Genomic DNA, 57,671 nt, shown 5'->3' on the forward strand with positions numbered 1-57,671 from the left:
ATTTCCCATACTATCTTTATGTTCTAAGCTTCCTGATAGCGGAATAGAGATAATCTCCATATTGTCGTGAGGATGCGTTCCAAAGCCCATACCAGCTGCAACATTGTCGTCATTTAAAACGCGTAGTACACCAAAGTGTATTCTATCATTGTTTCTGTAGTTTGCAAAACTAAAAGTATGATGAGATTTTAACCAACCGTGGTTAGCGTATCCTCTTGTATCTGCTTTGTATAAAATTTTATTTTCCATAGTTGTTTCATTTTGATAGTACAAAGATACAACTGAGTAAAGGTGTTATTGCTTAACGTAGGTTAAGAAACACTATAGGTTATTTACCTGTCAGCAAACGTTTTTTCATTTTGCTGAAAAATTCCGGAGTAATGCCTAAATACGAGGCAATTTGTTTTTGAGGTAGATTGTACTTAATCTCAGGGAAACGATTGCAAAAGCGTTCATATCGTTCTTCCGCTGTCAATCTCATATTGTCCATTAATCGTTGTTGGTTAGCAACAAGCGAGCGTTCAATTAAGATTCTAAAATATCGTTCAATTTTAGGTACGCGATCAAATAGCGCTAATTGATGATCTCTGCTAATTGTCATAACAATAGCATCTTCGACCACTTCAATGTATGACTCCCCTGGTTTTTGAGAAAGGAAACTATACATATCAGCAATCCACCAATTGGTCGTTGCAAAACTCATAGTGTGTTCTGTTGTTTGATCATCTAAACAATAGTTTCTCAAGATACCAGAAAGGACAAAACAAGAGTTTACACAAACATCTCCCGCTAAAAGTAATTTAGTCTTTGCTGGATATCGTATTGTGGTAAAAGATTCTAAAACAATTTGTTGTTCTTCTTTAGTAAGAGAAACGTGCTTAGCGATACTTGAGAGTAATAAGTCCAAAATGTGATATTTTATTGTTGATTTAAAAGTACTTAATTTCAGTAGTGGAAACAAAAAAAGGTTCTATAATTATAGAACCTTTAATATATTTAATGAGTATTAGGCTTATTTTAAAGCTTCTTTTACTCTTCTTAATGCTTCGATTAATTGGTCTTCACTTGTAGCATAAGACATACGAATACAGTTAGGATTACCAAAAGCATCACCTGTTACAGTAGCAACATGAGCTTCTTCAAGTAGATACATTGATAAATCATCAGAATTGTTTACTTGAACACCTTGGTATGTTTTTCCGAATAAGGCAGATACATCTGGGAAAACGTAAAAAGCACCTTCAGGAACATTAATCTTCATACCAGGAATCTCTTTGATTAATCCAACAACTAAGTCTCTACGTCTTTGGAAAGCTTGAACCATATCTTTTAAAACACTTGGATCAGCTTCAACCGCTGTAATAGTTGCTCTTTGAGCGATACTATTAGCACCAGAAGTTACTTGTCCTTGCATTTTAGTACACGCTTTAGCAATGAACTCAGGAGCACCGATGTATCCAATACGGTAACCAGTCATAGCAAAAGCTTTTGCGATACCATTTACAGTAATAGTACGGTTTTGTAAACTACCAATTGTACCAATACTACAATGAGAACCCGTGAAGTTGATATGTTCGTAAATCTCATCTGATAAGATGAAGATATTAGGATATTTTTCTAATACAGCTGCAATTGCTTCAAATTCTGATTGACTGTACACAGAACCACTTGGGTTACAAGGTGAACAGAACCATATCATTTTAGTTTTAGGAGTAATTGCGCTTTCAAGTTGCTCAGGAGTAATTTTGAAATCAGTGTCAATAGACGTTGGAACTTCCACAGGAATACCACCAGCTATTTTTACAATTTCAGCATAACTAACCCAATAAGGAGCAGGAATTACTACTTCATCACCAGGATTAATCATTACTTGTGCAACATTATAAAGAGATTGTTTTGCACCTGTAGAAACTACAATTTGGTTTGGAGCATAATTAAGATTGTTATCTCTTTTAAACTTTTTGCTTATAGCCTCTTTTAACTCCATGTATCCATCTACAGGAGGGTATTTACTGAAGTTATCTTTGATTGCTTGTATAGCAGCTTCTTTGATAAACTCAGGAGCATTAAAGTCAGGTTCTCCTAAACTTAAACTAATCACATCGATTCCTTGAGATTTTAGTTCTCTTGCTTTAGCCGCCATTGCTAAAGTTTGTGATGTTGTTAAACTGTTAATTCTATCAGATAAAAATTGAGAATTCATATTAAAATAATGGTTTACTAATCGGTTATCTCAAAGGTAATTATTAATTGTGGTTTAATCGTTATGAGTTTTCTGTTTTTACCAATAAAAAGGCTACTTTTGTCAAAATTTTAGACATGGAAGAAATCTTAAAATATTTTCCTGATTTGACACCTTTACAGATTAGTCAGTTCGAAAAATTAGAAGAGGTTTATATTGAGTGGAATGCAAAGATTAATGTTATTTCACGTAAGGACATACAAGAGTTATATACAAAACACGTATTGCATTCATTAGGAATAGCTAAGGTAATGGAGTTTTTACCAGGAGCAAAGATTATGGATGTTGGTACAGGTGGTGGTTTTCCTGGAATTCCATTGGCTATTTTGTATCCGGAAACACAGTTTTACTTAATTGACATTATTGCTAAGAAGATTAGAGTAGTTAATGAAGTAGTTCAAGCGTTAGAATTGAAAAATGTTGTAGCAGAACAAAAACGTGCTGAAACAGTAGATGAGAAGTTTGATTTTATTGTAAGCCGTGCCGTTACAAATATGTCTGATTTTGTGAAATGGATAAGACATAAAACAGCGAAAGAAAATAAACACGAGTTTGAGAATGGAATCCTTTATTTAAAAGGAGGCGATTTGACAGAGGAGTTGAAAGATTTTCCAAAGGCAGTTGAATTTGATTTAACGAACATTTTTGACAACGAGTTTTTTGAAACAAAAAAGGTAGTTTATTTACCTTTAAAATATAAAGGTTAATCTCTGTGATTGCCTTCAAGGCCACCTATTTTAGGTGGCCTTTTTTTATTGGTATGTTTTCTGATTTGAGTGAAGAGTATGGCAGAGTAGTTTGTTTTTCATTATTTAAAAATCTACCATATTTATGGTATTTCAGTTTTTAAGGATTCAAAATACATTTGTAACAGGAAAGTAGAGGAAAGATAATCTTTATATGTTAAGTGAATTAGTTGTTTTGGTTCGGGGCCTTTAAACAATTGTAAGGTTATCTGCCTTCTGCTTTTAAAGAATGTGAATCTAAAAATAAATAGTATGAACTCAAATTACTTACAACGGAATGGTGTTTTTCGTATAGTTACTGTTACCGACTCTTTTATTTCTTTGGAAGCATCATCTTTGATGTGTATGTGCTGCTGTATGTAGCCAATCTTTTTATGGGCATTCTTTTCTTCGCCCAATCATTTTTTTAATACCATTAATCTTTAATAATACACAATAGCATTTCATTGTTGTTGTGAGGATATTTATATGCAAAAAATCTACACTATTTTATTTGTATTTGCGAGTATAATTACGTTGCAAGCACAAGAAAGACTTGTATCCGGTAATGTTAGTGATACAGGAGGAACGCTACCTGGAGTAAGCGTAATAATTCAAGGAACCAATCAAGGTACAATGACTGATCTTGATGGAGGATATTCGATCAAAGTAAATGAAGGACAAGTTTTAGAGTTTTCATTTATTGGTTATCAAACTCAGAAAGTAACTTATAAAGGACAAGATGTAATCAATGTCACATTACAATATGAGTCAAGTGAGTTGTCTGAGGTTGTCATTCAAGTTCCTTATGGTACAGCAAACAAAAAGACTTATACAGGTTCGGTTGGTTTAATTCAAGCGAAGACAATTGAAAAGTCACAAGTGAGCAATGTATCAAAAGCATTAGAAGGTTCTGTTGCAGGGTTACAATCTTTTTCAGCAAGTGGCCAGCCAGGGTCAGAAGCAACAATTCGCATTAGAGGTGTTGGTTCTATCAATGCCAAAAGTGATCCGTTATATGTAGTGGATGGTGTTCCTTATGAAGGAGGATTATCTGCAATTGCAGCATCAGATATTGAGTCTATCTCTGTATTGAAAGACGCAACAGCAGCAACATTATATGGGTCTCGTGCAGCTAATGGGGTGATTATGATTACAACAAAGCAAGGGAAAAGAGAAACAGAACCACAGATTGAAATTACTGCAAAACACGGTATAAGTAATCGTGCCAGAAGTGATTATAAGCAGTTAAGTACAAATCAGTATATGGAGTTGCAATGGGAGGCAATTCGAAACGGACAAATGGACAATTCAAAGATGTCTGCTTCAGAGGCTGCCGCTTATGCTTCAACGAATTTAGTAAACTCTATTGGTATTAATCCTTACGGATTAGATAATCCACGTCCAGTAGGTTTAGACGGAAAACTATTGCCAGGATTGAAACCATTGTGGAATGACGATTGGAGTGATGCATTGTCACAAAATGCAAGATATACAGATGTGAACCTAAGAGTAAGTGGAGGAAGTGCAAAATCACGATACTATGTTTCCGGGGGCTATTTGAATGATCAAGGATATGTTTTAGAATCAGGTTTTAAGCGTTTTAACCTTCGATCTAATATCATTATGGATGCGAAAGATTGGTTAGAAATAGGAATGAATGTTTCAGCTTCTCACTCGATTCAAGATTATCCTAAACAAGATGATAGCGCGATTACGAATGTAATTGGATTTGCACGTGGTTTACCTTCTTTTTATCCTATCTATGAACGCAATTTGACAACAGGAGAGTATCTGATAGATCCTTCAACAGGAGAGCGTATTTTTGATTATGGGAATTATAGAAAAACCTCTTATAACAAGTATAATTTAGTAGCAACGTTGCCACAAGATAAAAGTGAGATTAAAAAAGACGTGGCTACTTTCCGTACTTATGGTCAGATTAAGTTTTTAGAGAATTTAAAGTTTAAGTCTTCTTTGAACATTGATTACAATAGTACATATAATCACAATGTATCAAACCCAGATTTTGGTCCATCATCGGCCAATGGAGGAAGTGTGTCTCGCAGAAATACGCGTACTGTTAGTATGACCTTTAATAACGTTTTGAACTATAACTTAGATATTGATGATAAGAATTCATTGTCATTAATGGCAGGACAAGAATACTATCAATATGATTCAAATTATTTTGGAGGTGTTCGCCAGCAAATTATTAAGGCAGGGTTTGAAGAGCCTGATGCAGCATCGAGGTTAGTAGATTTTTACGGTAAAGCAGATGCATACAAGATGATGAGTTTCTTTGGTAATGCACAGTATTCATACGATAAGAAATATTATTTATCAGCGTCATATCGTAGAGATGGTTCTTCTCGTTTCTCACCAAAAAATAGATGGGGAGATTTTTGGTCAGTAGGTGCATCTTGGAGAATTATTGATGAAGATTTTATGAGCAACTACCGAGACACTTGGTTGTCAAATGCATTGTTTAAAGCAAGTTATGGAGCACAAGGGAACGATAATATAGGTTATTATGCTTATCAGTCGTTGTTTTCTATCTATAATAATTTAGGAGAATCGGGATTAGTTGCTTCACGTTTAGAAACTCCAGAATTGTCTTGGGAAACTAATATGAATTTAAACATTGGATTAGATCTTAGTTTCTTTAATAATCGTTTAAATACTTCGATTGAATATTTTGAGCGCAGATCAAAAGATTTATTGTTTGATAAAGCATTAGCACCCTCATTAGGTTTTTCATCAATACAAGAAAATGTAGGAGCTGTTAATAATTATGGATGGGAATTTACAGTAGATGGTTCGCCAATACAAACAGATGACTGGAGATTGCATTTAGGTTTGAATTTAACAACTTATAAAAATAAGATTACTTCACTTCCAACAAAAGAGATGTGGAGTGGTTCTAAGAAGTGGGTAGAAGGAGGATCAATTTACGATTTCTATATGGTAGAATGGGCAGGAGTTAATTCGGCAAATGGAAATCCACAATGGTATATTCAGAATACAGATGGTACAAAAAGGATTACAGAAGACTATTCAGAATTAGACGTAAAGGATAAGGTTTATAAAGGTAATTCACTACCAGATGTAACAGGTGGTTTTCAAGCAGAGTTGGCTTATAAGAACTGGGAATTATCAGCTAATTTCACTTATACTATTGGAGGGAAGATTTATAATAGAGATAAATTAAGTCTATACAGTGAAAGTGGAGATGGAGGTACTTGGAGTCGTGATATGTTAGACCGTTGGACCCCTGAAAATCCGAATACTGATGTTGTGAGATTAACGACAGATCCTAAAAGTTCTTGGACAAGAGAATCAGATCGTTTCTTGGTAGATAGATCATTTTTAAAGTTGAAAAATATAACGCTGACTTATAACTTACCACAAGAGTGGTTAAGAAAAATAAAACTAAACTCAGCGAGCTTGTTCTTTCAAGCAGAAAACTTGTTTACGTTGACAAAAGAACAAGGTTTAGATCCAGAACAAACTTTTGCAGGAACAACATATTTTCGTTACCCTTCTATGAGAACAATTTCATTAGGGTTGAATGTTAAACTATAATTTACTAAAAGATGAAGAATAGAATTTTTAAATATATAATTGGTGCTTTTGTAATTTCAACGTCTTTGGTGTCTTGTAGTTTAGATACTTCACCAACGGATGCAGTTGAAGAGTCAAAAGTGTTTACAACTACCGCTGATAATGAGAAGGTGTTGATAGGAGCTTGGGGACAATTAATGGAGTCTTTTTACTCTTTTGCTAATCCAGGTTATGGCGCTTTTTTAAGAGCAGGAGATGCTATGGGGAGTGATGTCGTATTGAATGGGAGATATGGTTTTCGCGATCATTATGCTTTTAAGGCTTTATATGGTAGAGGAGGAACGAATACACATAGTTGGGAGTTGACTTATAATACGATTAATAATGTCAACCACGTTATAACAAAAGTAGATGCTTCTGAAGGGAGTGTAAGTGATAAGAAAAGAATAAAAGGGCAAGCGTTAGCATTAAGAGGATTTATGTATTTGCATTTAGCTTCAAATTATTCTTTTGCAATAGACGTAAATCCAAATGCATTAACAGCTCCGATTTATTTAGAACCTACAACTATAAATAGTAGTCCGAAAGCATTAGCAAGTGTTAGAGAGTTGTATAATCAAGCTGTACAAGATTTAGAAGAAGCATTGTCTTTAATTCCAGACACACAGACGTACCGACGTGGTAATGCTAAAGGTAAAATAGACCAGGAAGTTGTATTAGGGCTATTGTCAAGAGCAACTTTGTATGCAAGGGATTGGGAGAAAGCTAAAAAATATTCAGATGCTTTGTTAGCGATAAATGATTATTTGATGACAGAGGAGGAGTATAAAAGTGGTTTTAATGACGCTTCAAATAAAGAGTGGATTTGGGGACATCAACAAACGCCAAATCAAAGTGATGCTTCTTATCAGTTTAATTTTTTAGACGTTACTTCAAAAGAGAGTTTTTATTTTAGCTTTAATGCAGATCCTTATTTTAGAGAAATGTTTGATGAAGGAGATTATAGAAAGAAGATGATATATTGGGCTCCAGATCCAGCAAATGACAAACCAAAAGAAGGAGATGAGGCTTATATGCGTTATGCAAAGTTTAAGTTCAAGGCAGGACAAATTGCTGATATTGTTTTAATGCGTACTTCGGAGATTTATTTGATTAATGCAGAGGCAAAAGCACAATTAGGAGATGGAGATGCGTTAAATAGATTGAATGCCCTAAAAGTAGCTCGTGGTGGAAGTCAGATGAATGGATTACAAGGCAAGGCTTTGTTGGAGGCTATTTGGGTAGAGCGTAGGAAAGAACTTTTTGGAGAAGGATTTAGTCTTGTTGATATAATACGCAATCAACAAAGTGTAGTTAGGAAAAGTTATCCACAGACAAAGCTGGTTCCTTTTTCATATGAGGTATTAGATTCAAATGGGAAAGTGAATGTAGTAACAGTAAATCTATTGCCATTAGGTCATCGTATTTTAAACTTTCCAGATCAGAGTGATTTTGCGCCTAATAGTAAATATTATTTGTTTAGAGTGCCATTAGTTGAAGAAAGAGAAAATGGAAATATCTAATATTTTATAGATTAGAGATTGAATTAATTAGCTTTAAATTAGAAGAAGGTTGTTATGTAGAAGAAATGCTACAGACAACCTTTTTCGCTTATATTTGATAGAAATAACGTTGTTAATTTAGATGTCTTATCTTTGTTGACGAAAATAATTACGAGGAAAGATGTTGTATATTGGGGTTTTAGACGGTCAAGATATTATGAGATATGCATTAAAGCATATCATAAGTGAGCTTACAAATTCAGCATTTGAGATTAGCGAATTAGGGAATTTGGCAGAATTACGTCAGTTTTTAGTTTCACATTCAAATGGAGTAGTAATCTTAGATCCTTATTGTTCTACTGTTGATAGTCAAATAGAGCAAGTTGTAAGTATGCGAAATCAATTTGTAACTTCTTCGTGGTTGTTGTGTTTTAAAGAATTGAATGAATCTTGGTTAAGGCAATTTTTAGGAAATAGAAAACCACAATTTAATATTCTTTTTAAAGATGATAGATTAACTGTTATTCAAGAAGGATTATTGAAAACACTTTGTGCAGAGAAATACGTGTCTCCACGAATAACTAATAAAATTTTGGAGCACGAGGAGAGTATTAAAAAAGTTGAGCAAATATTAACTAACTCTGAAAGAGAAATTTTGAAAGAGATTGCATCAGGAAAGATGACAAAAGAGATTGCTTCTGATAGAAGTATAAGTGTACATACTGTAATTACTCATAGAAAAAATATCTTTAAGAAATTAGGAGTAAATAATGTGCACGATGCAACACGCTATGCTATTAGAGCGGGGATAATAACTGTAAATGAATATTACATTTAATTTTTGGTATACATAAAAAAAACTGCTGATTAGCAGTTTTTTTTTATAGAGGTCCTTGATTTTTAAATATATCTTGATTTATCTCATCAATATAGTTTAGCACTTCATCTCTACCTGTTTTGTCTTCAGATGAGGTAACGAAGTAAGGAGGCATTTCTGCCCAATTATTCGCTAACATTTGTTTTTGATATTTGGCAACAAGTTGAGGCACTTTCTGTCTACCTACTTTATCCGCTTTAGTAAAGATAATACTGAAAGGAATTTCAGATTCTCCAAGATACTGCATGAATTCTAAGTCGATTTTTTGAGCATCATGTCTAATATCAATTAAAACAAAAGCACTTACAAGTTGTTGTCTTGTTTCAAAATAGTCAGTAATGAATTTTTGAAAAGTAGACTTTGTTTTTTTAGAAACTTTAGCATATCCATATCCAGGTAAGTCAACTAAGAACCAATTAGAGTTAATCTTAAAGTGGTTTATCAATTGTGTTTTTCCTGGACGAGAAGATGTTTTTGCTAAATATTTTTGATTTGTAAGCATGTTGATAAGTGAAGATTTACCAACGTTCGATCTACCGATAAAAGCATATTCCGGTATTGGTTCGTTAGGACACTTCTTAGATTCAGAATTACTTACAACAAATTCAGCAGTGTTTATTTTCATTATTATTTGATATTTCTTTCATTAAACCAAGCGAACAAAAGTTCGTTGAATTGATCTGGATGTTCCATCATTGCAGCATGACCACATTTTTCTATCCAGAATAAACTTGCATCTGGAAGAAGTTCGTTAAATTCAATAGCAACTTCAGGTGGAGTTACTTTATCATTTTTACCCCAAATTAGACAAGTTGGAATTTGAATATTAGGTAAGTCTTTAGACATATTGTGTCTAATAGCACTTTTAGCAATTGTAATTGTTTTGATAACTTTCATTCGATCATTAACAGTCGAAAAAACTTCATCAACTAATTCTTTTGTTGCTATAGTAGGGTCGTAAAAAACATCTTCTGCTTTTTTCTTGATGTATTCGTAATTTCCTCTTTTAGGGTAGCTATCTCCCATAGCGCTTTCATATAATCCAGAGCTTCCTGTTAAAACCATAGCTTTAAGATATTCAGGATACATTTTCGAAAAATATAACGCAATATGCCCGCCAAGAGAATTTCCAAGCAGGATAACTTTTTCATAGCCTTTTGTATCAATAAAATCTTTTACAAATTTTGCAAAAGCTTTTACGTTTGTTTTCAAAATGCTATTTGTATAAAGAGGAAGTTCTGGTAGAACTACCTTATAACCTTGTTTAGGGAAAAAATTTGTAACACCGTCAAAGTTGCTTAGACCTCCCATTAATCCGTGTAGAATGATAATCGGTGTTCCTTCACCAATTTCAACATAACGGAATTTACCATCTTCTTTTAAAGTTCGCTCCATGTAGTTTCTAAATGCGATTTTTAAATTCCCACAAATATACGCTTTTATAAGTGACAATATTTGTAAATAAAGTAATAATTTATAGCGAGATATGCATTTTACTTGATTTAACTATTTTAAACATAAAATTTGTGAAGAACTTTTGGTAGTAAAAAAGTGTTGAAATACTCTTAAAAAGATATGTAAAACGATTTGTAAGTTGGTAATTAAGGGCTAATTGTCAATAGATTATCATTGCAATCTCAATAAATACAATGCATACGAAAAACTTATCAACAAAGTGGGTAAAAGTGGTAAATTGTGGTAAAAAAATGAGTACATTTGCTAAGATTACAATTATAAGTATGCTTTGACGTCAATAATAGGGACATATGAATGCAAAATAGACACTAAGGGAAGAGTGTTGGTTCCTGCTTCTTTAAAGAAGCAGTTGCCTGCTATTGCCGATGGTTTTGTGTTAAAAAGATCTGTTTTTGAGACCTGTTTAGAGCTTTGGCCTATGCAAGAATGGAATGTTATGATGGGTAAACTAAAAAAGTTAAATCCATTTGATAAGAAAAACGATAAATTTATTCGTCGTTTTATGGCAGGGGTTAAAAATGTAGAAATTGATGATGCTGGACGTTTATTAATAGCAAAAGATTTAATAGAATTTGCTGGTATAAACAAAGAATTGGTCTTCTCGTCGAAGATAGGAATAATTGAAATTTGGGATAAAAAGTTATACGAAGTTAGTTTGATAGATGAAGAAGATGATGATTTTGGAGAATTAGCACAGGATGTAATGAGTAATATTAATTTTGATGAGTAAAGAAGAAGAATACGGATATCACAGACCAGTTTTATTGGCTGAAAGTATAGATGGTTTAATAGTTGATCCGAATGGGATTTATGTAGATGTGACTTTTGGAGGTGGAGGTCATTCGAGAGAAATTATGAAGCGTTTGGGGCCTGATGGAAAACTTTTTGCTTTTGATCAAGATGAAGATGCGTTAGAAAACGCAATTGATGATCCGAGATTTACATTGATTAATCAAAACTTTAGACATCTTAAAAGATATTTAAGATTTTATGGAGTTAAAGAGGTTGATGGAGTATTGGGAGATTTAGGAGTTTCGTCTCATCAGTTTGATGTTGCAGAGAGAGGTTTCTCTACCAGATTTGATGCAGAATTAGATATGCGTATGAATCAGTCAGGAGAATTATCTGCTTATCATGTTGTTAATGATTACGATGAAGCAAGCTTGAGACAAATGTTCTTCATGTATGGTGAATTAAAAAATGCAGGATCGATTGCAAATACAATTGTAAATGCAAGACAAGATAATCCAATAAAAAATACGGATGAACTAAAAATTGTTTTAGCAAGGTTTTTACCAGCTCATAGAAGTGCTAAGATATTAGCACAAATATATCAAGCGATTCGAATTGAGGTCAACCAAGAAATGGATGTTTTAAAGGAAATGTTAGAACAAAGTTTAGAGATCTTAAAGCCAGGAGGTCGTTTGAGTATTATTTCATACCATTCTTTAGAGGATCGTTTAGTTAAGCGTTTTATGAAGAACGGAATGTTTGAAGGGGAGCCTGAAAAGGATTTTTATGGAAGATTTGAAGTTCCTATGAAACAATTAGGGAAATTAATAATTCCAACAGATGAAGAGATCGCGATTAATAATAGAGCGCGTTCTGCTAAACTTAGAATTGCTGAAAAGAAATAAGAAATGAAAATAACAAGTCCAAAAGATATAATCAAAGCTAAGATCCTTGTAAATGAAGGTTCTGCTAAGACTTGGGCTTTTATTATCTATGTTATTGTTCTGAGTTTATTGTTAATTGGAAATACGCAATCTTATGAGTCAAAAGTTTTTAAGATAGCTAAGCTTACACACGATGTGAAAATGTTGCGTGCAGAATTTGTTGATACACGATCAGAATTGATGGAATTGAAGATGGAGTCAACAATTACAAAGAATTTGGAAGAGGATGGGATTTTTCCATCAGAAACGCCTCCAATGAAAATTAAAGTTTCAATTGAAAAAGTAAAAAAAAGTTTTTGGAGTAAGCTATGGCAGTAAAAGGTAAAAATATTTACATCAATATTTATCTTGTTTCTGCATTTGTATTACTGATGGCAGGAGGAATTGTCTATCGCTTAGTTCAAATTCAAGGAATTGAAGGAAAAGAATTAAGAGCGAAAGCACAAGATAAAACAAGAATTAAAGAAGTGGATATTCCGGCAAATAGAGGGAATGTTTATTCTTCTGATGGAAGTTTGCTTGCAACTTCTGTACCGGTCTTTGAAATTCGTTTTGATGCTGTAGCACCAGCGGAAAAGGATTTTTATGATAATGTAAAGCCATTATCAGATTCTTTATCTGTAATGTTTAAGAAGCCTTCGAGCTATTATGAAAATATGCTTAGAAAGGCGCGTAAGAATAGAAGCCGATATGTTTTTATAGCAAAAGGGTTGAGTTATACGCAATATGTAAGAGTAAAGGATTTTCCTTTGTTAAGAAGAGGACCTTATAAAGGAGGTTTTATCTCATTACAAAAAACAGTGAGACAACATCCGATAGGGAAGATTGCGCAACGTACGATTGGGTATGAGCGTAAGTTTGAAGACAATACTTTTAGTAGAGTTGGGATCGAAGGAGCATTTACATCTTATTTGAGTGGAGTTGATGGTAGACGTAAGATGCAGAGTTTGGGTAAAGATCAATGGAAGCCTATTAATGATGAAAATGAGATTGAACCAATTGATGGACAAGATATAGTATCGACTATAGATGTATATATACAAGATATTGCGCACCACGCTTTGTTAAAGCAATTGGAATATTACAGTGCAGACCACGGTTGTGTTGTAGTAATGGAAGTGAAGACAGGAGCAATTAGGGCTATTTCTAATTTAGGACGTTCTGAAAGTGGAGATTATTATGAGACAGTGAATTATGCTGTTGGAGAAAAGCACGAACCTGGTTCTACTTTTAAGTTAGCATCATTGTTAGCTTTATTAGAAAAAGGAAAGTCAGATACAGCGCGTATTTATGATACTTATGATGGTGTTGTGAAATTTTATAATGCCCGTGTAAGAGATTCTAAATGGGGTGGATATGGAAAGATATCTTTAGCAAGAGGTATTGAAGTGTCTTCAAATACAGTGATTACACAAGCTGTAAATGAAGGATTTAAAAATAAGCCAAGCGAGTTTACTGATTATATCAGTTCTATTTGGATGGATAGAGCTTTGGATATATCAATAAAAGGAGGAGGAGTACCTTATGTTCCTAAACCAGGAGTTAAGGGATGGAGTGGATTAGCTTTACCGTGGATGGCATTTGGTTATGGATTATCTATTACTCCATTGCATACATTGACATTGTATAATGCTGTTGCAAATAATGGAGAGATGGTTAGACCACAATTTGTCTCTGAAGTAAAAGAGTTCAATAAGACGGTAGTCCAATTTGACAAGGAGGTGTTAAACCCACAAATAGCTTCTCCAGAGGTAATAAAACAAGTGCAGAATGTTTTAGCTAACGTTGTTGTAAAAGGTACAGGACGAAAATTAAGTTCTCCCAACTTTTCAATGGCGGGAAAAACTGGTACAGCACAGGTTAATTATGGAAAAGGAAAAGGGAAGGATATGTATTATTCATCTTCTTTTGCAGGATATTTTCCAGTAGATGATCCTAAGTATTCGTGTATTGTAGTAATTCATAAACCGGATAGAACTAAGAGTTATTATGGAGCAGACGTTTCTGGGCCAGTATTTAAAAGAATTGCTCAAAAGATCTATACGGATGTGCCTACTACAAAGCAATTGAAAAACATCGATGCAGTACCAAATGTGATCGATGCAACATATGAGGATTATTATACTCAAATTAACGACCCTAATGGTGTAATGCCAAATGTACAAGGAATGTATGTTATGGACGCTGTTCCTTTATTAGAGAATTTAGGATTAGAAGTGGTTGTAAAAGGAATTGGAAAAGTGAAAAAGCAATCAATAATTGCTGGAGAAAAAATAAATAAAAAACAAAAAGTAGTATTAGAACTATCGTGAAAAAATTAAAAGATTTACTATATAAAGCAGAATTAAAACTTGTATCAGGATCAATGGATCTTGAGATAGAAGCAGTTGAATTTGATTCACGTAAGGTGAGCAGTAACTGTTTGTTTGTTGCTATTTCTGGTTCTGTAGTTGATGGACACGAGTTTATTGAACAAGCAATTTCACAAGGGGCTAAGGCTATTGTTTGTGAAATAATGCCAGAGGAGAAACAAGAAGATATTACTTATATAGTTGTAGAAGATAGCAATAAGGCTTTAGCAGTAATTGCGAGTAATTTATACGATAATCCTTCTGCAAAAATAAAATTAGTTGGTGTTACGGGAACTAATGGAAAAACAACAATCGCTACGTTATTATATGACTTATTTAGAAATTTAGGTTATGAAGCAGGGTTGTTATCAACTGTTGTTATCAAGGTAGGTAGTGTTGCACATAAAGCTACACATACTACACCAGACTCATTGACTATTAATAAGTATTTGAATGAGATGGTTAAGGCAGGGTGTGATTATTGTTTCATGGAAGTTAGTTCACATGGAATAGTTCAAATGCGAACATTCGGTCTTGATTTTGATGGAGGGATTTTTACAAACCTGACACATGATCATTTAGATTATCATAAAACATTTGCAGAATATAGAAATGCGAAACAAGCTTTTTTTGACCAATTGTCGAAAAAGGCTTTTGCGATTACAAACGTTGATGATAAGAACGGGTTAGTAATGACTCAGAATTCAAAAGCAAAGTTGAAAACATATGCTTTAAAAACAGTTGCTGATTATAAGGGACTGATTTTAGAAAGTCAGTTTTCAGGAATGTTGATGAAAGTGAATCAGCGAGAAATATGGGTTCAATTGATAGGAGCATTTAATGCATATAACCTATTAGCTGTTTACGCAGCAGCTGTTGAATTAGGGATCTCTGAAGATGATGCTTTGCTTGAAGTAAGTAAATTATACAGTGTAGCAGGTAGATTTCAGTTTATTGTTTCTTCTAAGAAAGTAACAGCAATTGTAGATTATGCTCATACGCCAGATGCGTTGAAAAATGTAATTGAAACAATTAATTCTATCCGAAGTTTCAATGAAAAGTTAATTACAGTTGTTGGCTGTGGTGGAAATAGAGATAAAACAAAGCGTCCTGAAATGGCGCAAATAGCATCTGAAATGAGTAACAAAGTGATATTCACTTCAGATAACCCTCGTTTTGAAGATCCTTATATGATTTTAGAGGATATGGAAAAAGGGGTAGAGCCACAAAATACGATGAAGACGATTGTTGTTGAAGATAGAAAGCAAGCCATAAAGCTTGCTTGTCAACAAGCTGAACCTGGAGATATAATTTTAATTGCAGGTAAGGGACATGAGTCTTATCAAGAGATTAAAGGTGTGAGAAGTCATTTTGATGACTTAGAGACGGTAACTGATTTTTTAGAACAATAGATTAGAAGAAGTATTAGGTTATGTTATATTATTTATTTCAGTATTTAGAAGAGTTTTTTAAGATTCCTGGAACAGGGGTGTTTCAGTATATCACATTCCGTTCAGGAATGGCATTGATTATATCTTTATTAATCTCTATTATATACGGAAAGAAGATTATCAAGTTTTTACATAATATGCAAGTTGGTGAAACTGTGCGTGAGTTAGGACTTGAAGGACAAAAAGAAAAAGCTGGTACACCAACAATGGGAGGTGTTATCATTATTATAGCGACACTTATTCCTGTATTATTATTTGCTAAGTTAGATAATATCTATGTGCTATTGTTGATATTAACAACAGTATGGATGGGAGTAATTGGGTTCTTAGATGATTACATTAAGGTTTTCAAAAAGGATAAAGAAGGATTAAAAGGAAGGTTTAAAGTTATAGGTCAAGTAGGATTAGGTCTAATCGTGGGTGCTGTACTTTATTTTAGTCCAAGTGTTACTGTACGTGAAATGCCAGCCAATAGAACATTAGTGGAAACAGTCGTTAGTAAGTATGATGTTAAATCTACAGCTACAACAATCCCGTTCTTAAAGGATAATGAATTTGACTATAGTGTATTGCTTTCGTGGTTAGGAGATGGATATGAAAAATATGCTTGGTTAATTTTTATACCAATTGTAATTTTTATTGTTACAGCTGTTTCAAATGGAGCAAACTTAACGGATGGTATCGATGGTTTGGCCGCTGGTACTTCCGCAATCTCAACATTAGTATTGGGAATTTTTGCATTTATATCTGGTAACGTTGTATTGTCAACTTATCTAAATGTAATGTACATTCCTAACTCAGGAGAGATGACTGTGTTTATCTCCGCCTTTGTTGGTGCCCTCATAGGTTTCTTGTGGTATAATACTTATCCAGCACAAGTATTTATGGGAGACACAGGAAGTTTAACTATTGGTGGAATTATTGCTGTAATGGCTATTGCTGTTAGAAAAGAATTATTGATTCCTGTACTATGTGGTGTTTTCTTAGCAGAGAACTTATCAGTTGTTTTACAGGTTTCATATTTTAAATATACAAAGAAGAAATATGGTGAGGGACGTAGGATTTTCTTAATGTCACCATTACATCACCATTTTCAAAAGAAAGGGTATCACGAAAGTAAAATAGTTACTCGTTTTTGGATTATAGCAATCCTTTTAGGGGTATTCTGTGTAGTATCTTTAAAACTTAGATAGTATGAAAGTAGTTGTTTTAGGAGCTGGAGAAAGCGGCGTTGGTACAGCTATATTAGCCTTGAGTAAAGGGTATGAAGTGTTTGTTTCAGATTTCGGAAAAATAGCTGATAAATATAAACAGTTATTAGAGGAAAATAAGATTCAATGGGAAGAAGGAAAGCATAGTGAAGATATTATTTTAAATAGTAATATAGTAGTTAAGAGTCCTGGGATACCTGATAAAGTAGCTATTATTCAAAAAATAAAGCAAGCAGATATTGAGATTGTTTCTGAGATTGAGTTTGCTTATGCTTTTAATCCAGAATTATCGGTTGCAATTACTGGTAGTAACGGAAAAACAACAACAACAATGTTGACTTACCATTTGTTAAGTAATGGAGGAGTAAATGTTGGTCTTGCTGGAAATATAGGAGACAGTTATGCTAAACAAGTAGCTGTTGACCCAAATAAATGCTATGTGTTAGAATTGAGTAGCTTCCAATTAGATGGAATTAAGCAATTCAGACCACATATAGCAGTGATCACGAATATTAGTCCTGACCACTTAGATAGATATGATTATAAGTATGAGAATTATATCGATGCTAAGTTTAGGATTACAATGAATCAAACCACCGATGATTATTTGATTTATGATTATGACGATATAGAGATTCAGCGCTGGTTATCAAATCATAAAACTGCTGCTAAAAAAGTGCCATTTTCTATTACAAAGAAATTAGAATATGGAGCTTATTTAGAGGGGCAAAATATTATTGTAGCTATGGATAAGGAAACTATTGTATTGCCTATTAATGAGCTTGGTATTGAAGGGAAGCACAACGTAAAGAATGCTATGGCTGCTACGACTGTTGCACAGTTGAAACGCATAAGAAAGCAAAGTATTCGCGAAAGTTTGTCTGATTTTCAAGGGGTAGAACATAGATTGGAAAAAGTCCAAAAGATTGATAATGTTCAATACATCAATGACTCAAAGGCGACAAATATTAATGCAACTTTTTTTGCTCTTGAAAGTATGAAAACTCCAACTGTTTGGATAGTTGGAGGTGTAGACAAGGGGAATGATTACGATGAGCTTATGCCATTAGTAAGAGAGAAAGTAAAAAGCATTGTTTGTTTAGGTGTAGATAATGAAAAAATTAGAACTGCTTATGCAAATGTAGTTGATGCATTTGTAGAAGTACAAAGTATGAATGATGCTGTGAAAATGGCACAAAGTTTTTCAGAAAGTGGTGATACAGTGTTATTGTCACCAGCTTGTGCAAGTTTTGATTTATTCGCTAACTACGAAGATAGAGGAAGACAATTTAAAGAGGAAGTTAATAATTTATAGAAAAGTAAAATGAAAAAGTTTCTCCCAACATTATATGGAGATAGATACATTTGGACAATATTATTACTATTGGCCTTATTCTCGTTTGTACCTGTATATAGTGCAAGTACTAACTTGGTGTATACCATTGGTACAGGGAAGTCTACTTTTTCATATTTATTAAAACACTTTACTTTTTTAAGTATTGGTTTCGGAGTAATGTGGTTTATACATACTCGTGATTATAGATATTTTAGAGCAGTATCGATTTTTGGTATACCAATTATTATAATTCTTTTACTCGTTACATTATTAAAAGGGCAAACAATTAATGGAGCCAATGCCAGTAGATGGTTAAACCTTGGTTTTGTACAGTTTCAGCCTTCAGCTTTGGCAGCTATTATATTGATTATGTATGTTGCCCAATATTTAGTAAGTATAAAGGATAAAGTTGTTGAGTTTTGGCCATCTGTGTTAGAGTTGTGGGTTCCTGTAATGATAGTTGTAGGACTTATTTTACCAGCCAACTTTTCTACTGCTGGATTGATATTTGGTATGGCAGCCTTGCTTGTGTTTGTAGGACCTTATCCTAAGAAGTATTTGGTAGTTATTTTGATGACTGGATTATTAATGCTTGGGTTATTCGTTTTAGCAGCTAAAGCATTTCCAGGTGCAATGCCTAATAGGGTAGATACATGGATTAGCCGTATCGATAGATTTGCAGGACCAGATGATGGAACAAAAGATTTATATCAAGTTGATAATGCAAAAATAGCTATTGCATCAGGAGGTTTATTTGGAGTTGGTCCAGGAAAGAGTATCCAGAAGAATTTCTTGCCACAATCTTCTTCCGATTTTATTTATGCAATTATTGTTGAAGAATTAGGGTTGGTAGCAGGACTTACGATATTAGGATTGTATTTATGGTTGTTTTATAGATTTTTAATAGCATCACATAAAGCACCTACAATGTTTGGAAAATTATTAGTTATTGGTCTTGGATTTTATATCATCTTTCAAGCCTTAATTAATATGGGAGTGGCAGTATCATTTTTACCCACAACAGGTCAAACATTGCCTTTGATAAGTAGTGGAGGAACTTCTTCAATTATGTTGTGTTTTGCTTTTGGAATTATCTTAAGTGTAACTAAGAAAGAGCAAGAAGTAAAGGCACAGGAGGAAGAGAGGAAAGAAAGAGATGCAGCTATTCAAAAGGAGTTAGAACGATTAGATCTTGAGCGACAAGAATTAGAAAAAAGAGAATTAATATAATTAGATATTACAATGAAAAAAGCACCGAGAGTCATATTGAGTGGTGGTGGAACAGGAGGACATATTTATCCTGCTTTAGCTATCGCAAATGAGATTAAGGCGAGATATGCAGATGCGGAAATATTATTTGTTGGTGCAAAGGGTAAAATGGAAATGCAGAAGATTCCTCAAGCTGGATATAAGATTGAAGGTCTTTGGATTTCTGGAATACAACGTAAGCTAACTTTAGACAATCTTGCTTTTCCTTTCAAATTACTTAGTAGTATTTGGAAGTCTAAAAAGATTATAAAGGAGTTTAAACCAGATGTTGTTATTGGAACAGGTGGTTTCGCAAGTGGAGCAGTCGTAAAAGTTGCTGCTGATAAAGGAATACCTACTGTAGTACAAGAGCAAAACTCTTTTCCAGGAATAACTAATAAGTTATTAGGGAAAAAAGCAAAAGCAATCTGTGTCGCTTATGATAAGTTAGAACGTTTTTTTCCAAGTGATAAAATCTTTAAAACAGGAAATCCTGTTCGAATGGATTTAATTGATGTTAATGCAAAACGTGAAGAAGGTATTTCTTTTTTAGGTTTAGACAACAATAAGAAGACACTATTAGTTCTTGGTGGAAGTTTAGGTGCAAGAAGAATAAATCAACTGATAGAAAAGAATCTTGATTCTTTTAAACAGAGTAATATTCAAGTTATTTGGCAGTGTGGTAAATTATACTTTGAAGAGTATAAAAAATATGAAGGAGATAATATTCAGGTAAAGGCGTTTATTGATAGAATGGATTTAGCATATGCTTCAGCAGATTTTGTTATTTCAAGAGCAGGAGCATCATCAATATCAGAACTTGCTTTAATAGGAAAGCCAGTTATATTTATTCCTTCTCCTAATGTAGCAGAAGACCATCAGACAAAGAATGCAAATAGCATTGTGGAGAAAGATGGAGCGATAATGATAAAAGAAAGTGAGCTTGATGATAAGTTTACTAAAGTTTTTAGTAACTTAATTATTGATGAAGAATACCAAGGAGTATTGGGTAAGAATTTTAAAAAATTAGCCTTGCCAAATGCAACTAAAGATATAGTAGACCGAATAGAGTCTTTAATGAAATAAGATTATGGAAATAAGTAAGATAAAGAGCGTTTTTTTTATAGGTATAGGAGGTATTGGAATGAGTGCCTTAGCTCGTTATTTTAAATTCTTAGGAAAGAATGTTGCAGGATATGATCGTACACCAACTCAGTTAACAGATGAGTTAGAAGAAGCGGGAATCGACATTCATTTTGAAGACAATGTTGAATTATTAGAAGAAGAGTATAAAGACAAGGAGAGTACGTTAGTTGTTATAACACCAGCGATTCCTTCAAGTCATAAGCAGTGGGCTTATTTTAAAGATAATGGTTTCGATATCCGCAAGCGTGCAGAGGTATTAGGGTTGATAACAAAAGACACTTATTGCTTTGCTGTAGCAGGTACACACGGAAAAACTACGACAACAAGTATTTTGGGACACTTGTTGTTTCAAGCAAATATTGATGTAACAGCATTTGTGGGAGGAGTAGTAGAGAATTATCAAACGAATCTAATTGGTAGCGGTACAACAGTTACTGTTGTTGAAGCAGATGAGTTTGATAGATCTTTCTTAAAGCTATATCCGAACACTGCATGTATTACATCGACTGAGGCAGACCATTTAGATATTTTTGGTACAGCAGATGAGATGCTAACTGCATTTCAAGATTTTGCTGACAAAGTTGAAGATAAGACAAAAGTTTTTACTGCTGATGGCGTAAGTTTAGAAGGAGTAAGAGTTGGTTTTGCAGAAGATGCTAAATTTAGAGTAGCAAATATTAAAATTGTTGATGGATGGTATGTATTTGATATTATTACACCAACAGAAGAAATAAAAGATGTACGTTTTGGATTACCAGGACATCATAATTTATCAAATGCATTAGTTGCTTTTGCTATGGCATATACTTATAGAGTTGATAAAGATTTATTGGTAAAAGGACTTGAAAGTTTTCAAGGGGTTAGACGTAGATTCTCGTATAAATTGCGTTCAGAGAAATTGATTTATATAGATGATTACGCACATCATCCAACAGAGATTTTAGCCGTTAGTCAAGCAGTGCACGAATTATACGGAGACAAAAAGATAGTGGCAGTATTTCAACCACATTTATTCTCAAGAACAAGAGATTTTATGGGGGAGTTTGCTAAAGCGTTATCAACATTTGACAATATTGTTTTATTAGATATTTATCCTGCAAGAGAGGAGCCTATTGAAGGAATTACATCTGCTGCATTATTAGAAGATATTACTTCAAGTAATAAGGAATTAGTGGCTAAAGAATCATTAATTAATTATTTGAAAGGAATAGATGCAGACGTAATTTTAACTATAGGAGCCGGAGATATTGGTGAGATGGTTAGTGAAATAAAGAGAGAATTAGAAAATTAAGATTAGTTTATAGTGAAAAAGTGGGTAAAAAATATTAAATGGTCAGATATTCGCATATTGTTATTGTGTTTAGTCTTATTATTTATATATTCATTCACGAATAAACGCAATGATTCTCGTGTGATTACGGACATTGAGGTTTTATTTAAGGGAGGAGAAGAACATTTTGTTACAGCTACAGAAGTTCGCGATTTGGTTAAAAATAATTTTCCAAAAATTTCCGAGATAAATAGAACTGTTTTAGATTTGAATAATCTGGAAAAAGGGGTGCTAAATAATGACTTGATCAAGGATGCTGATGTATATTTAACAGTTGATGGAAGGTTATTTGTTGATGTTTGGCAAAAGAAAGCGATAGGTAGAATCATTGAAGATTCTAAAAACTATTACTTAGATGAATATGGACAGAGAATGCCTTTGTCAATTCATTATTCGGATCGAGTTCCTATGGTGCAAGGAAAAGTAAACCAGAGTAATGAAAAAGACCTTAAAGAGATGTTGGAATTGATAAACGAAGACGAATTTTTAAGAAAGGACATTACGGGGATTATTGTAGAATCAGATAGGTCACTTAAGTTGATGAGTCGAACAAATAATTTCGATATTCAGTTTGGGGGATTTGATGAGAAAGAAAAAAAATTGAAGAATTATAAAGCTTTTGTGCAGTATATGGTAAATGAAGATATTGAACAAAATAAGTACAAAGTAGTAAACCTGAAGTTTACCCAGCAAGTGATATGCACTAAATAGTAAAAAGGAGTATGGAAAAAGAAAATATAGCTGTAGGTTTAGACATTGGAACAACTAAGATTGTTGCAATGATTGGTAAAAAGAATGAATATGGCAAACTTGAGATTTTAGGTTTAGGGAAAGCTAAAAGTCTTGGTGTAAAACGTGGGGTTGTAAATAACATTTTACAAACTATTCAGTCTATTTTACACGCAGTTGCTGATGCGGAAGCAGCAGCAGGATATAAAATTAAGAATGTTGTTGTTGGTATCGCAGGACAACATATTAGAAGTATACAACACAGTGACTACATCAGTAGAGAAAATCCTGATGAAGTTATTGGTGACAAAGATATTGAACAGTTAATTAACCAAGTTCAAAAATTAAGTATGTTACCTGGAGAGGAAATAATACATGTTTTACCACAAGAATTTAAAATTGATGGTGAGCCAGGTATTAAAGAGCCGATAGGAATGTATGGAAGTCGTTTAGAAGCAACATTTCATGTTGTTGTAGGACAAGCGGCATTGATTAAAAATGCAGGTAGATGTATTAAAGATGCAGGTTTAGAATTAAGTGGTATCACTTTAGAACCATTAGCATCTGCAGAAGCTGTATTAAGTCAAGAAGAAAAAGAAGCTGGTGTTGCATTAATTGATATAGGTGGTGGTACAACTGACCTTGCAATTTTTAAAGATGGTATCATTCGTCATACAGCTGTAGTTCCATTTGGAGGAAATGTTATTACAGAAGATATAAAAGAAGGATGTGCTATTATTGAACGTCAAGCTGAGATTTTAAAAGTAAGATTTGGATCTGCTTGGCCAGGTGAAAATAAAGACAATGAAATTGTTTCTATTCCTGGATTAAGAGGTAAAGAACCGAAAGAAATCTCTTTAAAGAATTTATCGAAAATTATTCACGCACGTGTAGAGGAAATAATTCAATTGGTATTTTCTGAGATTAAAAGTTATGGATATGAAAATCCACAGAAGAAATTAATTGCTGGTATTGTTTTAACAGGTGGAGGATCTGAATTAAAACACATCAAGCAATTAGTTGAATATATAACAGGAATAGATACTCGTATTGGATATCCAAACGAACATTTAGCAGGAGATTCAAATCCCGAGATATCAAGTCCGTTGTATGCTACTGCTGTTGGTTTAGTGATGGAGAGTAACCGCAATCAGATTAAGGGAGCAATTTCTTTAGTTGAAGAACAAGAAGAGGTTAAAAAAGAAGAAGTGAAACAAGAGGTTGTAGAGCCGATTGTTGTGAAGCCAGTGGCAAGCAATAGAGAACAAACAGAAACAGTTCAGTATAATGAACCAGAAAGAGTTTCTGTAGAATCAAAAGAGCCAAGAGAAATAAAAGATGAGTCTTTAAATAGTCCGATTGCGGAGAAATTTGAAAGCAGTTTCTTTGGTAATTTTTTTAGAAAGATTAAAGAGTTTATTGAAAAGCAAGAATAAAAGCGCTACGTATATGGAGAATACAGATTTTGGAGGAATAAAGTTTGATTTACCAAAAAACCAATCAAACGTTATTAAAGTAATTGGTGTTGGAGGTGGTGGAAGTAACGCCATTAACCACATGTTTAAGCAAGGTATTAAGGGTGTAGATTTTATAGTTTGTAATACTGACTCACAAGCTTTAGAAAATAGTACAGTACCTAATAAAATTCAATTAGGTGTTAACTTGACTGAAGGACTTGGGGCTGGAGCTAATCCAGAAGTAGGACAGCAATCTGCTCTTGAAAGTATAGAAGAAATTGAAAAGATGCTTGATGTAAATACTAAAATGGTATTTATTACAGCAGGTATGGGTGGAGGTACCGGAACAGGTGCAGCTCCAGTAATTGCTCAATTGTCTAAAGAGAGAGATATTCTTACGGTAGGAATTGTAACGATTCCTTTCCAATTTGAAGGAAAAGTAAGACAAGAACAAGCCTTAAAAGGTGTTGAGCGTTTACGTAAGCAAGTAGATTCATTAGTTGTTATCAATAATAATAAATTACGTGAAGTATATGGAAACTTAGGTTTCAAGGCTGGTTTCTCCAAAGCTGATGAAGTCTTATCTACTGCTGCGCGTGGTATTGCTGAAGTTATTACACATCACTATACACAGAATATTGACTTAAAAGATGCTAAGACAGTATTGTCTGATAGTGGTACTGCAATAATGGGATCAGCAACTGCTTCAGGTGAAACAAGAGCTAAAGACGCTATTGTAGATGCTTTAGATTCTCCTTTATTAAATGATAATAAAATTACAGGAGCTAAAAACGTATTATTATTAATCGTTTCTGGTTCAAATGAGATTACTATTGATGAAATTGGAGAAATTAATGATCACATCCAAACTGAAGCTGGTCATAATGCTAATATCATTATGGGAGTTGGTGAAGATGATACATTAGGAGAAGCTATTTCTGTAACAATTATTGCTACAGGTTTCAATATAGAGCAACAAAAGAATATTGTTACTACATCTGAGCCAAAGATGATTATTCATACTTTAGATGATGAGCAAAAAGCAGTAAGAAATTTATCTTCAGCTGCGCCATTAAGTTCTTTTAGTTTTTCTACACCAAATGAACCTTTATCAGCTTTAAGTAGTACTGATATCGCTAATACTTTTGGTCAAACAGAAGAAGCAGAAGAGCCTAAAGAAGAAAAAATCACTATCTATAATTTAGAAGATGATTTTGATGAAGACGATAATGACGATGATTATTTAGACGGTGGTGATGATCCTGAAGATGGAGATCCAGTTTTACCAACAGGAGAAAATGATTTTACTATCATTGACAGAACAAATGAAGCTTCAAATTTAGACGTGTTTTTTGAAAATGTAACACCGAAAGAAGAGGTTAAAAAGAATGTTAACTTATCAGTAGAGCAAGTTTCTAATAAAGCTAAGGACATTCGTGATATTAAAGTTGTGGATCCTGAGTTTGTTATAGTAGCTCCAAAAGCAGAACCTTTAACAGTTATTAATACAACTCAAAAGAGAGTGGTTGAACCAATAGGTTTATCTGTAGAAGAAAAAAACGCACAACCTTTTGCGTCACATTTATCTGCAAATGAAGTAACAGTAGGAAATACTCTTGCTCCAAAAGAAGAAGTTATTCGTTTTACTTTAGAAGATTATACTGAAAAAGAAAGTGAATTATCTGCTGCTAAACCTGTAAATAAACATCAAGAAGATATTGCAGAAGAATTCAAGTTTTCTGTAAAGTCAGAAGTAAAAGCTGAGCCAATTGTAAACGAAACAGAAATTGTTTTAGATGAAGAATTGGATGAAGTAAACCCAATGGAAATGAGTATTGAAGAGTTTACTTTAAGAAGTCGTGCTGCTGAAAGAAGAAAAAAGATGAAAGACTTTAATTATAAGTTTAATAACACAAATAATCAGTTAACTGAATTAGAGCGTGAACCAGCTTATAAAAGAAGTGGAGTAGATTTGAAAGATACAGATGATGTAACTGGAAAATCAAGAGTTAGCTTCGGTGTTGATAGTAATAACGATGCTAAATTAAGATCGAATAATTCTTTTTTACATGACAATGTAGATTAATATTAGGACAGACCTTATATATAGAGCCCGAAAAAGTTATACTTTTTTCGGGCTTTTTTATATATTTGCACTTAAATAAAATATTTGATATGAGTTTACAATCTAAGATTATGGATGCAATGAAAAGTGCAATGAAAGCTAAAGATACAGTAGCTTTAGAGGCACTTAGAGCAATTAAGTCTGAGTTATTATTAGCCCAAACTCAATCAGGGGCACAAACTGAGCTAACTGAAGAAGAAGAAATTAAAATTTTACAGAAATTAGTTAAGCAACGAAAGGATAGTGCAAACATATTTTCAGAACAAGGACGTATGGATTTGGTAGAACCAGAGTTAGCACAAGTAGCTGTTATCGAGCAATTCTTACCAGAGCAAATGTCAGAAGAAGATGTGAAGAAAGTTATTAGTGAGATTATTTCTACAGGAGGTTTTAGTGGAATGGCTTCAATGGGACAAGTTATGGGACTTGCATCAAAAGAGTTAGCAGGTAAAGCTGATGGAAAAACAATTTCAACTATAGTAAAGTCTTTATTGACAAACTAAATTATATAGTGTCCGTGTAGTTCAACTGGATAGAATATCAGATTTCGGCTCTGAGGGTTGGGGGTTCGAAACCTCCCACGGACGCAAAATTATATAGATTGAGAAGCGAAGTATTTACTTCGCTTTTTTTATTTGACCAAATATCACAAAGTATGATAAAAATCATATTTTAATGACTAAATGTGAAGTAGTTTTGGGCTATTCTAAAAAGGTGCTGATATGGAACAGAGAGTTCCAGTTTCGAGTATTATGGCTTCTGATATTGTTAAGTTGAATATTACAGATTCGCTTACTTATGCAGAAGGATTGTTTAAAAAACATAAAATCCGCCACTTACCTGTTGTTTCTGGAAACAAACTTGTAGGGATTTTAAGTTATACTGATTTGTTGAAAATTAGTTTAGCAGAAACAGTTGGTGAGAATGATGAAATAATTGATATGACTGTTTATAATATGTTTACTATTGAACAAGTAATGGTGAAGGATGTTATTACAATACAAGCTGATGAAAACGTCAGAGAAGCGGCAGAAATATTAGTTGAAAAAGATTTTAGATCCTTACCTGTTATGGAAGGAGATATGTTAGTAGGGATTTTAACTACAACAGATTTAATTAAGTATTTGCTGAAGCAATACATTTAAGAAAAATAAAATTGCTATATAAAATAAATAGATTTTGTAGTTTGTGAGTTTGGCTACAAAATTGCATATTGTTGTTTGAGAAAAGCACTAATGTATTTGCATTAGTGCTTTTTTGTTTTTAATACCCCTACAAATAAATCTTCATAAAACTATATCAGGCGCCAAAGTTGTGGATTATGCGTAGACAACTCTTTTTTGTCAGAAATAAAGTAAACGAAGATTTAAAGTATAATATATTGATATGTTCTTGTGATATAGAACATATCAAAGTGTAGTTTTAAACGTATTATGTTCGAGACATCTCCCACTCAAGTCCCACAGAAGTTCGGAAAAATAGCCTTTTTTCCGAAGGTGTCTGGTACTTGTGTGGTATTTGTGTGAAACAAGTATCAAAGAAGCTTATGATAATAGAGCTTTTATACTGTTTTAAAGACTTTCGAAATACATTCTTAGAAATTATTTACAACTTTAATTATAGAAGTATGTAAACTTCTTCTGAGTTCTTCAATGTGTAAATAAAGTACTTTAGAACGGGCAGAGATAAGGTCTTTTCTCTTTTAGATTAACCAAGTTTTATTTTCAACTTTTGTTGTTGTTCTTGTAGGAGTCTTTTTTTATGAGGTATAAAACAGAATTAGATAAAAAATACTTTTGTTAAAAAAACTTTACTAATCTTGTTTTTCTATATTTTTAGAATTCATAAGTAATTTTAATTGTAGTATGGATTATAAAGTATTATTAGAACAAGCAAAAGATATTATTGTAGATAGTGAGAAAAATAAAGAGCAAAAACTATTGGGGATTTGTCAGTTGTTATTTGACTCTATACCTTATTATGACTGGGTAGGGTTTTATTTTGCAGATCACAATAAAAAGGTATTAGAGTTAGGTCCTTATGTTGGAGATGAAACAGATCACGTTGTAATACCTTTTGGAAAAGGAATCTGTGGTCAAGTGGCTAATAGTAACGCAACTTTTTTAGTAGATGATGTTACAGCGCAAGATAATTATATAGCTTGTAGTATTACTGTGAAGTCAGAAATTGTGGTGCCTTTATTTGTAAAGGGGGTAAATATTGGTCAGATAGATATTGATTCTCATACCATAGCTGCTTTTACACCTAAAGACCAAGAGTTTTTGGAAAACCTGAATTTAGAAGTAGCCAGTATGTTTTAATTTGATTTGCTGAAAAGTATTTGAGGAGCAATAAAAATCTTTTTAAAAAAAGTCTTCACATAATGCTTTAAATTAAAAAATAAAATTACCTTTGCAATCGAAATATAGATCGTCTATAGTTCATGCATAAAAATCATTTAAAAAGAATATTGGCATGTATTTATCAAAAGAAAAAAAAGCTGAAATCTTCGCTAAACACGGAGGACAAGCTGCAAACACGGGATCAGCTGAAGGACAAATCGCTTTGTTTACTTTCAGAATCTCTCACTTAACTGAGCACTTAAAAAGAAATCGTAAAGATTACAATACTGAGCGTTCATTAGTTCTTTTAGTAGGTAAAAGAAGAAGACTTCTTGACTACTTAAAGAAAACTGAGATCAACAGATATCGTGAGATTATTAAAGAATTGAATATTAGAAAATAATCAATAGTGAAGAGGTGCCCTTGTGCGCCTCTTTTTCTTTTTAGCCTTTTGGCAAAAAAAGACTGGTTTTTCATTGGGTTTCATACAACTACACAACAACACACAACACAACACACAATTATTAATGTCTCTCTTCGGAGAGACAGAAACCCTAAAGTATTAAATTATTATGATTCCTAAGGTAACCAAAGAAATTATCGATCTTGGAGATGGAAGAACTATTTCTATCGAAACAGGAAAATTAGCGAAACAAGCGGATGGATCTGTAGTTGTTCGTATGGGAGACTGTATGCTTTTAGCTACAGCAGTTTCTGCACGTACTTCTAATCCAGGAGTTGATTTTCTACCATTAACTGTAGATTACAGAGAAAAATTTGCTGCTGCTGGACGTTTTCCAGGAGGTTTTTTCAAACGTGAAGCTCGTCCAAGTGACCAAGAAATCTTAACTATGCGTCTTGTTGACCGTGTATTAAGACCATTGTTCCCAGATGACTACCACGCTGAAACACAAGTTATGATTCAGATGATGTCTCATGACGAAAATGTTATGCCTGATGCATTAGCTGGTTTAGCTGCTTCTGCAGCATTAGCTGTGTCTGACATTCCATTTTACAACTACATTTCAGAAGTAAGAGTTGCTCGTATTAACGGACAATTTATCGTTAACCCAAGTAAAGCTCAATTAGAAGAGTCTGACATCGATATGATGATTGGTGCTTCTAAAGATTCTGTTGCTATGGTTGAAGGTGAGATGAAAGAAATTTCTGAAGCTGAAATGGTAGAGGCTATTAAATTTGCACATGAGGCTATCAAATTGCAAATTGAAGCTCAAGAAAAAATGCGTGCTGCATTAAACTTAGAGTATAGAGAATATGAAGGAGAAGAGGAAGATGAAAACATCCAGTCTGCTGTTCATAATGCTGCTTATACTAAGTTATATGAAATCGCATCTCATGCAAGTGCTAAACACGAAAGAAGCGAGAAATTTGCTGAAGTAAAAGAAGAAGTTTTAGCTTTATTTTCTGAAGAAGAAAGAGAAGAGAAAGCTGATTTAATTAGTAAATACTTCAACAAAACTCAAAAAGAGGCTGTTCGTAACTTAATTTTAGATCAAGGTATTCGTTTAGATGGTCGTAAGACTACTGAAATTAGACCTATTTGGTGTGAAGTTGATTACTTACCATCAGCACATGGTTCTTCAATCTTTACTCGTGGTGAAACACAAGCATTGGCAACTGTAACATTAGGTACTTCAAGAGAAGCTAACGTTATTGACTTGCCAAGTGAACAAGGAGAAGAGAAATTCTACTTACACTATAACTTCCCTCCATTCTCAACAGGAGAAGCTAAACCTTTAAGAGGTGTTTCTCGTCGTGAAGTTGGACACGGAAACTTAGCACAACGTGCATTGAAAACTATGATTCCTGCTGATTGTCCTTATACAATTCGTTTGGTTTCTGAGGTTTTAGAATCTAATGGTTCTTCTTCAATGGCAACTGTATGTGCTGGTACATTAGCTTTAATGGATGCTGGTATTCAAATTGAAAAACCAGTTTCAGGTATTGCAATGGGATTAATTTCTGATAGCAAAACTGGACGTTGGGCTGTATTGTCTGATATTTTAGGTGATGAAGATCACTTAGGAGATATGGACTTTAAAGTTACAGGTACTAAAGATGGTATCACTGCTTGTCAGATGGATATCAAAATCGAAGGATTAGCTTATGATATCATGGTTCAAGCTTTGAAACAAGCTCATGATGGTCGTATCCATATCCTTGGAAAATTAACTGATACAATTGCTACTCCAAATGAAACAGTTAAACCTAAAGCTCCAAAAATTGTTACTGTTAGTATTCCTAAAGAATTTATCGGTGCAATGATCGGACCTGGAGGTAAAAACATTCAAGCTTTACAAGCTGAAACTGGTACTACAATCGTTATTAATGAAGAAGGTGACTTCGGAATTATTGAAGTATTAGGTACAAGCCAAGAAGGTATGGATAAAGCATTATCTTCTATTAGTAATATTACATTCTCTCCAGTAGAAAATGAGGTATATACTGTAAAAGTTGTAAAAATGTTAGACTTCGGTGCTGTTGTAGAATTTGTACCTGGTAAAGAAACTTTATTACACGTATCAGAATTAGATTGGAAACGTGTTGAAAATGTTTCTGATGTATTGAAAATGGGAGAAGAGTTAGAGGTTAAATACTTAGGTATTGATCCAAAAACTAAAAAAGCTAAAGTTTCAAGAAAAGCTTTAATGCCTCGTCCACCTCGTGCAGAGAAAAAAGACGAAACTCCAAATAAAGATAACCAAGCGAAATAATTTATATTTCACTTTATCATAAAAAGTAGGGTACCTTGATAAAAGGTACCCTTTTTTTGTTTTAGACCTATTTTTATGGTTTCTATAATTTTATAGGGTGTCAGTTGGGTTATTACTGTTAATTACAGTTTGTGATTTTTTAATTACTAATACTGAGCATTTTTTAATAAAATATCGCCATAGTGTAAAATTGAAAAATCGCTGTGTATTTTTTTAATTGGTTAATATTTAATATATTAGCTATGTTACTAAAGGTAGCGAATACTTTTTTAAAAGGTATTTATGCTTATTTAAGCGCCTTTTTTGCTACCTATCTCAAATTGGATTATTATGTAAATCCACCTAATAAGGGCATAAGACGTTATCCCTTTCTGTTTTAACATCCATAGTTTTTTTGGATGTCCTATGTAGGATGCTATTTCTGTTAGTATTCTATCTCGGCTGAGTAATCAGTAACAATCTAATTTATTAATTTCTTCGTTTATTGAAAACGAGGACAAACTTATTATGTATTTATGTCAAATTTTAAAGTAGGAATTATTGGTGCTGGTCCGAGTGGATTAGCTATGTTAAGAGCTTTTGAATCAGAACAAAAAAAAGGAAATCCCATACCAGAGATTAAATGTTATGAAAAACAAGATAACTGGGGTGGAATGTGGAACTATACTTGGAGAACAGGTGTAGGGAAATATGGTGAACCTTTACACGGGAGTATGTACAAGTACTTGTGGTCTAATGGACCAAAAGAGTGTTTAGAGTTTGCCGATTATACTTTTATGGATCACTTCAAGACTCCAATTTCTTCTTACCCTCCAAGAGAGGTTTTGTTTGACTATATAGAAGGAAGAATTAAACAGAGTAAAGCACGTGATTTTATTAAGTTTAATACAGTTGCAAGATGGGTTGACTATTTAGAAGATAAAAAGCAGTTCAGAGTTGTTTTTGACGATTTAGTTAAGAATGAAACTTTTGAAGAGTTTTTTGACTATTTAGTTATTGGTACAGGACATTTCTCTACGCCAAATATGCCTTATTTTAAAGGTATTGATAATTTCCCTGGAACAGTAATGCACGCGCACGATTTTAGAGGGGCAGATCAGTTTATAGATAAAGATGTATTGTTAATAGGAAGTAGTTATTCTGCCGAGGATATAGGTGTACAATGTTTTAAACATGGTAGTAAATCAGTAACGATTGCTTATCGTACCAATGCTATTGGAGCTAAGTGGCCAAAAGGAATAGAAGAGAGGTCTTTAGTTACACATTTTGAAGATAATGTAGCTTATTTTAAAGATGGTTCGTCTAAGGCTTTTGATGCGGTTATTTTATGTACAGGTTATCAACATAAATTCCCTTTCTTGCCTGATGAATTACGATTAAAAACAAAGAATAGTTTGTATCCTGATAATTTATATAAAGGAGTTATTTTCAATGAAAATGAAAGATTGTTGTTCTTAGGGATGCAAGATCAATATTATACATTCAATATGTTTGACTCTCAGGCTTGGTTTGCCCGTGATTATATGTTAGGAAGAATTGCATTGCCTGCAAAAGAGAAACGTGATGAAGATATTAATAATTGGTTGAAAGCTGTAAAAGCTGCGAGTACTGGACCAGAGCACGTCGATTTTCAAACAGCATATATTAAAGAGTTAATTGACTTAACTGATTATCCTACATTCGATTTAGACAAAGTAGCAGAGATGTTTAAAAGCTGGATGAATGACAAAGAGGTGAATATTTTACATTACCGTGATAAAGTTTACACTTCAGTTATGACAGGTGTAACAGCTGAAGAACATCACACGCCTTGGATGAAAGAGTTGGATGATAGTTTAGAAAGATACTTAGATGAAGTGGAAGTAGATGAGGAAGAGTTAAGTAAAACAAATAATTACTAAGCTTATTTATTGTAATATAGCATAGTTATTGTAACAAAAAGCTCCAGTTTAGAGTATCTAAATTGGGGCTTTTTTCTTAATTGAGTGTTAAATGTAGGAAAAGAATAAAACTTTTGTAACCTTTTGTAACGTTTGTACGTATAACAAATGTGACACAAGGATATTAATCGGAAAATAAGGATAGAAATAATATGAGACAACTTAAAATTACCAAGCAGGTAACGAATCGTGAGACGGCATCTCTTGATAAATACTTGCAAGAAATTGGTAAAGTAGATTTGATTACTGCTGATGAGGAAGTAGAATTAGCACAGCGAATTAAAGCTGGTGACCAAAGAGCTCTTGAGAAATTAACGAAAGCGAATTTACGTTTCGTTGTATCTGTTGCAAAACAGTATCAAAATCAAGGTTTAACACTTCCCGATTTGATTAATGAAGGAAACTTAGGATTAATCAAAGCTGCACAACGTTTCGATGAGACGAGAGGTTTTAAGTTCATTTCATATGCTGTATGGTGGATTCGTCAATCAATTTTGTCTGCTCTTGCTGAGCAATCAAGAATTGTACGTCTTCCATTGAACAAGATTGGTTCTATTAATAAAATTAATAAGATGTACGCTTTATTAGAGCAATCTAACGAACGTCCACCTTCTGCAGAAGAAATTGCAGTAGAATTAGATATGACTGTAAATGACGTTAAGGAGAGTATGAAAAACTCTGGGCGTCACTTATCAATGGATGCACCATTAGTAGAAGGAGAAGATTCTAACTTATATGACGTATTGCGTTCAGGTGAATCTCCAAATCCGGATAGAGAGTTGATTCACGAATCTTTAAGAACAGAGATTGAAAGAGCGTTAGATACATTAACTCCACGTGAGGCTGATGTTGTTCGTTTATACTTTGGATTAGGTGATCAACACCCAATGACATTAGAAGAAATAGGAGAAACTTTTGATTTAACAAGAGAGCGTGTTCGTCAAATTAAAGAGAAAGCAATTCGCAGATTAAAACATACATCAAGAAGTAAAATCTTGAAAACTTATTTAGGATAAGAAATTATCAAAGGCGTTACTAAAGAAGTAACGCCTTTTTTTATGCTTTGTTTCTATCCTTTAGGTATGTATATTTGTGATGTGAAACAGTTTTTATTTATAATCATAACGTTAGTTGTCTTTCGTCCGATAGTTCCCTTAATGAACTATTTAGTGGACTATGATTATATTGCTACTGTTTTGTGTATAAATAAAGATAAGCCTGAAATGCAGTGTAACGGAAAATGTTATTTAATGCAGGAGATGGCTAAAGTAGCGGAAGAGCAAAAAGAAAAGGACACAAAGAAGTTGTGTTCAATAGCTTTTTCTTTATTATTTTTTGATACCAATGAAGTTCAACAAAACTCTAAGGTTGATTTTACTTCAGATTGTTTAGCAATAGATGGTTATAAGAATCTATATGCTGGACTTTTTTCTAATGGCGTACTTCGTCCTCCCCTCTACGTTTAATATTATTTTATCGGACTAATTTCATTGCTAAAATTTTAGTGATGAGTACTATTGTATAATATTAAACCAAAATTTCTTATGTCAAGTAAGATAGTAAAGTCTTGTGCTTTAAATTATTTTACTCAAGATCAGTCTTCTTTTTATATGAAAAGCTTGAATGCGTTGTTAGTAGATCACCCTATTTTGTGTGAGTACTTCCGCGCTAATAGTTATATGTTGTTAGTGTTGAAAGAAGGAGAGTATAGTTTAAGTGTAAATGACTTTTTGTTAGCAGGTACTTCTTCAAAAGTAATTGTTATTAAACCTGGAGACATTGTAAAATTCAATGTTTTAAAAGATTGTAAGGGAAGTTTTATTTGTTTTGAGGAGTCATTCTTTTCTTTGAGGTATCATGAAAATGTACTTCGTTTTTTTGATTTCTTTCAAGCAGATAGTTCGCCTTCACAACAAATAGAGCCAAGCGTTTTAGGGAAGTTGTCTGTTTTGTTGGAATTGATGGATGTTGAACATGCTTCAGAAAGACCAGATCGTGAAAAGGTTTTGCGTTCTTACTTAAATATTCTTTTGTGCGAATTACAAACACTAAACAAGGAATGTGTGGTAGATAATTATAAGCAGATAAAGACTGCAGTTAATAATCGTATACTAATGTTTCAAGATTTAGTTGAGCAACACTTTAAAGAAGCAAAAACACCTGCTTTTTACGCAGAAAAACTTTGTGTAACCCCAAATTACCTAAATAAACTTTGCAAGCAGGAAAAGGGCGTTACTGCAGGTCATATAGTAAGACAACGCATAGTAGTAGAGGCAAAACGATTATTGCAGTTTAGTAGTTTCAATATTAATGAGATTGCAAGGGAGTTGTGTTTTGATAGTACTTCTTATTTTGTGACTTTCTTTAAGAAGCAAGAGGGGATAACACCGGAAAACTATCGCAAGAGTTTTACTTAAATTTCAATATTTATTCCTTTTGTTTCACTATTGGTGAATTTCAATAGATTTAAGAGGGATAACTTTAGTATAAGATTTTATACTTAAATATTTTTGGCACGTGAAAAAATTATATATCATCATAGTACTCGTATTTATATTCCGTCCGGTAATGCCGGTAGTGGAGTATATGGTCAATTATGATTATATATCAACCGTTTTATGTGAGAATGTGGATAAACCACAATTAGAGTGTAACGGGAAGTGTCACTTAGCGAAGGAACTTGATAAAACATTAGAAACAAAAGCCCCAGTTCATTTAGAAAAGGCAACTGTTCTTTTAGATTTTATTCCTGTTTTTACTTATAAAACAGAGTTTGACTTCGTTGATTATTCTTTTAAAAAGGATTTTGAACACAGTGGTTATTTAAACTTGTATAACTACTTATATAGTTCATTTGTATTACAACCTCCAATCGTATAAGTTTTAATATTAGCTTTTTAAGGTAGTTCGAGTATATCGAACAGGATGCCTATTGACTTTTTTAAACTTATAAATACAATTAAAATGAACAAATTTTTATCATATATCACATTATTTTTATGCGCTTCAATTACTTTAACTTCTTGTACAAGTGATGATGCAACAGAGGAAGTATTAGACAGAAAACTTGAAGTATTAGAAGGAAAGAATACTGTTACTTTCAATTTTGATCACAAAATGTTTGGAGAAGCTTTGAAATACGATACTTTTTATAAATCAAATGGAAATAATGAAGAGTTAAACATTACATTTTTAAAATACATCATTAGTAATTTTCAGCTGACAGATGATAAAGGTGAAGTGTTTACATATCCTAAAAATGAGAGTTACTTTTTTGTAGATTCAGAATCTAACGATTTTAAAGTAGTTCTTAAAGATGTTCCTGCAGGGCGTTATACTGGTATTAAATTTGGTATGGGAGTTGACCAAGAAAAATATCTTAGAGGTTTAGAAGATCAACAAGAGTTCTGGGATTTATGTAGAGAACACAACCTTATTTGGGGATGGCTTACAGGGTATAAATTTATTAACTGCCAAGGTTTCTTCACAAGCGCTGGATCTGAAGCAGATGATTTCCAATTACACATTGGTAGTCACGGAAGTAAGTTAGATAATTATAGAGAAGTTGTATTGACAACAAAAGACGTTGTTAAAGTAAGTGATAAATATGCTGCAACGGTTGAGTTAGATGTAGAGGTGTCTAAGTTGTTAGATGACAAAAACAAAATTTCTTTAGTAGAGAAACAATATATTATGGTGGACAAAGAGCGTGCTCCAAAAATTATGGAGAATGCAGTGAATATGTTCAGTGTGAAAGAAGTAAAAATTACTGAATAGTTTATTATTTGATTTTATCAAGAAGGGAAGATTAGTCAGTCTTCCCTTCACTTATTTCTATGAAAAATATTATTTTAAGTTTAATAGGAGTTTTTTTATTGATTAGTTGTTCATCAGATAATTATGAAGAACTTATAGAAGTAGACAATGATATTTTACATTGGGAAAAGCCAAGTAATTTTCCCGCGTTAAAATATACTTTTAAAAACAATGAATTGCGACATTCAAGATTTGAATTAGGTAAAAAGTTATTTTATGATGAACGCTTGTCAGAAGATAATACAATATCATGTGCCTCTTGTCATATAAGAGAACTTGCGTTTTCAGATGCTGGCAAAGCATTAAGTATTGGAATAGATGGACTGATAGGAAAGAGGAATGCTCCAGCTATTCAGAATATGGCTTTTTTTGAAGAATACTTTTATGATGGTGCATCAAATAATTTAGAGATGGTTCCAATTGTACCGATTCACAATGAAGTTGAAATGCGTGAAACATTGCCTACCATCTTACAGAAATTGCGTTTAGATTCTGAATACATTGCAATGTTTGCTAAGGCATACAATGATACTAAAATGACCTCTACGAGTATGATGAAAGCATTAGCACAGTATATGACTTTATTAGTGTCAAGTAATTCTAAGTACGATAAGTTCGTTAGAAATGAAGCTGGTGGTAACTTAACAGTATTAGAAGAAAAGGGATTGTCGTTATTTAAAGAGAATTGTGCTTCCTGTCATAGTTCCGATTTATTCTCAGATAGCAGTTTTAGAAACAATGGATTACCATGGGATCCTGTATTACAAGATCAAGGAAGAGTTGATGTATCAGGAGAACCAGAAGATATAGGCAAGTTTAAAGTAAGCTCGCTGCGCAATGTTGCACTTACAGCTCCTTATATGCACGATGGAAGATTTGAAACACTTGATGAGGTGCTTAATTTTTATGTGAATGGAGTAGAAGATAGTGAAACTTTAGATCCGTTATTAAAAAAGAACAATGGAAAAGTGGGGATACTGTTATCTAAAGAAGAACAAAGAGCTATTATAGCATTTTTACAAACATTGACGGACTATGAGTTTATCAATAATTTGAATTTATAAAAGAGATATAAAAATAACAAAGGGGCTTTAAAGCCCCTTTGTTTGTATTTGATTAGTGTTGGTACACTACGAATTTTTTGTCATCTTCAGTAACTACTTTTGTTAAGTTATGAGCAGCAAGACCTTTCATTGCCTTATCCCATTTCTTACCACTTAAAGCAGCTTGCTCTTTAAGAGAAGCAATTTCTACTTTGTTTTCATTATTCTCAAGAATTTGAACAATGATTTTTTCTTCATCTGTTAACTCTACAGTAGGAGCAGTTTTCTCTGGTCTCATTTGAGGGAAGAAAAGAACTTCTTGGATAGATGCGTTATTAGTTAAGAACATAATTAATCTGTCCATACCAATACCTAAACCAGATGTAGGAGGCATACCATATTCTAATGCACGTAAGAAGTCTTGGTCAATAAACATAGCTTCATCATCTCCACGATCAGCTAAGTCCATTTGTGCTTCAAAACGCTCTCTTTGATCGATAGGATCATTTAACTCAGAGTAAGCATTAGCAATCTCTTTACCACAAACCATTAATTCGAAACGCTCTGTAAGCTCAGGATTATCTCTATGAGCTTTAGTTAAAGGAGACATCTCTTTTGGATAATCAGTAATGAAAGTAGGTTGGATGTAGTTACCCTCACATTTCTCACCAAAGATTTCATCAATAAGTTTTCCTTTCCCCATAGTTTCATCAACAGGAATACCCATACCTAAAGCAGCTTGACGAATTTCGTCTTCTGATTTACCTGTAATATCAAAACCTGTAAACTCTTTAATAGAGTCTGCCATTGTGATACGTTTGTAAGGAGCTTTAAAGTTGATAGCGTGTTCTCCGAAAGTAGCTTCTGTCGTACCATTAACAGCAATAGCACAATGTTCTAATAAACGTTCAGTGAAGTCCATCATCCAGTTATAGTCTTTATAAGCAACGTAAATTTCCATTGCAGTAAACTCTGGGTTGTGCGTTCTGTCCATACCTTCATTACGGAAGTTTTTAGAGAATTCGTAAACTCCGTCAAAACCACCAACGATTAAACGTTTTAAGTACAATTCATTAGCAATTCTCAAGTATAATGGAATGTCTAAAGCATTGTGGTGTGTAATAAATGGACGAGCAGCAGCTCCACCAGGGATAGACTGTAATACAGGAGTTTCTACTTCCATATAACCAGAATCGTTAAAGAAATTACGCATTGCACTAAATAATTTAGTACGTTTTACGAAAATATCTTTGTTTAATGGATTAACCACTAAATCAACATAACGCATTCTGTAACGCAATTCTGGATCAGTAAAAGCATCGAAAGTGTTTCCTTCAGCATCTGTTTTTGGAAGAGGAAGAGGGCGTAAAGACTTACTTAATAAAGATAAGTTTTTAACACGTACTGTTTTTTCACCAACTTGCGTAGTGAATAACTCTCCTTCAATTCCTATAATATCACCTAAGTCGATTAACTTTTTATAAATCTCGTTATATAAAGTTTTATCTTCTCCAGGACAAAGTTCATCTCTGTTAATGTACAATTGGATTTTTCCTTCACTATCTTGAATAGTAGCAAAAGAAGCCTTTCCTTGAATTCTTGAAGACATAAGTCTTCCAGCCACAACTACCTTCTTACCTTCTTCAAAATCGTTCTTTATCTGCTTAGACGTATGATCCACAGGGAATAGGTTTGCAGGATAGGGATTTACACCAAGCTCTTGTAATTTACTCAGCTTTTCTCTTCTTATGATTTCTTGTTCTGAAAGTTGCATAATAATTGTGAATTAATTTTAAAAGGCAAATATAGCCAATCTTTGAAAATGCGACAATTACTAAGAGTCTTAAAACGCATTATTTTGCTTTTAAATGCTTGTTTTAAAGAAACAAGCAATCAAATTTTGGGGCAGATGACTTTATGTGATAAAAAATCACGAAATTTGTATAACTTTTAATCAATTAGAAATGAGTTTTTGGCGCGTATTATTATCGATTTTTTTACCACCTTTAGCTGTATATGATAAAGGATGTGGGTCTATATTGATTGTTTTGCTATTAACCCTGATGGGGTGGGTTCCTGGTGTAATTGGAGCTTTAGTAATATTGAACAATCCAAAATATAATAACTAAGAATTTAGTGAAATGAACAAAACAGTTAAGCTTATTGATTTAGGCGAAAAGGATTATAAAGATACTTGGGACTACCAAGAAGAGATTTTTCAATCTATATTAGCTACAAAAGTTAAGAATAGAAGAGAAGAAGCTACAGAACCTACTGATAACTATTTTATTTTTGTAGAGCACCCTCACGTTTATACGTTAGGAAAGAGTGGAGATGTTCACAATATGCTTTTGAATGATGAGCAATTAAAAGCAAAAGGAGCTACTTTTTATAAAATTAATAGAGGTGGAGATATTACTTATCACGGGCCAGGTCAGATAGTTGGATATCCAATTATTGATTTAGAAAACTTCTTTACAGATATTCATAAATACCTTCGTTTATTAGAGGAGACTATTATTTTAGTTTTAAAGGATTACGGAATTGAAGCAGGTAGAAGTGAAGGAGAAACAGGTGTGTGGCTTGGAGTAGGAACGCCATTTCCGCGTAAAATATGTGCAATGGGAGTTAGAGCATCACGTTGGGTAACTATGCACGGATTTGCATTAAATGTAAATTCAGACCTTGGTTATTTTGACAATATCATTCCTTGTGGAATCAAAGGAAAAGGAGTTACTTCTTTGAATGTTGAACTTGGAGTTGATTACGTAGATGAAGATGAAATAAGAAATAAGATTATAAAATATTTTTCTGAATTATTTGAAGCAACAGTTGTTGTCGCTGAGTAATTGAAAACAACATAAGAAAACCTAATGGCGTGTGCTGTTAGGTTTTTTTTTATCTTTGTACAAACAACACAATATAATGAAAAACACAATTATTGCGCCGTCTGTATTAGCGGCTGATTTTGGAAATTTACAACGCGACGTTGAAATGATTAATAATAGTGAGGCAGATTGGTTTCATATTGATATTATGGATGGAGTATTTGTTCCTAATATTTCTTATGGGATGCCTGTTTTAGATGCTATTAATAAACACGCTAAAAAAACATTAGACGTACATTTAATGATTGTTGATCCTGATCGTTATATCAAAACATTTAAAGATTTAGGAACTGATATCTTGACAGTGCACTATGAAGCGTGTACACATTTACACAGAACAATTCAAGCTATAAAAGCTGAAGGAATGAAGGCAGGAGTGGCGTTAAATCCACATACGAATGTAAATGTATTAGAAGATGTAATACAAGATTTAGACTTAGTGTTGATTATGAGTGTTAATCCTGGTTTTGGAGGACAAAGTTTTATTGAAAACACTTATGATAAGGTACGCAAGGTAAAAGCAATGATTGAGGCAAAAGGAGCTTCTACAATCATTGAAATTGATGGAGGAGTAACAAGCAAAAATGCAAAAGCTTTAGTAGATGCTGGAGCAGACGCATTAGTAGCAGGAAGTTTCGTATTTAAATCAGAGAATCCTACAGCAACAATAGCAGAATTAAAAGAGATTACTAAATAGTATTCCTTTTATAAATATAAAAAGGCTGTTCTATCACGATAGAGCAGCCTTTCTTTTGTATAAAGTTTCTTATACAGATAAAAAAGCATTGAAAAACAAAGGGGTTGTCCAATAAGACAACCCCTTTGTTTTTTTAGACGAGATGTTTATTACATCATTCCAGGCATACCTCCGCCCATTGGCATAGCAGCAGCACTTTCGTCTTTTATTTCAACTAATGCACACTCAGTGATCAAGATCATTCCAGAAACAGAAGCAGCATTTTCTAATGCAACTCTTGTTACTTTCTTAGGATCAATAACCCCAGCTTGTAACATATCAACGTATTCGTTTGTTTTAGCATTGTATCCGAAGTTTCCTTTCCCTTCTAAAACTTTAGCAACAACAACAGAACCTTCCGATCCAGCGTTTTCAACAATAGTTCTCAAAGGAGATTCAATTGCTTTTGCTACGATTTGAATACCCGTTTCTTCGTCAGCGTTTTCAGCTTTAATATCAACTAAAGCTTCTTTAGCTCTTAATAAAGCAACACCACCACCAGCAACGATACCTTCTTCAACAGCAGCTCTTGTTGCGTGTAATGCATCATCAACTCTATCTTTTTTCTCTTTCATTTCTACTTCAGAAGCAGCACCAACATAAAGAACAGCAACACCACCAGCTAATTTAGCTAAACGCTCTTGTAACTTCTCTCTGTCATAGTCAGAAGTAGTAGCTTCCATTTGCGCTTTAATCTGGTTTACTCTGTTTTTGATCATATCAGCCTCACCACTTCCACTAACAATAGTTGTGTTGTCTTTATCTATGCTAACACGTTTACAAGTACCAAGCATTTCTAAAGTTGTATTTTCTAAAGTATATCCTTGCTCTTCAGAGATAACCACACCACCAGTTAAGATAGCGATATCCTCTAACATTGCTTTTCTTCTATCTCCAAAACCAGGAGCTTTAACAGCAGCAATTTTTAAAGCTCCTCTTAATTTATTAACTACTAAAGTAGATAATGCTTCACCATCAACATCTTCAGCGATAATTAATAAAGGTTTACCAGATTGAGCAACTGGTTCTAATACAGGTAAAAGTTCTTTTAAAGAAGAAACTTTTTTGTCATATAATAAGATGTAAGGAGAATCTAATTCTACCTCCATTTTTTCAGAATTAGTTACAAAGTAAGGAGATAAGTACCCTCTGTCAAACTGCATACCTTCAACAACGTCAACGAATGTTTCAGTTCCTTTAGCTTCTTCAACAGTGATAACACCTTCTTTTCCTACTTTTTCAAAAGCTTGAGCAATTAATTCACCGATAAAATCATCGTTATTAGCAGAGATAGAAGCAACTTGTTTGATTTTGTCCATAGACCCACCAACTTCTTGTGCTTGTTTTTTTAACTCTTCAACGATAATTTCAACAGCTTTATCGATACCACGTTTTAAATCCATTGGATTAGCACCAGCAGCAACGTTTTTAAGACCTTCTTTAACGATAGCTTGAGCTAAAACAGTAGCAGTAGTAGTACCATCACCAGCCAAGTCATTTGTTTTAGAAGCAACTTCTTTTACCATTTGCGCCCCCATGTTTTCTAAAGTATCTTCTAACTCAACTTCTTTAGCTACAGAAACACCATCTTTAGTAACTGTTGGAGCACCAAAAGATTTTCCAATAATTACGTTTCTTCCTTTAGGACCTAATGTTACTTTAACTGCATTTGCTAAAGCGTCAACTCCACGTTTCAAACCTTCACGTGCAGCGATGTCGAATTTAATATCTTTTGCCATTTTAAAATTTCTGATTTAGTTGTTAATGATTCAATTTTTTAAACAATTGCAAGAATGTCGTCTTCACGCATAATAAGGTAATCTTTACCTTCAAACTTTAATTCCGTTCCAGCATATTTCCCATAAAGAACAGTATCGCCTACTTTTACAGTCATCTCGTGATCTTTAGTTCCGTTTCCTGCTGCAACTACAATACCTCTTTGAGGTTTTTCTTTTGCTGTGTCTGGAATGAATATACCTGAAGCAGTTTTAGTTTCTGCTGGTAGAGGTTCAATAAGAACTCTGTCTGCAAGTGGTTTAATGTTTAATGCCATAGTCTTATAGTTTATAAATTGAATTTAATTATTTTTAATTAATACAGATAACGAATAGTCATAAAGTATGCCAAAGCAAAAAAGTGACAGTCTTATCAAAAAAAAATGCCAGCTTGACAGCTGGCATTTTTAATATATAAATAATATGTAATTATTATTCTTGAGTTTCAGTCTCTTGAGTAGGTGTCACAGGTTGTTCAGCCGGTGTTTCAGTCTCTTGAGAGATTGGTGATAATGGTGCAGCAACTGCATTTGGATCTAATAATTTAGAATCTCCTGTAGCGCCTCCACTAAAACTTGTAGTAGATAATAAAATTAAGATAATTAATACTGCACCTAAAGTCCAAGTACTTTTATCTAAGAAATCGTTTGTATTTTTAACACCACCAACTACTGTAGATCCTCCGAAAGATGAATCTAAACCTCCTCCTTTTGGATTCTGTACCATAATTACTACGATAAGTAAAAAACATACAATGGCGATTAATACTAAAAATATTGTAAATGTGTTCATGGTGATTAACTATTATGTTGTTGTAACGCTTTTATATCTAATATTTGGTCTGCAAAGAAACTACTTTTTTCTGGATATTTCAAAATTAATATCTCATAAGCTTGTATTGCTTTTTGATATTTTTTTTGCTCTAAGTAAATCTTTGCTAATGTTTCAGTCATTAAACTATTGTTCTCTTGTACTGAGTTCTCAATGTTTACAGGGGCTGAGGTAGTTTTTTTTGTTGGCAAAATTTTAGGATTTGTTTCGATAAATTTATCTATTAAATCTAATTTTTTTTGCTTATCAGTATCAATTATAACCTCAGTATCTGTTAAAATATCCTCTTTTTCTCGTTCAATAGGCTTTGCTTTTGCCAATTGTAACCATTCTTGGAATGAGAATTTCTCATTTTCAGAGAACGTAAGAGGTTTGCCTATTTCTAATTTTTCTTCTAATTTTTGATGATTAATCTTTTCATCAATGCTTTCTTGTATTTCTATCACTTCAGACTGCTCAGGTGTTTCTATACAAATTGTCTCGTCTATAATATTTTCCTCTATCAACTGTTGTTCTTCTACTTGTACACTTTCTTGTTCTTCCTCCTTTTCGTTTTCAAGAAGTGTTATTGATTGAAGTAAGCTTTTAATAGCCGTAGAAGTTTCTTTAGGAGTATTTGGTAATACTTCCTCTTCTATACTTTTATCTTCTGTTTCTTCTTGTGGTATATCAGCTATTTCACTTAGTAGATCAATAGGCTTATAACTAACAAAATCAGGTGAAATGATAAACTCAAAAAGTATATCCCGGTCTAAGGTATATGCAGCTGTTTTTTTTAGCGCTTGATTGTAATCACTACTTTTTTGCAAAAAGAGACTTTTAAGATATAAACTTCTTACCGACTGAAAATAAGGGTAGTCGTGAAGTATATCTTTTAGTTCACTTGCGTCATTAGCAGCAATGCTTTCAGGCTTGTGCAACAATATATCTAAGTTATCTAAATTCACGAGTTCTAAAATTTTTAAATTACCACTTAGCTAAAGATTCATTGAATACGTCTTGTGTTATTCTTTCATAAATAGCATCAAGAGCAGTACTTAAACTTGCGCCCATTAATTGAACGTTAGCATCATAGTCATAGTAGAAAGAGAATCTTTTTTCGAAGTCATCCTCTGGTTTATTCTTGTTAAAGAAACGAACATTGATTGCAATATACAAACGGTTTTGTGCAGCTCTTTGATCTGCTGTTGCAGTCATTGGGCTAATTCTGTAATCTACAATTTCACCTTCATAGATTAGATCACCATCATTATTAGTTAAGCTTAAGCTTGTTTGATTCTGAATCAAATCTTGCAACGCCATTGTAAATGTTCTGTCAATTCCCGGTTCTACTAAACTTGCATTATTCTGAAACGTATTAACCTGAAACGTATTAGCATCTATTTTACCAGTACCAGTAAAGTTATAATATTTACAACTATGAAGTACTATAGAACATAGTAAAATAGAAAATAAGTATTTGATTTTCATAATTATAGGTTGTATTGCTTGATTTTTCTATATAGTGTTCTTTCAGAGATTCCCAGTTCTTCTGCGGCAGCTTTTCTTTTACCTTTGTTTCTTTCCAATGCTTTTTTAATCAACTCTAACTCTTGATCAACTAAATTTAAAGGAATATCCTCTACCGTTTCAGCTAAAAGATAATTGTTGTCGTCTTCATCATCATCAACATGTTCATGAAAAGAATTGTTTTGTGTTTGATGATTCTCCATTGGTAAGATATTAAAACTGCTCGTAGGAGCTGTTTGTATATCTTGAATTTCATTATTTTTTTGGCCGTAGATACGTTGAATTAAATTCTTATTTGATTCTTGAACTTGTCCCTTGTCGTTCTGTAATAACTCCAAAGTTAGTTTTTTAAGATCCGTAAGATCTCCTTTCATATCAAAAAGTACTTTATACAAAATTTCTCTTTCACTACTAAAATCAGAATCTGCTTTTTTAGTATTCACTAAAGACGGTAATTGTCTGTCGTGATTCGGTAGATAAGTTTGAAGAACAGGTAGCGTAATAATTCTATTTGTCTCCAATACAGATATTTGTTCAGCTACATTTCGCAATTGACGAATATTTCCGTCCCAGCGGTATCTCATTAAATAATTAGCAGCTTCCGGTTCAAGTTTGATAGGAGGCATTTTATATTTATGCGAGAAGTCAGAAGCAAATTTTCTAAAGATTAGATGAATATCTTCACCTCTTTCACGAAGAGGAGGAAGGTTTATTTCTACCGTACTTAAACGGTAATACAAATCTTCTCTAAATTTTCCCTTGTCAATAGCTTCCATCATGTTAACATTCGTAGCAGCGATAATACGGATGTCAGATTTTTGAACTTTAGAAGAACCAACTTTAATAAATTCACCATTTTCAAGTACACGTAATAATCTTACCTGTGTTGTTAGAGGTAACTCTCCAACTTCATCTAAAAAAATAGTTCCTCCATCAGCTTCTTCAAAGTAACCTTCACGAGAGCCAATAGCTCCCGTAAAAGCACCTTTTTCATGTCCGAATAATTCACTGTCAATTGTACCTTCTGGAATAGCTCCACAGTTTACGGCAATATATTTACCGTGTTTTCTGTGTGATAATGAATGTATGATTTTAGGGATACTCTCTTTACCAACCCCGCTTTCTCCTGTCACTAAAACCGAAATGTCAGTAGGAGCTACTTGAATAGCCTTTTCTAACGCACGGTTTAGCTTAATATCGTTTCCGATAATTTCGAAGCGTTGTTTTATAACTTGAAGGTTTTCCATCGTTTGACGTGATAATTATAATAAACTATTCTTGCATAGGAGAATATCCTACAGCTTTTCCAATTAATGTAGCAGAAGTACAATCAGTAACTTCTACCATTACAAAATCTCCTACTTTATAGTTTTCTTTAGGGAAAACAGCAGTAGTATTTTGAGAGTTTCTTCCAGACCATTCTTGTTCAGAACGCTTAGATGTTTTTTCAATCAAGACCTCTACAGTTTGACCAACAAAACGTTGTGTTCTTTCCAAGCTGATTTTATTTTGAACAGCAATAATTTCTGAAAGGCGACGTTTTTTAACCTCTTCAGGTACATCATCTTCTAATTTTCTTGCTGCAAGTGTGCCTGGTCTTTCAGAATAAGCAAACATAAAACCGAAGTCATATCTTACGTGTTCCATTAGTGACAAAGTATCTTTATGATCCTCTTCTGTCTCAGTAGGGAAACCTGTAATCATATCTTGAGAAAGAGAAATACCAGGGATGATTTCGTAAATCTTATCTACCAAGGCAATATATTCTTCTCTTGTATGTTGACGGTTCATTTCTTCTAAAATACGAGTACTTCCTGATTGCACAGGTAAGTGAATGTATTTACAAACATTGTGGTATTTTGCAATTACGTGAAGAACCTCTTCGTGCATATCTTGTGGATTAGACGTTGAGAATCTAAAACGCATTTTAGGGAAAGAAATCGCACATTGCTCTAATAATTGAGCAAAGTCCATTGCTGTTGCCTTTTGCATTTCAGTAGCTTTGTCAAAGTCTTTTTTAAGACCACCGCCATACCATAAATAACTATCAACATTCTGACCTAAAAGAGTAATCTCCTTGAAGCCTCTTTCTTGTAAGTCTTTAATTTCTGTTAAGATACTTTGAGGGTCACGGCTTCTTTCTCTACCTCTTGTGAAAGGAACAACACAGAATGTACACATATTGTCACATCCTCTTGTGATTGATACAAAAGCGGTAACACCATTACTTTGTAAACGAACAGGAGAAATATCACCATACGTTTCTTCTTTAGAAAGAATAACGTTAATAGCGTCTCTACCTTCTTCTACATCTCTTAGTAAGTTTGGAATATCTTTGTAAGCATCTGGTCCAACAACCATATCTACAATTTTTTCCTCTTCTAAGAATTTACTTTTTAAACGTTCAGCCATACAACCAAGAACCCCAACTTTCATTCCTGGGTTTTTCTTTTTAATACGGTTGTATTGATCAAGACGTTTACGAACAGTTTGTTCTGCCTTATCTCTAATTGAGCAAGTGTTTACTAACACTAAATCCGCTTCTTCTAAATTATCTGTTGTATTATATCCTTCTTCAGAAAGGATTGAAGCTACAATTTCACTATCTGAAAAGTTCATTTGACAACCATAGCTTTCAATAAAAAGCTTCTTACCGTTGTTCTCTTTTTTCTCTAATTGTAGGCTTGTACCTTGTTTATTTTCGTCAATTACCTTTTCCATAAGATTGCTCTAAGGGTGTTTTACTTATATGGGGCAAAGATACTTTTTTTTAGATAACTGACAAGATGACAGCTATATATTTGACACTATTTTAAAGGAGTGATAGCTGACATATAAATAAGGTGCTTTTAAAGCGAGATTTCGTTAAGTACAAGTGTTCTAAGAGGTTTTGAAGTTTTATTTAGTAAGTGATTTTTTCGTTAAAGAAGCGTTTACAAAGTGAGTTGTAGGAGTTTCTATTGTATTATGTTCGAGATAACTTCGAGACAAGTACCAGATTCCTTCGGAAAACAGGGCCTTTTTCCGAAGGAGTGTCGAATTAGTGTCGAATTTGACTGGAACGAGGTCTGATTAAACCTATTCTAAGTGGTTATCTGTAGTAAAGGAATTCTCTTCTTTTGTAAAGAGAAGAAGTGGTTCATTTTTATTAAAAACTACGTTTTAAGAGATTGTGTTTTTAAGGTAAAGTATTAATGGATATCTTATACAGAAAGTAAAATTAAGGATAATATTTAGAACAAAAGAGAGCTATGTTAATATACAAGAATATTGTACCTTTATATAAAGGGGATAAATAATTGTCGTTTTAAGGATGTGAGTGTTATTTAAGATTGAAAAAGAGAGATAAATATTGAAATTTAGAACTTTTTAGGATATAGTTGAAATTTATAAGATTTACTTTGTTTGTTTAGAAAAATATTAAATTTGTTTATATCTCCGTGTAAAGTTGGGGTATTTATAGCAAAATGATCAAGTTATACCGAAATTAGTATGCGCGCATATTACTTAAAAGGACTATTAATAAAGGAGAGAGCAGATATATTCAAAAAAATCATATATTTTTGCTCTACAAAATAATGAAGTATGGCAAAGAATTTAGTGATTGTTGAGTCACCTGCAAAGGCAAAAACCATTGAAAAATTTTTAGGACAAGATTACCAAGTTGAGTCAAGTTATGGACACATAGCTGATTTACCGTCAAAAGAGATAGGAGTAGATGTAGATAATAACTTTAAACCGAAGTATGAGGTTTCAAGTGATAAGAAGGCGGTAGTTAAAAAACTAAAAGATCTTGCAAAGAGAGCAGAGATGGTTTGGTTAGCATCCGATGAGGACCGTGAGGGAGAAGCTATTGCATGGCACTTAGCAGAGGAGCTAAATTTGAAGAATGAGAATACAAAACGTATTGTTTTTCATGAGATTACCAAGACGGCTATTTTAAAAGCAATTGATAATCCGAGACAAATTGATTATAATTTAGTAAATGCACAACAAGCAAGACGTGTACTTGATAGACTTGTTGGGTATGAATTATCTCCTGTTTTATGGAAAAAAGTAAAAGGAGGTTTATCAGCAGGTAGGGTTCAGTCTGTAGCTGTAAGGTTGATAGTAGAACGCGAACGCGATATTAATGAATTCAATGTGAATTCATCTTACCACATTTCTGCCGAGTTTAAAACAGCAGAAGGAAAGGTGTTAAAAGCAAAGTTACCTAAGAACTTTGCAACAGAAAAAGAAGCACACGACTTTTTAGCTCTAAATATTGGAGCAGAATATAGAGTAGGAGATTTAGAGACTAAACCAGCTAAAAAATCTCCAGCGGCTCCCTTTACAACGTCTACGTTACAACAAGAGGCTGCAAGAAAATTGCATTATTCAGTAGGACAAACAATGATGTTAGCACAGCGCTTATATGAAAGTGGATTAATCACTTATATGAGAACGGATAGTGTGAACTTGTCTAATGATGCAATGAGTGCTGCTGCTGCTGAGATTACTAAATCATACGGAGCAGAGTATTCAAAACCTCGTACCTATACTACAAAAAGTAAAGGAGCACAAGAAGCCCACGAAGCAATTCGTCCTACTAATATGGCTTTGCATACTGCACCAGTAGATAGGGATCAAGCAAGATTATACGATTTGATTTGGAAGCGTACTTTAGCTTCTCAAATGAGTGATGCGAAATTAGAACGTACAAACGTGAAAATTGAAGCAAATAAGTTTAAAGATTATTTTGCTGCTTCAGGAGAGGTATTGCTTTTTGAAGGATTCTTAAAAGTATATTTAGAAGGACACGATGATGAAGATGAAGAAGTAGAAGGTATTTTACCAGCATTACGCGTAGGTGAGTATTTACAGCAAAATTCTTTGGTTGCTACACAACGTTTTACAAAGCCAGCTGCTCGTTATACAGAAGCTTCTTTAGTTAAGAAGTTAGAAGAGCTTGGTATTGGTCGTCCATCTACTTATGCACCGACAATCTCTACGATTATGGCACGTAATTATGTAGAAAAAGGAGAGACAGAAGGAAAAGAGCGTCCTTATAAAATGATGGTATTAAGAGGTGGAGAAATTAAGCAAAAAGAGTTAGTTGAAAAGACAGGTTCTGATAAAGGGAAGTTAGTACCTACTGATATCGGAATCATTGTAAACGATTTTTTAGTAAAGAATTTCAAAACTATTTTAGATTATAACTTTACAGCAAAAGTAGAGCAAGACTTTGATGAGATTGCTGCAGGGAATGAAGATTGGGCTAAAATGATGAAAGAATTTTATGACCATTTCCACCCAACTGTAAAAGATGTAGAAGAAAATGCAGAACGTGAATCAGGAGAGCGTATTTTAGGAATACACCCTGTGAGTGGAAAAACGGTATTAGTTCGTTTAGCTAAGTTCGGTCCGGTTGCACAAATTGGAGATCCTGAAGATGAAGAAAAACAGTTTGCAAGTTTAGCACCAGACCAAAATATTGGTACAATTACTTTAGAAGAGGCATTAACTCTTTTCTTATTGCCTAAAGTTTTAGGACAGTATAAAGAAGAGGAAGTAGAGGTGAACAATGGGCGTTTTGGTCCGTATGTTCGATTTGGTAAAGTGTTTATTTCATTGCCAAAAGGAGAAGAACCTTTGGATGTTACTTACGAAAGAGCAGTTGAATTAATCAAAGAAAAAGAGCAAGCAGATGCTCCAATTGCAAGCTACCAAGGATTGCCAGTTCAAAAGGGTGTAGGTCGTTTTGGTCCTTACTTAAAGTGGAATGGTATTTTTATTAATGTTAATAAGAAGTATAATTTTGACAATCTTTCAAATGACGATATCAACGAATTAATCGAGGATAAAATCAAAAAAGAGAAGGAAAAAGTTTTACATGATTGGGCAGAAGAAGGAATTCGCGTTGAAAAAGCACGTTGGGGACGTTCGGTGATTCTAAAAGGAAAAGTAAAAATAGAATTAGGCAAGGAAGTTGATGCTGCAGCTTTGACGTTAGATGAAGTAAAAGCAATGATTGAGGCTAAAACACCAGCGAAGAAAACTGCTGCTAAAAAAACGACGGCTAAAAAAACAACAGCTACGAAAAAAGCAACAACGACAAAAAAGGCAACAACAACAAAAACTACCAAAACGAAGTAGAATATGTTATATGAGTTATTAAGACCTATCGGAGATGAGTTAATAAACTATATTGACGGATTGCCAAGTCAATCTTTAGGTAAGAAAATTACTTTTTTTTCTGGTGGTAATTTTGAAAACTACAATAGATATCGAATTGCGATTATAGGAGTAGTAGATAATCGTGGTTTTAATAACGATGATGATATTGTTGATATATCTAAAATTAGAAAAGCCTTTTATGCTTTGTTTCCTGGAAACTGGAGTACAAATATGATTGACTTAGGTGATATTTTGCCTGGAGAACAATTGCAAGACACTTATTTTTTATTAAAAACCTTAGTTGGTGACTTGGTTAAAAATGGTGTTATTCCAATTGTGATTGGAGGTTCACAAGATATGACCTATGCTATTTATAGAGGATATGACAAATTAGAGCAAATGGTCAACTTAGTATCCATTGATGCCAAGTTGGATTTAGCTAAAGAAGGAAGTTTTCCTGCAGAGAGTTTTTTGTCTCGCATTATTATGGAAGAACCTGTTAATTTGTTTAATTTTTCTAATATAGGATATCAGACTTATTTTAATGCCCAAGAAGAAATCGACTTGATAGAAAGTTTATATTTTGAGGCATATAGAGTAGGAGAGATAACAAAGAATATAAAATTAGCAGAGCCTGTTTTGAGAGATGCAGATATCATTAGTATTGATATGGGTGTTGTAAAGTCAGGTGATTCAGGTAATTTTGATTTTTTTAATCCCAATGGATTCGACGGAAAAGAGATTTGTTCTTTAGCTCGTTATTCAGGATTAAGTGATAGAGTTTCGTCTTTTGGTATTTTTAATTATAATAATAACAAAAATGAGACGTTATTAATAGCACAGATATTGTGGTATTTTGTTGAAGGTGTAAATTTTAGATCTAACGAATACCCGTTTGTGAGTAAAGAAAGTTACTTAAAATACATTGTGCCTGTTGAAGGTTATGATGATTTGATTTTCTTTAAAAGTGATGTATCAGAGAGATGGTGGGTAGAAGCACCTGTATTCTTTAATAATACGGAGCGAAAGGTATTGTTACCTTGTAGTTATGAAGATTATGAATTGGCTATAAGTCAAAATGTACCCGAAAGATGGTGGCGTACATTGAAAAAAAGTTTGCTATAATTAAAATTTTAACTTTTTTAAGTAATTTAGTTAAATTAATTTTTAGCTTTGTTTTGTGAAAAATAATAAAAGAAATACTCATTAGTTTTTTAAGAGTAATATATAAAAAACCTAAAATTATATGAAGAAGATCATTACATTAGGAGCTATGTTAACCTTGTTAGCCAGTTGTGGAACTGGAGATCGTGGTGAATTGTTAGGCGGAGATCCTGGAAAGAGATGGGATGTTCAAAAACCACAAGGAATGTCAAGAATTCCTGGGGGAACATTTACAATGGGACAAGCAAATGAAGATATCTTGGGTGTTCAAGATGCTCCTATAAAAACAGTAACTGTTGGTTCGTTCTATATGGATGAGACAGAAGTGTCTAATAATCAATATAGAAAATTTGTTAACTGGGTAAAAGATTCTATCATTCGTACAAAATTAGCAATTGCTGCAGATGAAATGGGGATGACAAAAGAATCTGGAGGAATAGGTGCTTATGCATTTGTTGATGCAGAAGAAAATTTAGATAAGATGACTGCTTACCAAAGATATATGTATGAAAACTACTATAGCTTACAAGCATCTGATGATATTTATGCAGGTCGTTTATTAAATAAGAAAGTTAATTTGGTAAATGATGTTAATAGATATCCAGACGAGCATTATGTTGAGGTAATGGATTCATTATATATTTCTGCAAGAGATACATATAATGGATTAACTACTTTTGATGTGTCTAAATTAAAGTTTAAATATACTTACATTGATGTTGATGCTGCGATTAGTGATCGTTCTGCAGACACAAGAGGAAAAAGACAAAGACACCTTAAAACAGAGAATTTATTAATTTATCCTGATACTACACGTTGGATTAAAGAATTTAAGTACTCTTATAATGAGCCAATGCACAACGATTATTTTTGGCACGAAGCTTTTGGAGAGTATCCTGTTGTAGGTGTGAATTGGCACCAAGCTAAAGCATTTGCTGCTTGGAGAACAATGTATAAAAACACACATTTAAAACAAAATAAGCAAGCAGTTGATATTCAAGAATACCGTTTACCAATGGAAAGCGAGTGGGAATATGCTGCAAGAGGAGGTCTTGAAGGAGCTATGTATCCTTGGGGAGGTCCTTATACTGTAGATGAAAAAGGATGTTTTATGGCAAACTTTAAACCTACAAGAAATGATTACGCCGCTGATGGTGCTTTATACACTGCAGATGTACGTGCATATCCTCCAAACGGATATAACTTATATAATATGGCTGGTAACGTGTCTGAGTGGACAAGTTCTACATATGATGTTTCAAGCTATGATTATATGTCAACTTTAAAACCAAGAAATAGAAGAAGTGATAGTCCTTTAAAAGTAGTTAGAGGTGGTTCATGGAGAGATCCTGCTTATTTCTTACAAGTTGCTAAACGTGATAAAGAATATGCTGACTCAGCAAGAAGTTATGTTGGATTCAGAACGGTTCAATCTGTTTCTGGTTCTTTATCAAAAGTGAATGCTGCAAGAATGGCTCGTTAATTATAAGGGAAAAAATAAAAAAAAAAAGAAAAAAATAGCTATGGCAATACCTAAAAAAGTGATGAACTTCTGTTATGGAATGGGGGCGTCAGTTGTAATCATTGGTGCATTATTTAAAATTACTCATATGGAGTTTGGTCCATTGAATGGTAATAATATGTTAACTGTAGGTTTATTAGTAGAGGCATTTATTTTTGCTATCTCTGCATTTGAACCAGTAGATGACGATTTAGATTGGGCAAAAGTTTTCCCAGAATTAAATGAAGGGGAGTCAAAAGAAATAAGAAAATTTAAAAATGAACAAACTCAAGCAGTAAATCCTGAAGCTACTGAAGTATCACTTTCTAAGAAATTAGATGATATGTTGAAAGAAGCTAAGATTGATGGTGAGTTAATGAAAAGTTTAGGTACAAGCATTCGCAATTTCGAAGCTGCTTCAAGAGAAATGGGACCTGCTGTAGATTCTGTTGCTTCTACTAAGAAATATGCTGAAGAAATGAATTTAGCTGCCAAACAGTTAGAGTCATTAAACGCAATGTATAAAGTACAATTAGACAGTGCAAGTAAAAATGCAGAGATCAATCAAGCAGTTGCAGAAAATAACGTTAAGTTAAAAGAGCAAATGCAAGCATTAACAAATAACTTATCATCTCTTAATACTGTTTATGGTGGAATGCTTTCTGCTATGGGTGGAAATAGAAATGCTAATTAGTTTATAATTCGTAAAAATATTATAAGGTAATGGCAAAACAAAAATTGACTCCAAGGCAGAAGATGATTAACTTGATGTATCTGGTGTTTATCGCAATGATGGCACTTCAGATGTCGAAGGAGGTTCTTTCTGCTTTTGGTATGGTTAACGAGAAGTTTGAGTCTGCTAATAGCGCTGCTATTCTAAGCAATGATGAATTGTTGAATGGCTTGGGTGAAAAAGCAACAGATGATCCAACTCGTTTTAAGGGGCCTTATGAAATTGCCAAGAAAGTTTCTGGTATTACTAAGGAGTTTTATGCATACGTTGATCAGTTGAAATCTGGAATAACTGAAGGTTTTGAAGGAGAAAGAACAGCTGATGGTAAGTTACCAGCTGAGCGTATGGATAAAGGAGATTTGATTGATGCTGCTTGGTTCGCAGGGGATAATTACTCTGAAGAAGGACAAGCTTTTATCAATGCAATAGAAAAGTATAAAACTGATATTAAAACTGTTTTAGCTGATACTAAGTTTCAACCAATCGTTATTGATCTTGATAATAGATTTGATATTAATGATGTGAAAGATAGTCAGGGTATCACTAAACCATATTTGAATTATAATTTCCAAGGTTTCCCTGCAATTGCGACATTGACAAAATTGTCAACAATGCAAAATGATGCAAAGGTAATTGAGCATGAAATTTATAATAGTTTGTTAGGTAATACACTTACACAAGCTGCGTCAATGCGTAACTATGAAGCATTTGTTATTTCTGACAAGTCTACATATTTTGCAGGTGAAGCATTCAAAGGTAAAGTAGTATTAGGTAGATACGATAAATCAACAGTACCTACTAAAGTTACAGTAAACGGACAGACAATCGACTTGAATAAGTCTTTAAGTGAAGGTCAAGTTAACTTAAACTTTAATACAGGAAATGTTGGAGAACACGACATCAAAGGATTGTTTACTTTTATGGAAGAAGGTAGTCCAGTGGAGATTCCAATTAAAGGAAATTACGTTGTTGTACCAAAACCTAACTCTGCTAATATTTCTGCAGATAAAATGAACGTAGTGTATCGTGGTGTTGCTAACCCATTGACTATTTCATTTGCTGGAATTAGTGATGATAAGGTTGTAGCGTCAGCTCCTGGTTTATCTAAAGCTGGAAGAGTTGGAGCTTATATCTTAAATCCTCAAGCAGGGCGTGAAGTATCTATTAATGTTTCTGGAACTTTACCTGATGGACAAAGAGTTTCTGATAGCAAAGTTTTCCGTATTAAAGATATTCCTTCTCCAAGAGGAACTGTACGTGGAGAGTATGCAGCTAAGGGACCTAAGTCAAACTTAGAGATAGTTACTGTAGGAGCTAAACTTGATGATTTTGATTTTGATGTGAACTTAACTGTAACAAGTTTTGTACTTCAAGTGCCAGGAGAACCAAGTGTAGTAGTTGCTGGTAATAGAATGAATGATAGAGCTAAAGCAGCGATTAGAAGAGCAAGAATAGGAGATGTTGTTGTGATATCTGATATTAAGGTACGTTTAGAAGGAGCAGGAAATTATGCTTTGAAAAAAACAGCCCCTTGTACTTTCGAAATCAATTAATTTAGCCGAATTTTATACGAATAAATATTAAGAATATGAATTTGAAAAACTTTTCACTATATGCAGTTCTTTCATTGTTTTCAATTGGAAGTTTTGCGCAGACAAACATTTTGAACGCAAAATCTGCCAGTGAGATTGGTATCAAACCAATTGAAGAGATTTTAATCACAGCTGAGGGACCAATTCCTTACGGACATGTTAAGGAAAGTGATATCTTATTTGGTATTAAGGTTTGGGAAAATATTTCTTTAGCTGAAAAATCAAACGAAGCTTACTTATACCCTATTGACGAGTATGATAGTGATGGTAGAAAACCGTTGTTTCAAGTTTTACTTGATGGTATTAAATCAGGGACTATTACAGAAGTTTATGACGATAGTGAATTTAAAGTACACAGAGCTTTAAAAGACATTGAGTCATCATTTGTTAAGGTTGATACTACTGATGTTGGTATTGAGTATTAC

The 57,671-nt window shown here is 33.4% G+C and carries 51 protein-coding genes and 1 tRNA gene (2 of these 52 cut by a window edge); 39 read left to right on the forward strand and 13 right to left on the reverse strand.

All coding sequences use genetic code 11. The features are described 5' to 3' along the window. The 3 genes from AABL81_RS01665 to AABL81_RS01675 form a co-directional block, all read right to left on the reverse strand. A protein-coding gene (locus tag AABL81_RS01665) for a pirin family protein (protein WP_341340222.1) crosses the window boundary here: on the reverse strand, positions 1-249 show its 5' portion. Its footprint begins 483 nt before the window's first position; the window shows 249 of its 732 coding nt (coding positions 1-249); its start codon is at positions 247-249; its stop codon lies beyond the left edge, outside the window. A gap of 79 nt (positions 250-328) precedes the next feature. Beyond that, complete coding sequence (locus AABL81_RS01670; protein WP_341340223.1) at positions 329-907, reverse strand: Crp/Fnr family transcriptional regulator; 579 nt, start codon at positions 905-907, stop codon at positions 329-331. Positions 908-1,012: 105 nt separating this feature from the next. After that, positions 1,013-2,203, reverse strand: coding sequence for a pyridoxal phosphate-dependent aminotransferase (locus AABL81_RS01675; RefSeq protein ID WP_341340224.1), 1,191 nt, complete (start codon positions 2,201-2,203; stop codon positions 1,013-1,015). Positions 2,204-2,319: 116 nt separating this feature from the next. Here AABL81_RS01675 and rsmG point away from each other — a divergent pair, with 116 nt between their 5' ends. The 4 genes from rsmG to AABL81_RS01695 all read left to right on the forward strand — a co-directional run bounded on the left by rsmG (position 2,320) and on the right by AABL81_RS01695 (position 8,910). Then, a complete protein-coding gene (gene rsmG, locus AABL81_RS01680; RefSeq protein WP_158209517.1) occupies positions 2,320-2,949 on the forward strand; it encodes a 16S rRNA (guanine(527)-N(7))-methyltransferase RsmG in 630 nt (209 codons plus the stop codon). A 507-nt stretch (positions 2,950-3,456) separates the two neighbouring features. Beyond that, the gene (locus AABL81_RS01685; RefSeq protein WP_158209516.1) at positions 3,457-6,552 is read left to right on the forward strand and encodes a SusC/RagA family TonB-linked outer membrane protein; all 3,096 of its coding nucleotides are present in this window, start codon (positions 3,457-3,459) and stop codon (positions 6,550-6,552) included. A gap of 11 nt (positions 6,553-6,563) precedes the next feature. Then, positions 6,564-8,093, forward strand: a complete 1,530-nt coding sequence (locus AABL81_RS01690; RefSeq protein WP_341340225.1) for a RagB/SusD family nutrient uptake outer membrane protein — start codon at positions 6,564-6,566, stop codon at positions 8,091-8,093. Positions 8,094-8,253: 160 nt separating this feature from the next. After that, positions 8,254-8,910: a response regulator transcription factor gene (locus AABL81_RS01695; protein WP_341340226.1), complete on the forward strand. Its 657-nt coding sequence runs from the start codon at positions 8,254-8,256 to the stop codon at positions 8,908-8,910. A 43-nt stretch (positions 8,911-8,953) separates the two neighbouring features. Here AABL81_RS01695 and yihA read toward each other — a convergent pair whose 3' ends face one another. Continuing rightward, positions 8,954-9,574 (reverse strand): ribosome biogenesis GTP-binding protein YihA/YsxC, encoded by a 621-nt coding sequence (gene yihA, locus AABL81_RS01700; RefSeq protein ID WP_090404961.1) that lies wholly within the window; start codon positions 9,572-9,574, stop codon positions 8,954-8,956. Positions 9,575-9,576: 2 nt separating this feature from the next. Beyond that, the gene (locus AABL81_RS01705) at positions 9,577-10,344 is read right to left on the reverse strand and encodes an alpha/beta fold hydrolase (RefSeq protein ID WP_158209513.1); all 768 of its coding nucleotides are present in this window, start codon (positions 10,342-10,344) and stop codon (positions 9,577-9,579) included. 349 nt (positions 10,345-10,693) lie between these two features. Between AABL81_RS01705 and mraZ the strand changes: the two genes are divergently transcribed. The 26 genes from mraZ (at position 10,694) to AABL81_RS01835 (ending at position 38,382) form a co-directional block, all read left to right on the forward strand. Continuing rightward, entirely contained in the window at positions 10,694-11,155 is a 462-nt protein-coding gene (gene mraZ, locus AABL81_RS01710) for a division/cell wall cluster transcriptional repressor MraZ (protein WP_158209512.1), read from the forward strand. Continuing rightward, on the forward strand, positions 11,148-12,062 hold the full coding sequence (gene rsmH, locus AABL81_RS01715; RefSeq protein ID WP_341340227.1) for a 16S rRNA (cytosine(1402)-N(4))-methyltransferase RsmH: 915 nt from the start codon (positions 11,148-11,150) through the stop codon (positions 12,060-12,062). Before mraZ ends, rsmH begins: the two co-directional genes overlap by 8 nt. A gap of 3 nt (positions 12,063-12,065) precedes the next feature. Next, positions 12,066-12,419, forward strand: a complete 354-nt coding sequence (locus AABL81_RS01720) for an FtsL-like putative cell division protein (RefSeq protein WP_158209510.1) — start codon at positions 12,066-12,068, stop codon at positions 12,417-12,419. Next, positions 12,410-14,413, forward strand: a complete 2,004-nt coding sequence (locus AABL81_RS01725) for a penicillin-binding protein (RefSeq protein ID WP_341340228.1) — start codon at positions 12,410-12,412, stop codon at positions 14,411-14,413. The genes AABL81_RS01720 and AABL81_RS01725 overlap by 10 nt, the downstream gene beginning before the upstream one ends. After that, entirely contained in the window at positions 14,410-15,864 is a 1,455-nt protein-coding gene (locus AABL81_RS01730; RefSeq protein WP_341340229.1) for a UDP-N-acetylmuramoyl-L-alanyl-D-glutamate--2,6-diaminopimelate ligase, read from the forward strand. Before AABL81_RS01725 ends, AABL81_RS01730 begins: the two co-directional genes overlap by 4 nt. 20 nt (positions 15,865-15,884) lie before the next feature. Further along, positions 15,885-17,096, forward strand: coding sequence for a phospho-N-acetylmuramoyl-pentapeptide-transferase (gene mraY / locus AABL81_RS01735; RefSeq protein WP_158209507.1), 1,212 nt, complete (start codon positions 15,885-15,887; stop codon positions 17,094-17,096). A gap of 1 nt (position 17,097) precedes the next feature. After that, positions 17,098-18,429 (forward strand): UDP-N-acetylmuramoyl-L-alanine--D-glutamate ligase, encoded by a 1,332-nt coding sequence (gene murD / locus AABL81_RS01740; RefSeq protein ID WP_090404986.1) that lies wholly within the window; start codon positions 17,098-17,100, stop codon positions 18,427-18,429. A gap of 9 nt (positions 18,430-18,438) precedes the next feature. Next, the gene (locus tag AABL81_RS01745) at positions 18,439-19,680 is read left to right on the forward strand and encodes an FtsW/RodA/SpoVE family cell cycle protein (RefSeq protein WP_158209506.1); all 1,242 of its coding nucleotides are present in this window, start codon (positions 18,439-18,441) and stop codon (positions 19,678-19,680) included. 12 nt (positions 19,681-19,692) lie between these two features. Beyond that, on the forward strand, positions 19,693-20,784 hold the full coding sequence (gene murG / locus AABL81_RS01750; RefSeq protein ID WP_158209505.1) for an undecaprenyldiphospho-muramoylpentapeptide beta-N-acetylglucosaminyltransferase: 1,092 nt from the start codon (positions 19,693-19,695) through the stop codon (positions 20,782-20,784). A gap of 4 nt (positions 20,785-20,788) precedes the next feature. Beyond that, positions 20,789-22,135 (forward strand): UDP-N-acetylmuramate--L-alanine ligase, encoded by a 1,347-nt coding sequence (murC, locus tag AABL81_RS01755; RefSeq protein ID WP_341340230.1) that lies wholly within the window; start codon positions 20,789-20,791, stop codon positions 22,133-22,135. 12 nt (positions 22,136-22,147) lie between these two features. Next, positions 22,148-22,885, forward strand: coding sequence for a cell division protein FtsQ/DivIB (locus AABL81_RS01760; RefSeq protein WP_158209503.1), 738 nt, complete (start codon positions 22,148-22,150; stop codon positions 22,883-22,885). Positions 22,886-22,896: 11 nt separating this feature from the next. Continuing rightward, positions 22,897-24,339: a cell division protein FtsA gene (gene ftsA, locus AABL81_RS01765; protein ID WP_158209502.1), complete on the forward strand. Its 1,443-nt coding sequence runs from the start codon at positions 22,897-22,899 to the stop codon at positions 24,337-24,339. Positions 24,340-24,352: 13 nt separating this feature from the next. After that, positions 24,353-26,446 (forward strand): cell division protein FtsZ, encoded by a 2,094-nt coding sequence (gene ftsZ / locus AABL81_RS01770; protein ID WP_341340231.1) that lies wholly within the window; start codon positions 24,353-24,355, stop codon positions 26,444-26,446. Between the two features lie 89 nt (positions 26,447-26,535). Beyond that, positions 26,536-26,988 carry a GatB/YqeY domain-containing protein gene (locus tag AABL81_RS01775; RefSeq protein ID WP_158209500.1) on the forward strand — a complete coding sequence of 151 codons (453 nt, stop codon included), beginning with the start codon at positions 26,536-26,538 and terminating at the stop codon, positions 26,986-26,988. Positions 26,989-26,998: 10 nt separating this feature from the next. Then, positions 26,999-27,072, forward strand: a tRNA-Arg gene (locus tag AABL81_RS01780). 135 nt (positions 27,073-27,207) lie between these two features. After that, complete coding sequence (locus AABL81_RS01785) at positions 27,208-27,630, forward strand: CBS domain-containing protein (RefSeq protein WP_341340232.1); 423 nt, start codon at positions 27,208-27,210, stop codon at positions 27,628-27,630. 720 nt (positions 27,631-28,350) lie between these two features. Further along, a complete protein-coding gene (locus AABL81_RS01790; protein ID WP_341340233.1) occupies positions 28,351-28,806 on the forward strand; it encodes a GAF domain-containing protein in 456 nt (151 codons plus the stop codon). Between the two features lie 154 nt (positions 28,807-28,960). Further along, a complete protein-coding gene (rpsO, locus tag AABL81_RS01795) occupies positions 28,961-29,230 on the forward strand; it encodes a 30S ribosomal protein S15 (protein WP_090405012.1) in 270 nt (89 codons plus the stop codon). A 169-nt stretch (positions 29,231-29,399) separates the two neighbouring features. Then, complete coding sequence (locus AABL81_RS01800; RefSeq protein ID WP_341340234.1) at positions 29,400-31,562, forward strand: polyribonucleotide nucleotidyltransferase; 2,163 nt, start codon at positions 29,400-29,402, stop codon at positions 31,560-31,562. Between the two features lie 515 nt (positions 31,563-32,077). Continuing rightward, positions 32,078-33,463, forward strand: coding sequence for an NAD(P)/FAD-dependent oxidoreductase (locus AABL81_RS01805; protein ID WP_341340235.1), 1,386 nt, complete (start codon positions 32,078-32,080; stop codon positions 33,461-33,463). 191 nt (positions 33,464-33,654) lie between these two features. Beyond that, a complete protein-coding gene (locus AABL81_RS01810) occupies positions 33,655-34,518 on the forward strand; it encodes a sigma-70 family RNA polymerase sigma factor (RefSeq protein ID WP_090405022.1) in 864 nt (287 codons plus the stop codon). A gap of 141 nt (positions 34,519-34,659) precedes the next feature. Then, positions 34,660-34,968, forward strand: a complete 309-nt coding sequence (locus AABL81_RS01815; RefSeq protein WP_158209495.1) for a hypothetical protein — start codon at positions 34,660-34,662, stop codon at positions 34,966-34,968. A 78-nt stretch (positions 34,969-35,046) separates the two neighbouring features. Beyond that, the gene (locus tag AABL81_RS01820; protein ID WP_341340236.1) at positions 35,047-35,919 is read left to right on the forward strand and encodes a helix-turn-helix domain-containing protein; all 873 of its coding nucleotides are present in this window, start codon (positions 35,047-35,049) and stop codon (positions 35,917-35,919) included. A 100-nt stretch (positions 35,920-36,019) separates the two neighbouring features. Further along, positions 36,020-36,382: a hypothetical protein gene (locus AABL81_RS01825; RefSeq protein WP_158209493.1), complete on the forward strand. Its 363-nt coding sequence runs from the start codon at positions 36,020-36,022 to the stop codon at positions 36,380-36,382. 84 nt (positions 36,383-36,466) lie between these two features. After that, on the forward strand, positions 36,467-37,279 hold the full coding sequence (locus tag AABL81_RS01830; RefSeq protein ID WP_341340237.1) for an MbnP family protein: 813 nt from the start codon (positions 36,467-36,469) through the stop codon (positions 37,277-37,279). A 59-nt stretch (positions 37,280-37,338) separates the two neighbouring features. Further along, positions 37,339-38,382: a cytochrome-c peroxidase gene (locus AABL81_RS01835; RefSeq protein WP_341340238.1), complete on the forward strand. Its 1,044-nt coding sequence runs from the start codon at positions 37,339-37,341 to the stop codon at positions 38,380-38,382. 52 nt (positions 38,383-38,434) lie between these two features. Here AABL81_RS01835 and lysS read toward each other — a convergent pair whose 3' ends face one another. Then, positions 38,435-40,135, reverse strand: coding sequence for a lysine--tRNA ligase (gene lysS / locus AABL81_RS01840; protein WP_158209491.1), 1,701 nt, complete (start codon positions 40,133-40,135; stop codon positions 38,435-38,437). 190 nt (positions 40,136-40,325) lie between these two features. Here lysS and AABL81_RS01845 point away from each other — a divergent pair, with 190 nt between their 5' ends. The 3 genes from AABL81_RS01845 to rpe all read left to right on the forward strand — a co-directional run bounded on the left by AABL81_RS01845 (position 40,326) and on the right by rpe (position 41,946). Continuing rightward, positions 40,326-40,490: a YqaE/Pmp3 family membrane protein gene (locus tag AABL81_RS01845; protein ID WP_158209490.1), complete on the forward strand. Its 165-nt coding sequence runs from the start codon at positions 40,326-40,328 to the stop codon at positions 40,488-40,490. A gap of 12 nt (positions 40,491-40,502) precedes the next feature. Next, on the forward strand, positions 40,503-41,210 hold the full coding sequence (gene lipB / locus AABL81_RS01850; RefSeq protein ID WP_158209489.1) for a lipoyl(octanoyl) transferase LipB: 708 nt from the start codon (positions 40,503-40,505) through the stop codon (positions 41,208-41,210). A gap of 76 nt (positions 41,211-41,286) precedes the next feature. Then, on the forward strand, positions 41,287-41,946 hold the full coding sequence (gene rpe, locus AABL81_RS01855) for a ribulose-phosphate 3-epimerase (protein ID WP_341340239.1): 660 nt from the start codon (positions 41,287-41,289) through the stop codon (positions 41,944-41,946). Between the two features lie 149 nt (positions 41,947-42,095). On the opposite strand, the gene groL is transcribed toward rpe, so the two are convergent. The 7 genes from groL to miaB all read right to left on the reverse strand — a co-directional run bounded on the left by groL (position 42,096) and on the right by miaB (position 48,821). Next, the gene (gene groL / locus AABL81_RS01860) at positions 42,096-43,724 is read right to left on the reverse strand and encodes a chaperonin GroEL (RefSeq protein WP_341340240.1); all 1,629 of its coding nucleotides are present in this window, start codon (positions 43,722-43,724) and stop codon (positions 42,096-42,098) included. A gap of 38 nt (positions 43,725-43,762) precedes the next feature. Beyond that, positions 43,763-44,038 carry a co-chaperone GroES gene (locus tag AABL81_RS01865; RefSeq protein ID WP_090405051.1) on the reverse strand — a complete coding sequence of 92 codons (276 nt, stop codon included), beginning with the start codon at positions 44,036-44,038 and terminating at the stop codon, positions 43,763-43,765. A 154-nt stretch (positions 44,039-44,192) separates the two neighbouring features. Beyond that, positions 44,193-44,552: a preprotein translocase subunit SecG gene (gene secG / locus AABL81_RS01870; RefSeq protein WP_341340241.1), complete on the reverse strand. Its 360-nt coding sequence runs from the start codon at positions 44,550-44,552 to the stop codon at positions 44,193-44,195. Positions 44,553-44,557: 5 nt separating this feature from the next. After that, positions 44,558-45,538 (reverse strand): tetratricopeptide repeat protein, encoded by a 981-nt coding sequence (locus tag AABL81_RS01875; protein WP_341340242.1) that lies wholly within the window; start codon positions 45,536-45,538, stop codon positions 44,558-44,560. A 19-nt stretch (positions 45,539-45,557) separates the two neighbouring features. After that, entirely contained in the window at positions 45,558-46,061 is a 504-nt protein-coding gene (locus tag AABL81_RS01880; protein WP_090405056.1) for an LptE family protein, read from the reverse strand. Between the two features lie 2 nt (positions 46,062-46,063). Then, positions 46,064-47,347, reverse strand: a complete 1,284-nt coding sequence (locus tag AABL81_RS01885; protein ID WP_158209484.1) for a sigma-54 interaction domain-containing protein — start codon at positions 47,345-47,347, stop codon at positions 46,064-46,066. 25 nt (positions 47,348-47,372) lie between these two features. Further along, on the reverse strand, positions 47,373-48,821 hold the full coding sequence (gene miaB, locus AABL81_RS01890; protein ID WP_158209483.1) for a tRNA (N6-isopentenyl adenosine(37)-C2)-methylthiotransferase MiaB: 1,449 nt from the start codon (positions 48,819-48,821) through the stop codon (positions 47,373-47,375). 864 nt (positions 48,822-49,685) lie between these two features. Between miaB and topA the strand changes: the two genes are divergently transcribed. The 6 genes from topA to porN all read left to right on the forward strand — a co-directional run. Further along, positions 49,686-52,235: a type I DNA topoisomerase gene (gene topA, locus AABL81_RS01895; RefSeq protein ID WP_341340243.1), complete on the forward strand. Its 2,550-nt coding sequence runs from the start codon at positions 49,686-49,688 to the stop codon at positions 52,233-52,235. Positions 52,236-52,238: 3 nt separating this feature from the next. Next, positions 52,239-53,381: a formimidoylglutamase gene (locus tag AABL81_RS01900; protein WP_158209481.1), complete on the forward strand. Its 1,143-nt coding sequence runs from the start codon at positions 52,239-52,241 to the stop codon at positions 53,379-53,381. A gap of 121 nt (positions 53,382-53,502) precedes the next feature. Further along, positions 53,503-54,903 carry a type IX secretion system lipoprotein PorK/GldK gene (porK, locus tag AABL81_RS01905; protein WP_158209480.1) on the forward strand — a complete coding sequence of 467 codons (1,401 nt, stop codon included), beginning with the start codon at positions 53,503-53,505 and terminating at the stop codon, positions 54,901-54,903. Positions 54,904-54,943: 40 nt separating this feature from the next. Beyond that, positions 54,944-55,615, forward strand: a complete 672-nt coding sequence (gene porL, locus AABL81_RS01910; protein ID WP_158209479.1) for a type IX secretion system motor protein PorL/GldL — start codon at positions 54,944-54,946, stop codon at positions 55,613-55,615. Between the two features lie 29 nt (positions 55,616-55,644). Continuing rightward, positions 55,645-57,207 (forward strand): type IX secretion system motor protein PorM/GldM, encoded by a 1,563-nt coding sequence (gene porM, locus AABL81_RS01915; protein WP_158209478.1) that lies wholly within the window; start codon positions 55,645-55,647, stop codon positions 57,205-57,207. Positions 57,208-57,242: 35 nt separating this feature from the next. Next, positions 57,243-57,671, forward strand: partial view of a type IX secretion system ring protein PorN/GldN gene (porN, locus tag AABL81_RS01920; protein ID WP_158209477.1) — the beginning only. It continues 456 nt past the right edge of the window; only the first 429 of its 885 coding nucleotides appear in the window; its start codon is at positions 57,243-57,245; the stop codon falls past the right edge of the window.

The organism is Myroides sp. C1519 (genome assembly GCF_038039755.1).
Lineage (GTDB): Bacteria > Bacteroidota > Bacteroidia > Flavobacteriales > Flavobacteriaceae > Flavobacterium > Flavobacterium phaeum_A.

Bases quoted from the DNA above. Each gene is read 5' to 3' on its own strand.
- AABL81_RS01685 (WP_158209516.1), top strand. From the start codon at position 3,457: ATGCAAAAAATCTACACTATTTTATTTGTATTTGCGAGTATAATTACG.
- AABL81_RS01800 (WP_341340234.1), top strand. From the start codon at position 29,400: ATGATTCCTAAGGTAACCAAAGAAATTATCGATCTTGGAGATGGAAGA.
- AABL81_RS01865 (WP_090405051.1), bottom strand. From the start codon at position 44,038: ATGGCATTAAACATTAAACCACTTGCAGACAGAGTTCTTATTGAACCT.
- AABL81_RS01845 (WP_158209490.1), top strand. From the start codon at position 40,326: ATGAGTTTTTGGCGCGTATTATTATCGATTTTTTTACCACCTTTAGCT.
- AABL81_RS01690 (WP_341340225.1), top strand. From the start codon at position 6,564: ATGAAGAATAGAATTTTTAAATATATAATTGGTGCTTTTGTAATTTCA.
- murD (WP_090404986.1), top strand. From the start codon at position 17,098: ATGAAAGTAGTTGTTTTAGGAGCTGGAGAAAGCGGCGTTGGTACAGCT.
- AABL81_RS01785 (WP_341340232.1), top strand. From the start codon at position 27,208: ATGGAACAGAGAGTTCCAGTTTCGAGTATTATGGCTTCTGATATTGTT.
- porM (WP_158209478.1), top strand. From the start codon at position 55,645: ATGGCAAAACAAAAATTGACTCCAAGGCAGAAGATGATTAACTTGATG.
- miaB (WP_158209483.1), bottom strand. From the start codon at position 48,821: ATGGAAAAGGTAATTGACGAAAATAAACAAGGTACAAGCCTACAATTA.
- AABL81_RS01885 (WP_158209484.1), bottom strand. From the start codon at position 47,347: ATGGAAAACCTTCAAGTTATAAAACAACGCTTCGAAATTATCGGAAAC.
- murG (WP_158209505.1), top strand. From the start codon at position 19,693: ATGAAAAAAGCACCGAGAGTCATATTGAGTGGTGGTGGAACAGGAGGA.
- rsmH (WP_341340227.1), top strand. From the start codon at position 11,148: ATGAGTAAAGAAGAAGAATACGGATATCACAGACCAGTTTTATTGGCT.
- AABL81_RS01675 (WP_341340224.1), bottom strand. From the start codon at position 2,203: ATGAATTCTCAATTTTTATCTGATAGAATTAACAGTTTAACAACATCA.
- groL (WP_341340240.1), bottom strand. From the start codon at position 43,724: ATGGCAAAAGATATTAAATTCGACATCGCTGCACGTGAAGGTTTGAAA.
- AABL81_RS01725 (WP_341340228.1), top strand. From the start codon at position 12,410: ATGGCAGTAAAAGGTAAAAATATTTACATCAATATTTATCTTGTTTCT.
- AABL81_RS01900 (WP_158209481.1), top strand. From the start codon at position 52,239: ATGTTATATGAGTTATTAAGACCTATCGGAGATGAGTTAATAAACTAT.
- AABL81_RS01830 (WP_341340237.1), top strand. From the start codon at position 36,467: ATGAACAAATTTTTATCATATATCACATTATTTTTATGCGCTTCAATT.
- rsmG (WP_158209517.1), top strand. From the start codon at position 2,320: ATGGAAGAAATCTTAAAATATTTTCCTGATTTGACACCTTTACAGATT.
- ftsA (WP_158209502.1), top strand. From the start codon at position 22,897: ATGGAAAAAGAAAATATAGCTGTAGGTTTAGACATTGGAACAACTAAG.
- yihA (WP_090404961.1), bottom strand. From the start codon at position 9,574: ATGAAAATAAACACTGCTGAATTTGTTGTAAGTAATTCTGAATCTAAG.
- AABL81_RS01815 (WP_158209495.1), top strand. From the start codon at position 34,660: ATGAACTATTTAGTGGACTATGATTATATTGCTACTGTTTTGTGTATA.
- AABL81_RS01820 (WP_341340236.1), top strand. From the start codon at position 35,047: ATGTCAAGTAAGATAGTAAAGTCTTGTGCTTTAAATTATTTTACTCAA.
- AABL81_RS01720 (WP_158209510.1), top strand. From the start codon at position 12,066: ATGAAAATAACAAGTCCAAAAGATATAATCAAAGCTAAGATCCTTGTA.
- porK (WP_158209480.1), top strand. From the start codon at position 53,503: ATGAAGAAGATCATTACATTAGGAGCTATGTTAACCTTGTTAGCCAGT.
- lysS (WP_158209491.1), bottom strand. From the start codon at position 40,135: ATGCAACTTTCAGAACAAGAAATCATAAGAAGAGAAAAGCTGAGTAAA.
- rpe (WP_341340239.1), top strand. From the start codon at position 41,287: ATGAAAAACACAATTATTGCGCCGTCTGTATTAGCGGCTGATTTTGGA.
- AABL81_RS01835 (WP_341340238.1), top strand. From the start codon at position 37,339: ATGAAAAATATTATTTTAAGTTTAATAGGAGTTTTTTTATTGATTAGT.
- AABL81_RS01695 (WP_341340226.1), top strand. From the start codon at position 8,254: ATGTTGTATATTGGGGTTTTAGACGGTCAAGATATTATGAGATATGCA.
- AABL81_RS01745 (WP_158209506.1), top strand. From the start codon at position 18,439: ATGAAAAAGTTTCTCCCAACATTATATGGAGATAGATACATTTGGACA.
- AABL81_RS01705 (WP_158209513.1), bottom strand. From the start codon at position 10,344: ATGGAGCGAACTTTAAAAGAAGATGGTAAATTCCGTTATGTTGAAATT.
- AABL81_RS01810 (WP_090405022.1), top strand. From the start codon at position 33,655: ATGAGACAACTTAAAATTACCAAGCAGGTAACGAATCGTGAGACGGCA.
- murC (WP_341340230.1), top strand. From the start codon at position 20,789: ATGGAAATAAGTAAGATAAAGAGCGTTTTTTTTATAGGTATAGGAGGT.
- AABL81_RS01775 (WP_158209500.1), top strand. From the start codon at position 26,536: ATGAGTTTACAATCTAAGATTATGGATGCAATGAAAAGTGCAATGAAA.
- AABL81_RS01880 (WP_090405056.1), bottom strand. From the start codon at position 46,061: ATGAAAATCAAATACTTATTTTCTATTTTACTATGTTCTATAGTACTT.
- mraY (WP_158209507.1), top strand. From the start codon at position 15,885: ATGTTATATTATTTATTTCAGTATTTAGAAGAGTTTTTTAAGATTCCT.
- AABL81_RS01790 (WP_341340233.1), top strand. From the start codon at position 28,351: ATGGATTATAAAGTATTATTAGAACAAGCAAAAGATATTATTGTAGAT.
- rpsO (WP_090405012.1), top strand. From the start codon at position 28,961: ATGTATTTATCAAAAGAAAAAAAAGCTGAAATCTTCGCTAAACACGGA.
- porL (WP_158209479.1), top strand. From the start codon at position 54,944: ATGGCAATACCTAAAAAAGTGATGAACTTCTGTTATGGAATGGGGGCG.
- lipB (WP_158209489.1), top strand. From the start codon at position 40,503: ATGAACAAAACAGTTAAGCTTATTGATTTAGGCGAAAAGGATTATAAA.
- ftsZ (WP_341340231.1), top strand. From the start codon at position 24,353: ATGGAGAATACAGATTTTGGAGGAATAAAGTTTGATTTACCAAAAAAC.
- AABL81_RS01805 (WP_341340235.1), top strand. From the start codon at position 32,078: ATGTCAAATTTTAAAGTAGGAATTATTGGTGCTGGTCCGAGTGGATTA.
- topA (WP_341340243.1), top strand. From the start codon at position 49,686: ATGGCAAAGAATTTAGTGATTGTTGAGTCACCTGCAAAGGCAAAAACC.
- secG (WP_341340241.1), bottom strand. From the start codon at position 44,552: ATGAACACATTTACAATATTTTTAGTATTAATCGCCATTGTATGTTTT.